The sequence below is a fragment of the Cupriavidus sp. F041 genome, from assembly GCF_057814235.1.
Window position 1 is genome coordinate 1,519,069 of record NZ_JBVASY010000002.1, and the last position, 57,671, is coordinate 1,576,739.

A 57,671-nucleotide genomic window follows, 5' to 3' on the forward strand; every position below is an offset into this window, starting at 1 on the left:
TGCCGTGGACCCAGCCAGTGCGTGGCGGGCGGGAGCTGATCGAGCGCAGTTTCGAGGAGGGCCGGCAGAGCGGCGATTTCAACTTCGCCGCCTACAGCCGCAACCAGTTGGTGACCCATCTGCTGGCTTGCGGCGAACCGCTGGCCGGCGTGGAGGCGAAGATCGAGATGGGCCTTGCCTTCGCCCGCACCCTGGGACTGGGGCGCGTGGTCGATATCCTGGACGCGCAGGCCAGGTATGTGGCGGTGCTGCGGGGCAGGGTGCCGGGCTGGGCGGTGCCGGAAGCCGGCGCGCCGGGCCCGCATGAGATCGAGGCGCGGCTGCAGGCCGATCCGCGTCTTGCGGTGGCCGCCTGCTGCTACTGGATCCGCAAGCTGCAGGCCTGCTTTGCCGTGGATGACTGCCGCGGCGCGCTGGAGGCGGCCGGCAAGGCCGAGCCGATGCTGTGGGCCGCGCCTTACTTCCTCGAGATCGCGGACTATCACTTCTTCGCGGCGCTGTCGCTGGCGTGGCTGCCGCGCGCCGCCGGCCGGCACCCGGGCAACGAAGGGGGCGCGGACTTGGCCGCGTTCGATCTCCATCAGCGCCAGATGAGCGCGTGGGCGCTGGAGAATCCCGCCAACTTCGGCGCGCGCGCTGGCATCCTGGCAGCCGAGGCTGCGCGCCTGGCGCGCGATCCGCTGCAGGCCATGCGGCACTACGAGCGGGCCGCCCGGCTGGCGCGGGACCAGGATCTGCTGCATGACGAAGCCCTGGCCTACGAGCTTTGCGCGCGCTGCTGTTTCGAGCAGGATCTGACGGCGCCGGCCATGGCTTACCTGCGCAGGGCCAGCGATGCCTACGGCCGCTGGGGCGCGGAGGGGCAGGTGGACAAGCTCGATGCGTGCGCGCGCGCGCTCGGCGCCTCGGGCATGGGCACGGTGTGCGCGACGCCGGACCGCCCCCACGCCGCCGCCGCCCAGCCCGCCACCTACATCGGGCCCGCCGCGCAGCTGGACCTGGACACCGCCATCAAGGCCACGCAGGTGCTGGCCGGCGAGATACAGCTCGACCGCCTGATCGAGGCGCTGCTGACCACCACGCTGCAGCAGGCCGCCGCGCAGCGCGCGCTGCTGTTCCTGTGGCAGGACGGCGCGCTGCGGCTGGCCGCGCAGGCGCGCACCGAGCGGGCGGGCATCGCGGTCTATCTCAATCCGGCCGGGGCCGCCTATCCCCGCACCGTCGTCGACGCGGCGCTCGCCACGCGCTCGGACTTCGTGCTCGACAACGCCAAGTCGCATGCCAGGTTCGGCCAGGACCCGGACGTGCAATTGCGCAGCGTGCGCTCGGTGGCCTGCCTGGCGCTGGTCAAGCAGGGCGAACAGGTGGGGCTGCTCTACCTGGAGAACAACCTGGCCGACGCGCTGTTTACCGGACGCCGGATCAACCTGCTGTCCCTGCTGGCTTCGCAGGCCGCCATCTCGCTGGAGAATGCGCGGCTGTATGCCGAACTGCTGCGGCAGAACCAGGAGCGCCAGCGGGTACAGGCCGAGCTGGCGCACGTGTCGCGCGTGACCACGCTGGGCGAGCTGGCGGCGTCGATTGCCCACGAGGTCAACCAGCCGCTGACCGGCATCGTGACCTACGGCGGCGCATGCCTGCGCTGGATCAACCGCCCCGAGCCGGATCTTGGCGAAGCGCGCCATGCGGTGGAGAACATGATCGCCGAGGGGCTGCGGGCCAGCGAGGTGATCCGGCGCATCCGCGCGCTGGCGCGCAAGGACGACTCCCGCCGGCAGCCGTTCGACCTGGGCGAACTGGCGGACGAGACCCTGTTGATGGTCAGGCACCAGGCCGAGTTCCACGGCATCGCCGTTGCCCAGCAATACGCGGCGGGGCTGCCACAGGTGCTAGGCGACCGCATCCAGCTGCAGCAGGTGATCATCAACCTGCTGGTCAACGCCATCCAGGCCATGTCGTCCCGCGCCCAGGGGCAGCACGAGCTGCGGATCAGCACGGCGCGGCAAGCCGACGGCCAGGCATTGCTACGCGTCGAGGATACCGGCCCGGGCGTCGAGGCAGGGCAGATCGACAAGCTGTTCGAGGCCTTCTACACCACCCGCAGCGAAGGGCTGGGCATGGGCTTGTCGATCTGCCGCTCGATCGTGGAGGCGCATGGCGGCTGCATCTGGGCCGAGTCTCCGGCGCGGGCCGCGTTGCCGGCGGGGCAACATCCCGGGGGGCCGGGCGCAGCGTTCTGCTTTACGCTGCCGGTGCCGTAGCCGCAGCAATAGCAAGCGCCTTAGTGCGACTCCGATGCATTGTCCGGCGCTGGCCGCGTGTCCTCGCGGGCTGCGGTCAATGTCGTAGGCGCAGGCACACCGGTGATCTTGGGTACGCATTCGGAGTGGAACCAGGCGGCGGTAACGGGCGCGCCCGCCAGCATGCGCTTGATCGGCGGCACCACCTGCTCGCCGATCAGCATGCCCAGCAGCCCGATCAGCGCGACCACGGGCGGGGCGGGCGAGCGGACCTGCAGCAGGGCGTAGATGATGCCGACCAGGATGCCGGCACCTAGCGAAATGAGATAGAGCTTCATCGCGTTTCCAGTATTCAGTGTTCAGTGTTCAGTGTGGGTCGCCGGCTTGGCCATGGCAGGCAGCACAGGCAAGTGGAGGCGGCGGTCGCGCTTCATGCCGTGCGCGCCGCCGCGCGCCGGTTCAGGTCCTCCCACGCCACCAGCACGAAGCCGCCGACCAGTCCGATATGCTCGAAGAAGGCGTTGGCCAGCATGAACTGCTCGGCCGGCGGCGCCGCCCAGAAACGGTTGGCGAGGAAGGTAGCCATCAGCGTGAAGGCGGCCAGCGCCAGCGCGCCGAGCCAGCGGTAGAAGCCCGACAGGATCATCAGCGACGCGCCCAGCTCCAGCACGATCACCGCGGCAGCCAGCGGCACCGCCGGCGCGAGGCCGAAGTGCTGCATCTCGCCGATGGCGCCGGCGAAGTCCATGGCTTTGACCAGGCCACCCTGCAGGTAGGCGGCGCACAGCGCCAGCAGCGCGAGCCAGCGCAGCCAGGACGGCAGCCGCATGGCGCTGGCCGCCGGGGGTAATGCGGAAGCGGGGCGGTTCATGCCGGGTCTCCCTGCTTCAGAAGGCCCAGCACGAGCAGCCGAGCGCACCCCAGAAGGTGCTCTCATCCGAGGCCGGCACGCCCGCGGTCCAGGCGCTTGCATGGCCGTGGCCGTGCACGCCGCAGGCGCTGGCGCAGCCGCACGCGGTGTTCAGCGCGAGCGTCTTCGCCTGCGGGCGCGGCTGGTAGCCACCCCCATGGCGCACCGGCGACCAGTCCGGCATCGCGGGCGGCAGCGCCGGCGCGAGCTTGTCGAAGTCGCCGTCGCCGTACACCACCTTGCCGCCCAGCACCGTCATCACCGAGGTGATGTCCTGGATCTCGTCCCCGGGTACGCCGAAGTAGTCGGCGGACAGCACAGCGAGGTCGGCGAGCTGCCCGGCCTTGATCTGGCCCTTCTTGCCCTCCTCGGAGGAGAACCAGGTATTGGCCTCGGTCCACAGCCGCAGCGCGGTATCGCGGTCCAGCAGGCTGGCCTGCGGATACATCGACAGCCCGCCCACCGTCTTGCCGGTGGTCAGCCAGTACAGCGAGACCCACGGGTTGTACGAGGCCACGCGCGTGGCATCGGTGCCGGCGCCGACCTTGACGCCGCGCTCCAGCATGCGCTTGATCGGCGGCGTGGCCTCGGCCGCGCGCGCGCCATAGCGCTCGACGAAATACTCACCCTGGTAGGCCATGCGGTGCTGCACGGCGATGCCGCCGCCCAGCGCGGCGATGCGGTCGATGTTGCGGTCGGTAATCGTCTCGGCATGGTCGAAGAACCAGTGCAGGCCGTCGAAGGGCACATCCCTGGCCACCTTCTCGTAGACGTCCAGCGCGCGCGAGATGGTCTCGTTGTAGGTCGCATGCAGGCGCCAGGGCCAGCGGTTCTCGGCCAGCAGGCGGATCACCGGTTCGAGGTCGCCTTCCATGGACGGCGGCATGTCGGGCCGCTCGACGCGGAAGTCCTCGAAGTCGGCGGCGCTGTAGACCAGCATCTCGCCGGCACCGTTGTGGCGGTACAGGTCGTCGCCCTGGCCCGGCTTGATCTGCTTGGACCAGCCGCTGAAGTCGCTCAGCTCGTCCTTGGGCTTCTGCGTGAACAGGTTGTAGGCCAGGCGCACCGTAAGCTGCCCTTCCTTGTGCAGCTCCTCGATGATGTTGTAGTCCTCGGGGTAGTTCTGGTAGCCGCCGCCGGCGTCGATCACCCCGGTCACGCCCAGGCGGTTGACCTCGCGCATGAAATGGCGGGTGGAGTTCTTCTGATACTCGGGCGGCAGCTTGGGGCCCTTGGCCAGCGTGGCGTACAGGATGGTGGCGTTGGGCTTGGCCAGCAGCAGGCCGGTGGGGTTGCCGGCCTTGTCGTGCACGATCTCCCCGCCCGGCGGATTCGGCGTGTCCTTGGTATAGCCCACGGCGCGCAGCGCTGCGCCGTTGAGGATGGCGCGGTCGTAAAGGTGCAGGATGAACACGGGCGTATCGGGCGCGGCCGCGTTCAGCTCCTCGATGGTCGGCAGGCGCTTCTCGGCGAACTGGTGCTCGGTGAAACCGCCGACCACGCGCACCCATTGCGGCGCGGGCGTGCGCGCCACCTGGTCCTTGAGCATGCGCATGGCGTCGGACAGCGAGCGCACGCCGTCCCAGCGCAGTTCCATGTTGTAATTCAGGCCGCCGCGGATGATGTGCATATGGCTGTCGATCAGCCCGGGAATGGCGCGGCGGCCTTGCAGGTCGACCACCTGCGTGGTGTTGCCGGCCAGTTGCATGATCTCAGCGCGGGTGCCGACGGCGACGAACTTGCCGTCGCTGATGGCGACGGCTTCGGCCTGCGGATTGGCGTGGTCGAGCGTGGCGAACTTGCCGTTGACGAGGATAAGGTCGGGCGTGCTGGATGCGGTCATGGCGAATCTCCGGCTGGCGGCGGGTCAGTGACAGGGATAAGGGAAAGCCAGGCCGTCCCGGCCCGGCATCGGGGCGCGGGACAGCATCCGGTCAGGCGGACAGGAAGGCCAGCAGGTCGGCGTTGACCTGGTCGGCGTTGACCACGCACATGCCGTGCGACGCGCCCGGATAGATCTTCAGCGTGGCGTTCTTGACGAGCTTGGCGCTCAGCTTGGCCGAGTCGTCGATCGGCACGATCTGGTCGCCGTCGCCATGCAGGATCAGGGTCGGCACGTCGAACTTCTTCAGGTCCTCGGTGTAGTCGACTTCCGAGAACTCCTTGATGCACAGGTACTGGCCGAGGATGCCGCCGGTCATGCCCTGTGCCCAGAACGCGTCGATGGTGCCTTGCGAGACCTTGGCGCCGGGACGGTTGAAGCCGAAGAACGGCATCGCCAGGTCCTTGTAGAACTGCGAGCGGTTCTCCGTCACGCCCTTGCGGATGCCGTCGAACACGTCCATCGGCAGGCCGCCGGGGTTGGACGCGGACTTCACCATGACGGGGGGCACCGCGCCGATCAGCACCGCTTTGGACACGCGTTTGGTGCCGTGGCGGCCGATGTAGTGGGCCACCTCGCCGCCGCCGGTGGAGTGGCCGACCAGCGCCGCGCCCTTGAGGTCCAGCGCTTCGATCAGCGCGGCCAGGTCGTCGGCGTAGGTATTCATGTCGTTGCCCTTGGCGGGCTGGCCGGAGCGGCCATGGCCACGGCGGTCGTGGGCGATCACGCGGAATCCGTGCTGCACCAGGAACAGCATTTGCGCGTCCCAGGCGTCCGCATTGAGCGGCCACCCGTGCGAGAACACGACCGGGCGGCCTGTGCCCCAGTCCTTGTAATAGATCTGGGTGCCGTCCTTGGTGGTGATGGTGTCCATGCTGTGTGCTCCTGGCGTGTGGTGGGACGCGGCGTGGCCCTGCGGCTTGCCGGCGGCGACTGCGGCGGTGCTGCCCAGCGCCGCGACGGCGGCGGCGCCGACAGTGCCCGCGCCGGATACCAGCAGTTTGCGCCGTGACGGGCTCCGGGCCGTGTCCTGCGTATTGGATTGCGCGCTCATGCGATGTCTGACCGAGGTGTGTGGGTGGTTGGTCCGTGGCCTTGGCCGCGTTCAGCGGGCCGGCACCGGGGCGATGGATTCGTGCGGCGTGGCGGTGCGCTGCTCGGCCTTGTGCACCATGGTGTAGGCGTAGTCCACACCCATGCCGTAGGCACCGGAGTGTTCCTTGACCAGCTTCATCACGGCGTCGTAGGTGTCGCGGTGGGCCCAGTCGCGCTGCCATTCGAGCAGCACCTGCTGCCAGGTCACCGGCACCACGCCGGCCTGCACCATGCGCTGCATGGCGTAGTCGTGCGCTTCCTTGCTGGTGCCGCCGGAGGCGTCGGCCACCATGTAGATCTCATAGTCGCCTTCGAGCATCGCGCACAGCGCGAAGGTGGTGTTGCAGACTTCGGTCCACAGGCCGGCGACGACGACCTTCTTGCGGCCGTTGGCGGCCAGCGCGTCGCGCACCTTCTGGTCGTCCCACGAGTTCATCGAGGTGCGTTCCAGCGTCTTATGGTTGGGGAACACGTCCAGCAGCTCGGGGTAGGTGAAGCCCGAGAACGATTCGCTCTCCACGGTGGTGATGGTGGTGGGGATGTTGAAGATCTTGGCGGCCTTGGCCAGCCCAACGGCATTGTTCTTCATCGCCTGGCGGTCCATCGACTGCACGCCGAAGGCCATCTGCGGCTGGTGGTCGATGAAGATCAGCTGGCTGTTTTGCGGGGTCAGAACTTCTAGCTTGGCGTTGGTCATGATTCTTTCCTGAAGTTGGGTTGGCGGGATCGTGCAGACATGACGCGGCACAGGCGGCAGACGGCCGATTCCTGGTGGGTTGCTGCGGCGCCCGATCACGGCAGCGGCGCGGCCGTGATGCGCGGGAGTGAGGCTGGATCTCTCTTCGCAAGCAACCCGAGCGAAGGCTAAACTTGCCCGGAGGAAATCACCATCGTCTGTTCGTATTAGTCGGCTGCCGTCGGGGTGTATGCCGGCAGGGCGGGCGCAGCATAGCTAACTTTATTGTGTCGACCACGGGTTAAAGAACAATAGACAACAATAGACAAAACCGGCGGCACAAATTGACAATACAAAGGCGAGACAGTGGCGTAGATTCCAGACGGGGGTGCCGCGCAGCCCCGGACAGCAACCGGCATGGCCGAGCGCCTGCCGGTCTTTTTGACGCTGAATGGAGAAGCAGATCGTGACATCCCAAAGCCTGGAGCCCGCCGAGCCGAGTGCTCGGCACGAAGCATTGGTGCTGATCGTCGACGACGATGCCATGCTGCGCGGCGCGCTCGGCAATCTGTTCCACTCGGTCGGCATGAATGTTGCATTGTTCGGCTCGGCCGCGGAGTTGCTCGAGTACCAGATGCCGGACGTGCCCTGCTGCCTGGTTCTCGATGTCAGGCTGCGCGGCCCGAGCGGACTGGACCTGCAGGCGCGCCTGGCGCAGCTGGGTATCCACGTACCGATCATCTTCATGACCGGCTACGGCGATATCGCGATGACCGTGGCCGCGATGAAGGCCGGCGCCGAAGACTTCATGGCCAAGCCGTTCCGCGACCAGGACCTGCTCGACGCGGTATCGGTGGCGCTGGAGAAAGACCTGCGGCGGCGCGAGGGCATGCGCCGGCTCCAGATGCTGCGCGCCAACTTCCAGACCCTCACGCCGCGCGAGTCGGAAGTCATGGCCTTGGCGGTCTCCGGGCTGATGAACAAGCAGATTGCCGGCGAGATTGGCATCAGCGAGGTCACGGTGAAGATCCACCGTGGACAGGCCATGCGCAAGATGAAGGCGCGCACCTTTGCCGATCTGGTACTGATGGCGCAGAAATTGGGCGTGTGCCACGCCGAAGGTTAGGCCGGGCGCACCCGATGGCGGCAAGCCGGAGTGAAGAAAAGCCCGCCGGCCCCGGGAACGGCCCAGGCCCAAGCCCCCGCACGCCCCGCGTTCACGCCGCGGCCGGATAGTCGATGTAGCCACCGGCGCCGCCGCCGAAGAAGGACGAGGCATCGGGCGCGTTCAGCGGCAGGCCGCCGCGCAGCCGGACGGGCAGGTCGGGATTGGCGATGAACGGGCGGCCAAAGGCGATGATGTCGGCGCGGCCGCTGGCGAGCGCGTGCTCGGCGCTGTCGCGGCCGTAGCCGCCCGCCAGCATCAGCACACCGTGGTAGGCCCCGCGCAACTGCTGGATGATTGCGTCCCAGCGGGGATCGGCGTGCTCCTCCTTGACCGTGCCGACCATGGCCGGCTCGACCAGGTGCAGATAGGCCAGGCCACGGGTATCGAGCTGGCGCACGATATAGCCGAAGGTCTCTTCGGGCGACACATCTCCCATGCCCATGAAGCGTCCCATGGGCGTCAGCCGCACGGCAACGCGCGCGGGCCCCACCTCCGCCGCGATCGCGTCCACCACCTCCAGCAGCAGCCGTGCCCGGTTCTCGATGCTGCCGCCGTAGGCGTCGTCGCGCTGGTTGCTGCTGGAATTGATGAACTGGTCGAGCAGGTAGCCGTTGCCGGCGTGGATCTCCACGCCGTCCATGCCCGCGGCCATGGCGTTGCGGGCGGCGTTCCGGTAGTCGGACACGATGTCGCGGATGCCGTCGAGGGTCAACGCCTGGGGCACCGGCACGTCGCCCCAGGCACCGTTGCCCTGCGCGTCGATGATGAAGGTCTTGCCGGGGACGGGCAGGGCGCTGGGCGCCACGGGCAGCGCGCCGCCGGGCTGGAACACGGGGTGCGAAACGCGGCCGACGTGCCACAGCTGCATGAAGATGATGCCGCCCTGGTCGTGCACGGCATCGCTGACGGCCTGCCATCCCTGGATCTGCGCCTCGCTATGGATGCCCGGCGTCCAGGCGTAGCCCTGGCCCTGCTGCGAGATCTGCGTGGCTTCGGTGACGATCAGCGCCGCGCCGGCACGCTGGCGGTAGTACTCGACGTTTATGGCGGTGGGCACGTTGCCGGGCTGGCCGGCGCGCGAGCGCGTCAGCGGCGCCATGGCAACACGATGCGGCAGGGTATGGTTGCCGAGGCGAAGGGGGGTGAAAAGATGGTGGGTCACTGTGGTTCTCCGTCAGGTGCGATGGGGGGCGGCGGCTGCAGGCTTGCCTTCGCGCCGCGCTGCCTGTCTCGAAAAGAGATGACCTGAAGGTTAGGCGCCAACCCATCGGCGGAGAATCGGGCCGCCGCGCAACGTTGCGTTGCGCTGGGGGCAAGGGGCGGGGAAGGGGGAAGGGGAGTCAGCCGCCCGCTTCTTTCCCGCCGGTCGGGCCGGGAATCCGCGAGAGAAAGTCGAGGAAGGCGGCGATGCGCCGCGAGCCGCGTTGGTTGGGCAGGTAGAGCGCGGAGATGGCCGAGCTGGCGCGGTTGGGGTTGACGGTCCAGTCGTCCAGGATGGCGGTCAGGCGCCCGCTCTGTATATCCTCGTCGACCAGCCAGTCGGGCAGCAGGGCGATGCCGCCGTCGGCCAGCGCCAGTTCGCGCAGCACTTCGGCGTTGTTGCTCCTGAAGGTGCCCGGAACGGGCACCTGGACTTCCTCGGTGCCGCGCAGGAAGGTCCACATCTGCTGGCCCGCGCCGTAGGTGAAGCGCAGGCACGCGTGCCCGGCCAGCTCCGCCGGCGCGGCGGGGATACCGCGCTGCTGCAGATAGCCCGGACTTGCCACCACCCTGCGCCGGAACGTGCCGATCGGACGCGCCACCACTTCGTCGAGCGACGCGGCGCTGCCCAGGCGGATGGACAGATCAATGCGTTGGCCGAGCAAGTCGACGATCTCGTCGGTCAGCGTTACCTCCAGCTCCAGCTTCGGATACTGCGCGAGCAGGCTGCCGAGGAACGGCGCGATGCAGCGGCGCCCGAACGCCACCGGCAGCGACACGCGAAGCTGGCCCACCGGCGTATCGCCCCGGTCGGCGATCAGCGCATCGGCTTCCGCCACCGCGTCGAGGATCTTGCGCGCCCGCTGGTAATAGGCTGCGCCGGCTTCGGACACCGTCACCTGCCGGGTCGACCGGTTCAGCAGCACGGTGCCCAGTTCCTCCTCCAGGCTGTCCATCATGCGGGTCACCGATGACGTGGCCAGGTTGACCCGGCGCGCGGCGGAGGAGAACCCCTTGGCGTCGACCGTCTCGACGAACAGCTTCAATGCCAGCAGCTTGTCCATAGGTAAGACTCCAGCGGTAAGGGGCGTCGATTATCCTCGCAGGGACTCAGTTGCCGGGCTTGCCGGGCGCGCGCAGGGAACGCATGACGGCAGGCGCGCCGTGGAGAAACATGTCCACCTTGCGGCGGATCACGGCGTCGATGTCCGAGGGTACCTTGAGGCCGTAGACCCATTTGCGCACGCCGAGATAGAAGATGGCCGCGTGCAGGCCCCATATCATCTCCACCTCGGCCTCCAGCTCCGCCGCGTTGCGCGGCTCCGGGATGCCGTACTCGGCACGCACCTCGGCCAGCACGGGCAGGAAGACCTTGCTGCGCAGCTTGTTGAGGTACTTGTTGTTGATGCCTTCGCGCGTGAGGCCGGCAAAGATGAAGACCCGGATCCATTCCTCGCGCAGGATCACGGAGGCGTAGTCGAGGTAGAACGCATACAACCGTTCGGTCAGCGCAGTGGCGCGATCGGCGATCTGGCGTTCCCAGTCGGGCCGCCACTGGAACACTTCGCTGTAGACGCGATCGATCAGCGCCTCCTTGCTGGAGAAGTAGCGGTACAGCAAGGGCTGGGTGACGCCGATCTGCTTGGCGAGATCGCGCGTGCTGCCGGAGAAGCCGTTGCGCGTGAAGTGTTCGATGGCCTTCTGCACGATCTGCTGCTCCCGCTCTTCGGGGAGCAGCCGTTTTCCGGTCTTGGCCGGTGCATCGTTCTCGGTCGGCGTTGCGTCTCGTTTCATTCGTTCACCTGTGGCAGGCACGTCCCGTGCGGAGCGCTTGTGGCATTGTACCAATCGGGTGATAAATTGAGGCGCGGCCGGGCTGCCGGCAGTGCGGCCGGCAGCACAGGGCACGGGTGCTACTGCGGCTTGACCAGCCCTAGCTCGCAATCGACCAGCTGATTGTTGAAGGCGCCGCGTTCGCGCGCACCGCGCGCGGACCGGTCGGTGACCGAGAACACGTAGATGCCGGCAAAGGCCACCAGCATGGAGAACAGCGCCGGATACTCGTACGGGTAGATGGCACTCGCATGGCCGAGCACCTGCACCCACACGGTCGGGCTCAGCACCGTCAGCACCACCGCGGTCAGCAGCCCGAGCGAGCCGCCCGCCACGGCGCCCCGCGTGGTCAGCCCGCGCCAGTAGATCGACAGCAGCAGCACCGGGAAATTCGAGCTGGCGGCAATGGAAAAGGTCAGGCTGACGATAAAGGCGATGGTCTGCTTCTCGAACAGGATGCCCAGCAGGATGGACAGTACGCCCAGCACGAGCGTGGTCATCCGGGAGACGCGCATCTCCTCCTTGTCGGTGGCGTTGCCCTGGCGCAGGACCTTGGCATAGAGATCGTGCGAGATGGCCGAGGAACCGGCCAGCGTCAGCCCCGCCACCACGGCCAGGATGGTCGAGAACGCTACCGCGCAGATGAAGCCGAGGAACAGGTTGCCGCCGACGGCATGGGCCAGGTGCACGGCCACCATGTTGACGCCGCCGATCACCGCGCCGGCAGGCGTGTGGTAGGCCGGATCGCTGGCCACCAGCGCGATGGCGCCAAAGCCGATGATGATGATCAGCGCGTAGCCGATGCCGACGATGCCGGTGGCATAGAGAATGCTCTTGCGTGCCGCCTTGACGTCGCCGACGGTGAAGAAGCGCATCAGGATGTGCGGCAGGCCGGCGGTACCGAAGATCAGCGCCAGGCCGAGCGATACCGCCGAGACGGGATCGGAGACCAGGCCGCCCGGGCTCATGATGGCCGCGTGCTTGCCGTGGGCCTCGATGGCCTGCGCGAACAGCGCGTTCAGGCTGAAGCCGAAGCGGCTCATGACCATGAACGCCATGAAGGCAGCGCCGGCGAGCAGCAGCACCGCCTTGATGATCTGGATCCAGGTGGTGGCCAGCATGCCGCCGAAGAACACATAGACTACCATCAGCACGCCGACCAGCACGACCGCCGCCGTGTAGCTGAAGCCGAACAGCAGCTCCACCAGCTTGCCGGCCCCCACCATCTGCGACACCAGGTACAGCAGCACGATGACGATGGAACTGGACGCGGAGAACGCGCGGATGGGACGCTGCTGCAGGCGGTAGGAAACCACGTCCGCCAGCGTGAAGCGGCCGAGGTTGCGCAGCGGCTCGGCGATCAGGAACAGGATGATCGGCCAGCTGGCGAGAAAGCCGATGGAATAGATCAGGCCGTCGTAGCCGCTGGTGAAGACCAGCGCGGAGATGCCCAGCAGGGAGGCCGCCGACATGTAGTCGCCGGCGATGGCCCAGCCGTTCTGCAGGGCGGTGATCTTGCCGCCCGCGGCGTAGTGGTCGGCCACGCTGTGGTTGCTCCTGGCGGCCCAGCGCGTGACCAGGAGCGTGGCGGCGACGAACACCAGGAACATGGCGATGGCGATGACGTTCATGCCCTGGCCCACCGGACCCGGCGCCGCGAACGCGGGCAGAGCGGTAAGCAGCAGGGCTGCGGCAATGGCGGAAATGGCGGTTTGCTTCATTTTGCTGCCCCTTGCTTGAGGTCGCTGATGCGCTGGTCGTACACGGTGTTGGTGCGATGCACGTACACCGCCACCAGCAGGAAGGTCACCGCGAACATGCCGAAGCCCACGGGAATGCCCACGCTCATGGGCTGGCCCAGGTTCAGTTGGCGGCCCAGCAGCGCGGGCCGGAAGGCGAGCGTGAGGATGTAGCCGAAGTACACCGCCAGCATGATGGCGGTCAGGGCCCACGCGAACCTGCGCCGCGCGCGCACCAGGGACTGGAATGCCGGATTGGCGAGCAGGGGATTCGGTGGGGCCGCAGCGGGCGCGGCGCTTTCGCGGGCGGCTGCGGCAAAGGTGGGGGCGGTGTGTTCCAAGGTTGTCTCCGTTTGGGGGCGGTTGGTTTGGCGTGGGGCGGCGGCGCGCTCAGAAGCGCGTCGACACCGCCGTCTCGCGCATCACGGCTTCCGGCGTGCGATAGCGCTCGGCCATCTGGCGGTCGGTCTCGTTCTTGAGTTGCGCCTGCATATAGGCGCCGAGGTGGCGCGCGTGCTGGACGATGGCGGCACCCACCTGCACGCGCTCGGCGCTGTAGCTCTCCAGTGCGGCACTGACGCTGTCATGCGCCTGCAGCGCGTTGACCAGCGACATGGCGTCGCCCGCGGCCTTGGTCACGCCCATGCCGCAGTGCGGGCGCGCCACGAAGGCGGCGTCGCCGAGCAGCGCCACGCGGCCGAAGGCCATGCGCGGCACCTCGAGGTCGAAGATGGGCTGGAACAGCGGCTGCGCGGCCTTGGCCACCACCTCGCCGAACTGGGGCGCCAGGTTGGCCAGCGCGGCTTCCTCCATGCTCGCCAGCACGTCCGGGCGGATCAGCGCCGGCGGGATGCCGCCGGACCAGCGCTTGCCGCTGGCGTCGGTCAGCAGGTCGGGTAGGTCCACGTCCTCGCTGGTGGCGCGGTACCACACGAAGTTGTAGCGGCGCTCGCCTACCCGGGTGCTGTTGCCCTGGCCCGCCACCGGGTAGCCGAGGATCTGCTCGCGCGGTGGCAGGCAGAAGGCGAACTTCTCGAACAGCATGTCGCGCGTGGCTTCGCTCAGGCTCGTTTCGTCCACCAGGCCGCGCCAGGCGATGTAGCCGGCGTACTGGAGGCGGGCCTCGGGCAACAGGCACTCGCGCAACGCGGAGCGGAATCCGTCCGCGGCGACCACAAGATCGGCGTGATGGATCGAGCCGTCGTCCAGCATCACCACGGCGTGGCCGGGCTCGCTGCGCACCGACACCACATTGGCGCCCGTGCGGTAGGTGCCCCCGGTGAAGGCGGAGCGCAGCACATGGTACATCTTGCCCCATGCCGTCAGCGTTTGCGGCAGTTCCCGCTGGGACAGGACGCTGCCGTCCTGGCCCAGCGTCAGCCGGGACTTCACCTGCACGCCGATGGAGTCGTCCACCTCGACCCCGGCGGCGGCCAGGGCCTCGAACAATTCCGGATGCGTGACGATGCCCGCGCCGCGCCCGGCGAGTGCTTCGGGAACACGCTCGCATACTTCCACCTCCCACCCGCCGCGGGCGAGCAGGTTGGCCGCGAACAGCCCGCCCAGCGAGCCGCCCACGATGATGGCCTTTGGCCGTGTCGATAGGGTTGTCATGGTCAGTCTCCTGCCACCGCGGGGAGGGGCGCGTGCGCGCCGTTGCCCGGGATTCCAAGGCCCGCCACCTCGGCGGCGGGGTAGTTCAGTTCGATGGTGACGCCGGAAGGGTCCTCGATGAACACCTGGTGCAGGCCCAGGCTGGGGACGGTGCGGTCGCGCCACGGGATGCCCTCGGCTTCCAGCTTTGCCCACATCTGCGCCACGCCGGTGGCCAGGAACGCGATGTGGTCGAGGGTGCCGGTACCCGCCGCCGCAGGGGCGCGGTCGCCGAGGTAGGCGGACAGCCCGCCGGGGTTGTCCGCGTCGACGCCGATGATGTGGACGGTGCCGAAGTCACCTTCGTCACCGCCCATGTACAGCCATGCGCCGGGGAAATCGAAGGGCGGGCGATAGCCTTGCCTGAAGCCGAGAATGCGTTCGTAAAAGGCGCAGGATGTCTCGAGGTCCGTGGTGCGGATCGAGAAGTGCGCGAGTTTGCGGATTGCCATGGTTGCCTCTGCTATTGATCGATCGATTAGTGATCGGTTGATAAATTGTAGGGCGACTGAGTGAAACGGCCAAGGGCGGGCAGGGGGGTACTTACCCTGATCGGCGGGTCGCGTGCCGGCTGCACCACTTCACTGAGGCACGGGCCTGTGCCTCAGTGAAGTGAGATCCCCCATCGTAGAAGCGTCCAGGCCCCGGGAGAATGCCTGGCCGGTGCAAGACAGTTTTGCGTGGGCGGCAACGGGGAGGCCGTCTTTTGGCTCGAGAGGGGTGCCTGTGTGCGTTTGTGATCGCGAACCCACCGGCATCTCCGGTGTGCACCGGAGTTCGCCTCGCTCTCCTCGCTTTGCCTCGGTGATCGGCAACGGCAGCGCCGGATGCAATGCGCAGATCAATGTTTGGTAGCAACACACTTGCACTTCACGCAAGGAAGACTTAAGCATCTTCTACTTCCGAATTGATCCATAGGCACTAGCATTTCAAGACGCGGCGAGATGGGAACCATGATGCTAGCCCAGGACACGACGGTGCCACCCACAGAAACCAGCAGTGAGGCGCACCTGAAGGGCTTTTTGCACGCTTGCGCGGTGCTTACCGGGTTCGAACGCTTCAAATTTCATGGAATCTCTCTCGTGCAACATCATCTCGACTTCGCATGCCTGATCACTGGAACTGCTGCAGTGGGCGAACTCATCAGGCGGATCACCCGGTTTCCCCATGAGGGACCACACCGGGATCGCACCACGGGCTGGTCTGGCGTGCGATCCGCACCCGCCCTCCGGCGCTAAGCAGCAGGGCTACAGCGCGCGGGCTGAACCACCGGCCGCAACGATCGCGCTGATTCGCCGCACTCGATAGTCGTCACCTCATTTGCCGAAAGGCAAATTCTTGGACTCTCGCCCAGGTTTCTGTCGGAGGCAACATGCGCCAATGCCGGAACCCGAGGTCTGATTCCCTATTCATGGCGGTATCTCTGTTCAAGAGATACCGCCATGAATAGGGAATAATAATGTCAATTATTCACGGAACACCATCCTGTCACTCTAACAATAATTCGTATCAAAATTTGGCCAGTTTTAACAATTTCATGGTTAATGAAATAAAAAGGAGAAAATTATGTCAGATTAGACGTAAAGAAAATCGCCACCAGGCAGCCGCATCCCGATCGTTTTTCGCTAAACACCTTTTCCGTAGCAGGAGACACACCATGAGACCGGTCCAGAAGATCACCGTCAACAACAAAGGCGGGTACGTGTTCAATTTTTCCATCCAATGGCTTGGTAGCGACGGCAAGTGGAATACCACCGAGTGGAACAGCGGAAATTATCCCGTGGCACAGTCCAGGACATGTCCCCCGCTCGACACAATCGGTGTCCCGGCCGATGCGCTGGCTGTGACGCCATACGGGCACGCGGTGGCCGGGACTTCCGGTCAGGGATCACCGTTTGTTGGTTTCGCGCCGAACAATCAGATCGCAACATATGATGCAGTCGGGACGACTTACATTGGCTTTGCCATCAATCTGATTGAGTAGACAGTAATCTCTCCTCCGTGAGGCCCGGCATCAGCCTTCCTGCGATCCATCATCAGGGGGAGGCGGGCGCCGGGCCTCACCTTGCCCGATCGTCTAGTTTTCATAGAACAGCCTGACTGGATCGCTGGAGAGAATTACCATGAGACAAGTCAATAAAATTGGTTGCCTTAACAATGGCATCTTCAAAATGAACTTTTCGATTCAATGGTTTGATTCGAAGGGGAGTTGGCATACTTCCGATTGGAATAGTGGTAATTTCGACAACGGCCTGTACAAGGTGAGTCCTCCACTTTCATCGATCGGGATTCCGGCAGACGCGATTGGGGTGGCGCCCTACGTTTCCGCGGTTCTGGGAGCAAGTAACCGGGGGACGCCCCTGGTGCAGCCGGCGAATAACGGCAGGCTGGCCGCTTATGAGGTCACGGGGACGACCTTGGACTTCAGTGTTCAGCCACTGCCGTGGAGGAACTGGGCGCAGAACATCGTTCATACCATGACGATTGATGGTGAATACTACTTCTCTCCGACGAGCCGCGCAGAACTCCAGGGCATCGTACGCCAGGCAGTGCAGGCTGGCGCGACGGTACGTGTCTCCGGCCAGCGGCATGCACAGCCGCCGCTGGTCGCGGAGGACAATCGCCTCGCCCCCACTCCCGACCAGTGGCTCATCGACCTTTCCTGCTATAAGGACCTGGGTCCCGGCGGCGCCCAGTCGATCGTGCTGCATCAATCGGAAGGCACGGTCACGGTGAATACCGGCGTCCGCGAAGATGAACTGGATGCGTTCCTGACCGCCAACAACATGATGCTCAAGACTGTTACCGCGGGCGGCTTCTTCAGCCTTGGCGGGATGACGGCGGTCGATGTGCATGGGGCGACAATCAACGCGCCGATCTTCGCGGAAACGGCCTCGGCGTTCAGCATCATGGGTCCGGATGGCCAGGTGAAGACCATTGACACGCAGACGCCGGCAGAGGGTGGCTGGTCGCCCTTACAGTTCGCGCGCGTCTCTCTCGGTGTGCTGGGAGTCGTCACCTCCGTCACCGTCGATGTATTGCCACGCCCGTGGGCCACGACGTTGAGCCCGGGCAAGAACAGCCAGATTACGTGTGCGGATGAGACGGCTTTCATCGCTCAGTTCAAGACGCTGCTCGCGAGCCATGACCGCGTTGAGTCCTTCCTCAACCCGTACAACAGCAACTTTCTCGTCTTGTGGTGGGACGTGGTCGCGTCGCCGTCGACGAAGATTCCGAACCTGAAGCCAAGCGTCCCGGATGCGTGCACCCTGGCGGGAGAGGATGTCTTTGGCGCGCCCTACCTGATACCGCTGGAGCCCATCATCGAGCCTCCGCTTATCGCGGCTCAGTATGCCGGAATCACAACCGCTGCGAGCGCGATCATTGATGCCGGATACTTGACTGTCGGAATGCTCTTCGATCAGGCCACGGCTGTCTACTCTGACCTATGGCTGACGAAGGCCTCCCGCGTGATCTTCATGTCCTATTTTATCGAGCTTCCGGCGCTCGACGACGCGGGGCTCGGCAAGGCCTGGCAGGGCCTTGATGCGGTGATGGCTCGTATCAAGAGTTCCACCGATTTCCTGGTGGTTGCACCGATGGAATTCCGGTTCGTCCGCGGCGGCAACACCGCATTGGCCGGGACATACACGGAAACCCCCAATGCAACCTTCGTCAATCTGGACCTTATCGGGTACGTGCCGGCCGTCGCAGGGACCGAGTACCCCGACCGTTTGCTCCATTTCTTCGCAGACATCGAGCGTGCCTGGGTTGCGCTGGGAGGGATGCCGCATACCGGCAAGATGTTCGGCTTCTACGACCCGAGTCAACCTGCTGGAACTTTCTCGTCGCCATTCAACCCGGTTTTCCTGCAGGATCTCGCGAAGCGCCGCAGCGTTCGAACCAAGGCCTTCGACGCCTACCGGCGAACCTGCGATCCAAAGGGCAATTTCCACAGTAATTTCGTGGCGGCGCTGCTGGGAGACACGAATTTGCCGGGCAAGCCAGGCTGAGCTGGCTACCTAGGGCGCCAGGGCCTTGCCGGCAAGCGCGCCCAGCGCAACCGTGCCGGTCAACACCGCGGGGCTCTCATGCCGCGTCAGCTCCGCTGCGCCTGGCTTACCTTAAAAGATGTGCCGCACGCCGACCGTGACGCCAACCATGCTCTTCTGCCCCGTCATCGTCGGATAGTTGAACGCGAAGGCTGTCGCCGCGCTATCGAAGCTCAACCCGCCGTTACGCGCGTACCCGGCGGACAGGTAGACGTCCGTGCGCTTGGTGAAGTTGTAGTCGGCGATAAAGCTGTACTGCTGCATGTTGGCGGGGTTGGTCTGCGGCGCGCCGACTGCCGCACGCGCGGATTTGACGTCGGCGTAGTAGTAGGCGAGCGACAAGCCCAGGGCCGGCGTGGCCTGGTAGTTGACGCCAGCCCACCAGTAGTCGTCGCGCAGCAGCGTGCTGCCGTTGCTGAAGTCGGCCTTGTTCCAGCGATAGCCGCCCATGACCTTGAGCGGGCCTGTAGCGTAGCTCGCGGCGCCGGCAAACTTGCGTACCGTGCCGGGCTGCCCGGTGGTCACGGCCGGTCTCCATTCGTCATAGGCCAGCGACGCCCCGAACCCATTGCTCAGGTACTGCAGCGAGGCGCCAAAGGCGGTGTTGTCGCTGAAGTGTCCCGGCGTCTCGCCGGCGCCGCCGTTGGCCAGCGCGGTGCTGGCATTCAGTACCGAGACGCCGGTGCCGAAGGAGTAGTGCGCCACGGCCTGGAGCCCGCCGAACTGGCCGGTGTACTTGACCATATTGCTTTCGCGGTAGTTCAGGCCCATCCACCAGATGCCCGGTTCATAGGTGGCCGCAAACCGCAGCGGCGAGAAGTTGGCAAGGCCATCGAAGAAGCTGGTGTACTGGCGGCCCAGCGTGAACTTGCCATAGACGCTGTTCTGCAGTCCCACGAATGACTGGCGCCCGAACAGCACGCCCGACTGCAGGTTGCCGGTATCGGGCTGGAAGCCGCTCTCCAGCACGAACAGCGCCTGGTTGCCGCCGCCGAGATCTTCCACGCCGCGCAAGCCCCAGCGCGATGCGGAAAGTCCGCCGACGCTGGGTTGCGCGAAACGGTAGCCGCCGACGTTCGGTGTGGCCGGCGATGCAGCCACCCGATTGACGTACTCCACGGAAGCGTCGATCACGCCATAGAGGGTAACGCTCGATTGTGCCTGCGCTGCGCCGCTCACTGCGCACAACGCCGCCAGCGCGACCAATGTTCTTTTCATGCTATGTCTTCTCCTTGTGCTTGTTTTCAGAGTCACCGGGAACCAGCCTCCTCGTCGGATCCCGTGATGGCATTAGAGCGTGGCGCTCTTTTTTCTGACCCACCCAAAAGGGAGTGAATCGCTGCGATGGTGGTTTTAATCCCGCAGAAAACCGGCTCGGCGGTCAATACCTATTGACGAATGCGGAAGATGATTTCTGGCGACGCGCCAGTCAGCGGTCAGTCAGCCTTGGTCCCGGTCGACTTGATGAGTCGCGCCATCACCGGCTCAAGTGTCTCGAAGTCGCGCTTGAATTCCGCCGAGGAACTGCCTACCGGCTCCAGCGCAAGCATCTGCAGCCGCTCTTTCATCGGCGCGGAGTTGACCGAAGCGCGCGCCTCCGTTTCCAGGCGGGCCAGTACCGGCGCCGGCGTGCCTGAGCGCGCCATCAGGCCGACCCAGCCGGGCGGGCTCAGTTCCTGGTCCTTCAGGCCAATCTCGGCAAGGGTCGGCACGTTCGGCAACTCCTTGACGCGCTGTTTGCCCACGATCGCCAGCGCGCGGAGGCGCCCGCTCTGGATATGCGGGCCCAGCGTGCTGACCGAGCCGATGGCCCACGAGATGTTGCCGCCGATCATGTCCTGCGCCATCGGCGCTTCGCCCTTGTAGGCGATATGGGCCATGTCGAGCCCCCGGGACTGGTTGAGGTAGGCGCCCAGCAGATGCGGGAAACTGCCGGTGCCATAGGAGCCATAGCTGACCTTGCCCTTGTTCTGCGCGGCCCAGTCGAAAAACTCCTGCATGTTCTTGACCGGGATCTTGCTATTGACCGCGAACACGATCTGGCCGATGCAGATCTCGGAGACAAAGGCCAGGTCGCGCCGCACGTCGTAAGAGACGTGCGAGTAGAGATACGGTGTGTTCATGATCGGCGCGGAATGCGTGATCAGCAGCGTGTAGCCATCCGGCGCGGCGCGCGTTACCGCCTGGACGGCCAGCATGCCCGCGGCGCCGGGCTTGTTGTCGACGATGATGGTCTGGCCCAGCCGCTTGCCCATGTCGTCGGCCAGCGCGCGCGCGATGGTGTCCGTTGCGCCGCCGGGCGGCGCGGGTACGACGAACGTGATGGTGCGCGCGGGATAGCTTTGCGCGCCGCAAAGCGCGCTCCAGGCAAGAACGGCAACGGCAAAGAGAGTCTTCGTACGCATTCGGCATGACCTCGCAGTGAGTTAAGAGTGGTGCCGGCCTGGCAGGGGTCGGCGTGGTCACGCCGTGCTGGCCGGAAGGGCTGCTCAAGTGCGACGGTAGGGGATGCGCGAAGGGCTGTAACCCGCCATATTGGCGGGGCGGGATTTCACTATCCGGGTGAACCCGATGGGCGACGCCGTGCGTTTCGGTAGCGCTCACGCACGACGCGACGGGCTGGGCCGGAAGCAGTGCGTTTCATGCCCGGAAAAAAAGAACTCCGGCCATGAGGCCGGAGATCAAGACCCTGCCGGCATCGAGCGCCGTCAAGGTGGAGACACGGAAAGGGCTGTCCCGCCGCCCGGTTTGTGCTTCGGTGCGGGCCGGTGGCCAGACATGCGCGACCGCTGGCGACGCAGGCCAGCATACGTTGATCAAGATGCGCGCGCCCCCGCCAGAAGGCAGGGGCGCGGGAGATAGCGCTCAGGATGGCGCGTGCCCTTCCAGTGGCGAGATGCTTGCGGTCTGGTGCGGGCGGCCATCGCTGGTGCCCAGGTAGAACACGCCGGCGGCGTGCAGTGCCGTGCGGTCCCCGACCATGATCCGGCAGTTCACGTTGGCGACGCGCCGGCCTTGCTTGAGCATGTCCACATGCGCCTCCACCCAGTCGCCGGCATGTGCCGGGCCAAGATAGTCCACGCTGAGATGCAGCGTGCGGGGCTGCAGGGTGCCGAAGCGGCGCACCATGACGATCCCGAACGCACTGTCGGCCAGCATGGCCATGAAGCCGCCGTGGACGATGCCGATGGCGTTCAGGTGTTCGTCGGCGATGCGCACGCCCACCACCGGCCGCTCCGCGTGCAGGTAGAAGTCGCCACAATGGCGCATGAAGCCCCTGGCGCCGGCAAGCGGCTCGAAGCCGGCCGGCACGCCGCGGTCTTGCGGATCCCGATGGGGCAGGATTGCCGCCACGGAAGATTGCGATTGAGACATGGAATTCACTCTATGGTCAGGGCGGCCCGGCGTCGCGGGGCCGTCTTCAGGCGTCGGGCAGGAAGCCAAGGCCCAGTTCACGCAGGCGTGCCACGGACTGCGTGTCGAACCCCCAGTCGCGCAGCGCCGCGGCGCCGTGTTCGCCGCGTGCCGGCGCGGGCCCCGTGACTTCCGACGGCGTGCCGAGAAAGCGCGGCGCCGGCCCCGGCTGCACCACGCCGGCCACCTCGACAAAACTGCCGCGGGCGTGGTGCTGCGGATGATCGGGCGCTTCGGCGAAGCCCAGCACCGGCGCCACGCAGGCATCGCTGCCTTCGAATATGGCGCACCACTCGTCGCGCGTGCGGGTCAGGAAGACCGTTTCGAAATGCTGGCGCAACACCGGCCAGCCGCTGCGGTCATGCTGCCTGGGCAGGTCCTTGCCGGCCAGGCCGAGTTTGTCGAGCAGTTCGGCATAGAAGCGCGATTCCACCGCGCCCACCGCCATATAGTGGCCGTCGCTGGTGCGATAGCTGTCGTACCAGGGGGTGCCGCCGTCCAGCAGGTTGCTGGCGCGCTGCTCGTGCCAGTTGCCCGAGGCCAGCAGACCCCAGACCACGGCGCCGAGCTGCGCGGCGCCTTCGATCATGGCCGCGTCCACGACCTGGCCCTTGCCGCCGCGCTGCACATTGAGCAGGGCGGCAACCACGCCCAGGGCGAGCAGCATGCCGCCGCCGCCATAGTCGCCCACCAGGTTCAGCGGCGGCACCGGCGCCTCGCCCGCGCGGCCGATGCTGGACAGCACGCCCGACAGGGCGATGTAGTTCAGGTCGTGGCCGGCGCGCTCGGCCATGGGCCCGGTCTGGCCCCAGCCGGTCATGCGCCCGTACACCAGCTTCGGGTTGCGGGCCAGCGCCACGTCCGGCCCCAGGCCAAGGCGTTCCATGGTGCCGGGCCGGAAGCCCTCGATCACCACGTCGGCGCGCTCGATCAGTTCCAGCGCGGCATTGCGGGCCTCGGGCTGCTTGAGATCGAGCGTGACCGAGCGCCGGCCCCGGCCCGTCACGTCCACCCGCTTGCCGGTGGCGGACTTGGGGCCCAGGTCGGTGGGCGCCACCGGCCGGTCGATGCGCAGCACGTCCGCGCCCATGTCGGCCAGCAACATGGCCCCGAACGGGCCCGGCCCGATTGCCTCGAACTCCACTACGCGAATGCCGCTTAGTACACCCATTGCTGATCCTGTGAACGGTCTGGCCGGGGCGGCGTGGCGTCCTGGCCTGTTTGGAAGGGGGCCGGAGCGGACAAATGCCGCCGGCGTCATGGGGCAAAGTAGAACAAATTGCGGCCATGCGCGGACCTACCCGCGTCGGGTAGGCGGCCACGCCGGGCGTCCGGAGAGGCATATCCGGCCCCTATAATCCAGGCACCAGATCCCTTCGCGAAAGCGCGCTGCCTCCCATCCGGAAAGCAGCGATTACAAGGCTTCCCAGCATGTCCGACTCCGGCGAGCAGCTGGCGGCAACGCGCGCTTCACCCGAGCGCCCGGTCCAGCCAGTCACGCCCACCAAATTCACCCCGCCGCGCGGGGCGCGCCACCTCATGCCCCGCGAGGCCTTGATGGCGCGCCTGGTGGACGCGCGCCGCCAGCGCTGCGTGGTGATCCAGGGGCCGGCGGGCAGCGCCAAGACCAGCACCTTGCTCGCCTGGCGGCAGGCCCTGCTGACGCTGGACTTCGACGTGGCCTGGCTCTCGCTGGCGCCCGAGGACAACGACCTGACCAGCTTCTTCCATGGACTGCTGGCGAGCCTCGCCGCGGTGGACGCGGCGATGGTGCGCGAAGCCGAGATCCTGATCGGGCGCGACGGCGACGAGTCCGCGGCCGAGCACTGGGTGATCACGCTGGTGCGCGGCATCGCAAGCCGCCGGCGGGAACTGGTGCTGATGCTGGACGACGTCCACCTGCTGGACGATCCCCGGATCTTCCAGGCGCTGCGCTGGCTGCTCGACTACGCGCCGCCCCACCTGCACGTGGCCCTGGCCTCGCGCAACGCGTTGCCGCTCTCGCTGGCGCGCCTGCGCAACCAGGACCTGGCGACCGAACTCGACCTGCGCGACCTGCGTTTCTCGGCCGAGGAGTCCGAGCGCTTCCTGCGCGAACAGCTTGGCAGCATCGACAAGCGCGACGCGCAGGTACTGCACGACCTGACCGATGGCTGGGCAGCCGGCCTCCAGCTGTTCGCGATCGATCTCAAAGGCAAGCAGGGGGCGGGCTTTGCGCGGGTGCAGGTGCGCGATGCCCAGGCGTTTGCCAGCTATTTCGAACGCGAGGTGCTGGTGCGCCTGGCCAGCGGCGATCTGCACCTGCTGACGCGCATGGCCGTCTGCAACCGCTTTTGCGCGTCCTTGTGCGTCACGCTGCTGGGGCGCCCGGATGCCGCCGGCGAGATCGCGGCCAGGCTGGCCCGGCTTGACGCGGATGACCTCTTCATCACGCAGATCGGCGGCGGCCAGGACGGTGAAACCTGGTACCGCCTGCATCCGCTGCTGCGCGAAGTCCTGCTGGCCCGGCTGGCGGGGTTGCCGCCGGCGGAACAGCACGCGCTGCATGCGGCGGCCTGGCACTGGTTCGGCGCGCAGGGGCACATCGACGAAGCCGTGCGCCATGCGGTCCAGGCGGGCGACGCGGCCGCGGCGGCGGACCTGGTGGAAACCTGCGCGCACGACCTGCTGGCGCGCGGGGAACTCAGCCAGCTCGCGGGGCTGGTGCGGCGGCTGCCGCCGGAACAGGTCACGGCCCGCTTCGACCTGCATCTGGTGCTGGCCCACTTGCAGATGTATGCCGGCGAGATCGATGCGCTGACGCAGAGCATCGAGCGGATGGCATCGCAGCACGACCGGCTCGGCCCCAGGCAGCGCTATGCGCTGGCACTGCTGCGCGGCGGGCTGGCGCTGCAGCGCGACGACACCGACTCGGTGGTGGCATTGCTGCCGGAACTGCAGCGCGTGCCGCCCGACGCCGACGATTTCACCTACGCGGGGCGCGGCAATGTGCTGTCGTGGATGTTTATCCACCGCGGCGAGTACAAGCAGGCGCGCAAGGTGCTGGAGGAGGGCGCGTTGCATGGAGGCGCGCCGCGCGGCGTCCTGCTGGGCCGCTGCATGGGCGGCATGACGCATGCGGCCGAAGGACAGTTCCTGCTGGCCGAGCGCATCTTCTGCGACGTGCTGGCGCAGGCCGAGCGGCAGGGCCCGGCCTACATCGGCATTGCCTGCATGGCCGCGGCGCTGCTTGGCGAGGCGCTCTACGAACTCAACGATGTCGATGCCGCGCGCGAGTTGCTGGAAAAGCGGATCGACGTGCTGGAGCGCGTCTCGATTCCGGATACCGTGCTGCGCGGCCTGATGGTGCTGGCCAACGCGCACTGGCACGGCGGGCGCCGGCTGGAGGCGCGGGCCAGCCTGGAGCGTCTGGAAGACTATGCGGCGCGCCATCGTGTCGACCGCCTGCTGGCGAACGCGCTTTGCCTGCGCTCGCGCTGGTTGCTGGAAGAGGGGGAGATCGACGAGGCGGACGCCAGCCTGTTGCGCCTGGAAGCGCTCGCCGCCCGCTATGCGGGCGCGGCCCGCAGCACCGCCTGGGAGATCAGCGTCTGCGCGCAGCTGGCGCGTATCGGCATGTGCCTGCACCGCAATGATTTCGACGGCGCCATGGCGCGGCTCACGCCGCTCAACGCGCTCTCCGAAGCCGGCGGACGCTGGTGCCGGGTGGCCAGCCTGCGGCTGCAGATGGCGATTGCCGAACAAGGCCGGTGCAATCCCGAAGGCGCCCGCGCGCACCTCGTCGAAGCGCTGCGCCTGGGACATCGGCTTGGGCTGATGCGCAGCCTGCTGGACGTATCGCCGCGCTTGCGTGTCATGCTCGAAGCCTTGCCGGCGGAGCAGGGGTTCGACCCGGTGCTTGGGTTCTATGCCCAGCGGCTGATGGCGGCGACGGCACCAGCCGGGCAGGAGGCGGCGCCGTCCGTGTCCTTTCCGGCTCACCCGGTGATCGATACGCTCAGCGAACGCGAGAACGAAGTGCTAGGCCTGCTTGCGCAGGCACTGCCCAACAAGAAGATCGCACGGGTCCTCGGCGTTTCGCTGGACACCGTCAAGTGGCACCTGAAGAACATCTACGGCAAGCTCGACGTGTCGGGCCGCGATGAAGCGGTCGCCCGCATGCGCGACTACAAGACCGCGCAACCGCAGCACGCCCACCCCACCCGCTAGGGCACCGGCCGCGCAGGCCACCCTCGCCATCCTCGCCCGTACCTACCCCTACCCCTACTCCACCGGGGTAGGTACTTTTCCCCGCCCGGCAACCAGAATACTTCCATCAAGGCAGCGATCCCCGGTCCGGACTCACCGCGACAGACGCTGGCCTCGCAACCGACCAATGAGGAGCTTCTGGTGGAAATCAAGCGCACCGTCTATCGCGACGACCATGAAATGCTGCGGGAAACCGCGCGCCGGTTCTTCGAGCGCGAATGCCTGCCGCGCCAGGCACAGTGGGACAAGGACGGCCTGGTCGACCGCGAGACCTGGCTCAAGGCCGGCCGCGACGGCCTGCTGTGCGTGACCGTCCCCGAGGAATACGGCGGCGGCGGCGGCGATTTCGGCCACTCGGCGGTACTGGCCGAGGAGTACCACCGCTCCGGCATCTCCGGCCCCAGCTTCTCGGTGCACTCGGACATCACCGCGCCGTACATCGTGCGCCTGGGCACCGAGGAGCAGAAGCGCAAATGGCTGCCGCCGATCTGCCGCGGCGAGAAGATCCTGGCGATTGCCATGACCGAGCCCGGCACCGGCTCCGACCTGAAGTCGATCCGCACCACCGCCGTACGCGATGGCGACGACTTCATCATCAACGGCAGCAAGACCTTTATCTCCAACGGCCTGAATGCCGACATGGTCGTGGTGGTCTGCAAGACCGATCCCAAGGCCGGCGCCAAGGGCGTGAGCCTGATCATGGTGGAAGCGGACCGCGAGGGCTTCCGCCGCGGCCGCAAGCTGGAGAAAGTGGGCCAGCGCGCCGCCGATACCGCCGAGCTGTTCTTCGACAACGTGCGCGTGCCTGCCGGCAACCTGATCGGCAATGAGAACGGCGGCTTCATCCACCTGATGGAAGAACTGCCCCAGGAGCGCCTGATCATCGCCGTGTACTGCGCGGCAAGGCTGGAGCGCCAGCTCGAACTGACCGTGCAATACGTCAAGGACCGCCGCGCCTTCAACCAGACCGTGTGGGATTTCCAGAACACCAAGTTCAAGCTCGCCGACGTCAAGGCCCAGGCCGTGGCCGTGCGCACGATGGTGGACTACTACATCGCCCAGCACATGGAGCGCAAGCTCACGCTGCAGGAGGCGGCCATCGCCAAGCTTTTCGCCACCGAGACCATGTGGAAGTGCATCGACGAGATGGTGCAACTGCACGGCGGCTACGGCTACATGCTGGAGTACCCGATCGCGCGCGCCTTCGTCGACATGCGCGTGACCCGCATCTTCGGCGGCACCAGCGAAGTGCTGCGCGACCTGATCGCCCGCAAGCTTTAAGTCCTACCGTCATCCAGAGAACCAGGAAACCATCATGAGCGAAAAAGTACTAGTTGGCGGCGTGGGCATGATCCCCTTCGCCAAGCCCGGCGCGAGCCTGAGCTATACGGAAATGGGCGCCGAAGCCGTGCGCCGCGCCCTGGCCGATGCCGGTATCGGCTACGACCTCGTGCAGCAGGCCTTCGCCGGCTACGTCTACGGCGACTCCACCTGCGGCCAGACCGCGCTGTACGAGGTGGGCATGACGGGCATCCCCATCGTCAACGTCAACAACAACTGCTCGACCGGCTCCACCGCGCTGTACCTGGCACGCCAGGCCATTGCGATGGGCGATGCCGACTGCGTGCTGGCGGTCGGCTTCGAGCAGATGCAGGCCGGCGCGCTGAAGTCGCACTGGGACGACCGCCCGGTCACCCGCGCGCGCTTCCAGCCGATCATGCACGGCCTGACCGCCGACATGGCGCACCTGCCGCAGGCTGTGCGCACCTTTGGCGGCGCGGGGCGCGAGTATATGCAGCGCTATGGCGCCCGCCTGGAAACCTTCGCCGCGGTGCGCGCCAAGGCCAGCCGCCACGCCGCCAACAACCCGCTGGCGCTGTTCCGCAAGGTGGTGACCACGGAAGACGTGATGAACGACGCGGTGCTGTTCCCCGGCGTGCTGACCCGCCTGATGGCCTGCCCGCCGACCTGCGGCGGCGCCGCCGCCATCCTGGTGTCGGAACGTTTCGCCAGGAAGCACGGGTTGCGCACCGATGTGCAGATCGTGGCCCAGTCGCTCACCACCGATCCGCCCGCCTCGTTTGATCCGCCGTCGATGCTGAACTACGTCGGCACGCATATGACGCGCGCGGCCGCCAACAAGGTCTATGAGAAGGCTGGCATCGGGCCGGAAGACATCGACGTGTGCGAGCTGCATGACTGCTTCGCGCAGAACGAAGTGATCTGCTACGAAGCGCTGGGCTTCTGCCCCGAAGGCGGCGCCGAGAAGTTCGTGATGGACGGCGACAACACATACGGCGGCCAGGTTGTGGTCAACCCGTCGGGCGGCCTGCTCTCCAAGGGGCACCCGCTGGGCGCCACGGGGCTGGCGCAGTGCTATGAGCTGACCCATCAGCTGCGCGGCACCGCCGAACAGCGTCAGGTGAAGGATGCGAAGCTGGCGCTGCAGCACAACCTGGGCCTGGGCGGCGCCTGCGTGGTGACGCTGTACGGCAAGAACTGACATAGGGCACCACCCGCCCGACATGAAGGACAAGGTGCGAGCCGCCTGCCGACCTGAGCCGGCGGCCGCACCCAGACAGGAGGCAGAAAAATGAAGTTCTCTCTACCGTTGCGCCTGCTTGGCTTTGGCCTCGCCATCTCCCTACTGGCGCCGGCGCTGGCGGCGCCAGCCGCTTCGGCCGACGGCTTTCCGTCGCGCCCGCTGCGCTTTATCGTGCCGCTGACGCAGGGCAGCGGCTCCGACACCGTGACGCGCTTCGTGGCGGACCAGGTGGGCAAGGAACTGGGCCAGCCCGGCATCGTGGAGAACCGTCCCGGCGCCGATACGCTGATCGCCGTGCAAAGCATGCTCAACGCGCCGGCCGACGGCTACAGCATCTTGCTGATCACGCCGAGTTCCATGGTGATCAACCCGCTGGTGCATGACAGCCTGCCGTACGATCCGCAGCGCGATATCCGGCCGCTGGCCAGCGCCATCCGCAGCACCTCGGTGCTGGTGACGGGCGCCGGTTCCGGCTTCAAGACCTTCGACGACGTGCTGGGCGCGGCCCGCAAGAAGGCGCGCTCGGTCAGCATGGCGAACTACAGCTACCACTACCGCCTGGGCGGGCTGCAGATGCAGCAGATGGCGGGCGTTGAGTTCAACCACATTCCCTACAAGGGCGCGTCGCAGGTGCAGTCCGACCTGATGGGCGGTTCGGTGGATGTTGCGCTGCTGGACGTGGGCGGCGCGCTGCCGCTCATCCGCGCCGGCAAGCTGCGGGCGCTGGCGGTGACCGGCAAGGCCCGCCATCCGGAGTTGCCGGCCGTGCCGACCGTGCGCGAGAGCGGGCTGCCGAACTACGAGCTCTCCGTGTGGATCGGCTTTGGCGTCAGCAGCAAGACGCCGGAACCCATCGCGCACAAGCTCGAAATGGCCTTGCTCAAGGTGATCGACAAGCCGGAGTTCAAGGACTTTGCCGCACGCACCGCGTATGCCGACGTGATCGGCCAGTCCGGCAAGCAGATGGCCACCATGATCGGAGCGGAAACGGTGCGTTACCGCCAACTGGTCAAGACCTATGACGTCAGCGCGCGCTGAACGCCGCAACGCAAATAGCCAACAGAATTAGGAATCAAGGATTCGCCATGCAACAGCTTTGCAAGGATCGCGTAGTCGTTATCACCGGCGCTGGCCGGGGCCTCGGGCGCGAGTACGCGCTGGAGTTCGCGCGGCAGGGCGCCAAGGTGGTTGTCAACGACCTGGGCGGGAAGGGCGACGGTTCGGGCGCGGCCAGCGGACCCGCGCTGGAAGTGATCGCGGAGATCCGGGCGATGGGCGGCGAGGCCCTGGCCAACTTCGACGACGTGGCCGACTGGGCCGGTGCGAAGAACATGATCGACGCCGCCATCCGCGAGTTCGGCGGGCTGGATGTGCTGGTCAACAACGCCGGCATCCTGCGCGACCGCACGCTCGTCAACATGACCGAGGAAGACTGGGACTCGGTGATCCGCGTGCATATGCGCGGCACCTTCGCGCCGTCGCGCCATGCCGCCGCCTACTGGCGCGAGGAGTCCAAGGCGGGCCGCCAGCGCGTGGCGCGCCTGATCAATACCAGCTCGTCGTCGGGCCTGTACTGCAACGCGGGCCAGGCCAACTATGGCGCGGCCAAGGCGGGCATTGCCGCCATGTCGGTGATTGCCTCGCGCGAACTGGACCGCTATGGCGTGACGGTCAACGCGATCTACCCGACCGCGATGAGCCGCCTGACGGAAGATATCTTCGCGGCCAGGCGCGCCGAGTTCACCGCCGGCGCCGCGCCGGGCTTCGATCCGCTGGACGCCGGCAACGTGGCGCCGCTGGTGGCATGGCTGGGCAGTACCGAATCGAGCGATATCACCGGGCGCGTGTTCGGCGTGCGCGGCGGCCGCATCACCGTGGCCGAGGGCTGGCATGCCGGCCCGCGCATGGAGAAAGAGGGCCGCTGGCTGGCCGAAGAACTGGGCGCGCGGATCCCCGGGCTGGTACGGCAGGCCGCGGCCAACGCCGACACGTCCGGCGAGATTCCGGTGACGGGTGCATAAGGCCCGTTGCCTGACCCGCACCGCAGCCAGGATCCAAGGAGAGAGAGCATGACCAAGACCCCGAAATACCTGGGCGACCACGCCGGACTGACGCCGGAAAAGCCCGCGGCGATCAACGGCACCACCGGCGAGATCCTGACCTATCGGGAACTCGATGCGCGCTCCAATCGTTTCGCCCAGTGCCTGTACGCGCTGGGGCTGCGGCGCGGCGACCATATCGCCATGGTGCTCGAGAACAATATGCGCTGCTTCGAGCTGTGCTGGGCGGCGCTGCGCTCGGGGCTGATGATCACCCCCGTCAACCGCTTCCTGACGGCGGCGGAAGCGGCCTACATCATCCAGGACAGCAACGCCCAGGTGGTGGTGACGTCGTACGCCATGCGCGACCTGGCGGCGCTGCTGTCCGGCCAGATGCCCACCTGCCGCCTGCAACTCATGATGGATGGCACGATCCCCGGCTGGGACAGCTACGAGGCAGCTACGCAGGCCTATCCCGCCGAGCGCCTGGCCGAGGAATGGATGGGCGCCACCATGATCTACAGCTCGGGCACCACCGGACGGCCCAAGGGCATCATCCGCAACCAGCCCAACGGCATGGTCACGGAAGGCTCCGGGTCGGCGCGCCGGCCGCAGTTCGAACGCTACGGCTTCGACGCGCAGACCATCTACCTGTCGCCGGCCCCGCTGTATCACACCGCGCCGCTCGGCTACGGGCTGGAAACGCAGTTCTGCGGCGGCACCATCGTCTTCATGGAGAAGTTCGACGCGGTGGAAGCGCTGCGCATGATCGAGCGCTACCGCGTGACCCACAGCCAGTGGGTGCCGACCATGTTCATCCGCATGCTCAAGCTCGAACCGGCGCAGCGCCAGGGCTTCGACCTGTCCAGCCACCGTGTCGCCATCCATGCCGCGGCGCCGTGTCCGCAGGACGTCAAGCACCAGATGATCGACTGGTGGGGGCCGATCCTGCATGAGTACTACGCGGCCACCGAGGGCAATGGCGTGACCACGCTCGATACGCAGGAATGGCTGGCTCACCCCGGTTCGGTCGGCAGCGCCTTGCTGGGCGTCCTCCATATCTGCGACGACGAGGGCAATGAGCTGCCGGTGGGGGAAACCGGCATGGTGTACTTCGAGCGCGAGCAGCTCCCGTTCCACTATCACAACGATCCCGGGAAGACCCGCTCGGCGCAGCATCCGGTGCATCCGACCTGGACCGCCGTCGGCGACGTGGGCCGCCTGGATGCGGACGGCTACCTCTACCTGACCGACCGCAAGGCGTTCATGATCATCTCGGGCGGCGTCAATATCTATCCGCAGGCTATCGAGGATGCGCTGGTGGTCCACCCGAGCGTGGGCGACGCCGCGGTGATCGGCGTGCCGAACGCCGAGATGGGCGAGGAGGTCAAGGCCGTCGTCGAGCCGGCCAGCGGCGTGGTGCCGTCGGAAGCGCTGGCCGAGGAACTGCTGGCCTACCTGCGCACCAAGGTGGCCCGCTACATGGTGCCGCGCTCGATCGACTTCATCGACGCCATGCCGCGCCTGCCGACCGGCAAGCTCTACAAGCAGCCGCTGCGGGAGCGCTACTGGAATGCGGCCCGTACCGGCGCGTAAGACCTGAATAACCATGCGGCGGGCCGGCTGCCTGTAGCGCCGCGCCATCCGCCTGCACCGAAACCTGGAGCAAGAAGTGAGCAACCTGCTTGATGCCTTCCACCTTACGGCCCTGCCTCCCGAGGCCGAGGCCTTTCGCGCGGAAGTGAAGGATTTCCTCAAGGAAAGCCTGCCGCCCGCGACCGCCGATATCCGCGCGCGCTCGTGGCTGGGCTTCGACGCAGCTTTCAGCCTGCGCCTAGCCCGGCGCGGCTGGGTCGGGCTGACCCTGCCCGCCAGCTACGGCGGCGCGGGCATGGATGCGTTCAGGCGCTTCGTGCTGGTGGAGGAACTGCTGGCCGCGGGCGCGCCGGTGGCGGCCCACTGGGTGGCCGACCGGCAGAGCGGTCCGCTGATCCTGAAATACGGCAGCGAGGCGCAGAAGGACTTCTACCTGTCCCGCATCTGCGCGGGCACGGCGTTCTTCTGCATCGGCATGAGCGAGCCGAACGCCGGCTCGGACCTGGCCAGCGTGCGCACGCGGGTCACGCGCTGCGAAGGCGGCTGGCGCCTGAACGGCCGCAAGATCTGGACCACCAACGCGCATCACTGCCACTACATGATCGCGCTGGTGCGCTCGTCCGGCGTGCCGGAAGACCGCCAGAAGGGCCTCTCGCAATTCATCGTCGACCTGTCGCTGCCCGGCGTCAACGTGCGGCCCATCGTCGACCTGACCGGCGACGCGCACTTCTCCGAGGTGACTTTCGACGACGTCTTCCTGGCCGACGGCACGCTGGTCGGGAACGAGGGCGGCGGCTGGGAGCAGGTCACGGCGGAACTGGCATTCGAGCGCAGCGGCCCGGAGCGCATCTACTCCAGCATCGTGCTGATCGATTGCTGGGCCGGGCACCTGCGCCGGCACGGCGCCAGCGACGCCGATACCGTTTTGCTGGGCAGCTTCGCCACGCAACTGGCCACCCTGCGCAACCTGTCGGTGGCGGTCACCGCCAGGCTGGCGCGCGGCGAAAGCCCGATTGTCGAGGCGGCGCTGGTGAAGGACATCGGCACGGAGTTCGAGCAGGCCATCCCCGCGCTGCTGGAAGCCGCCATTGCCGCGGACCCCGGGCAGGAAGTGGATGCCGAGCTCTATCGCACGGTGGCTTACCTCAGCCAGATTTCGCCGACATTCTCGCTGCGCGGCGGTACGCGCGAAGTGCTGCGCGGCATGATCGCGCGCGGCCTGGGCTTGCGCTGAAGCACGCGGCCAACGCATACGGCTAATGCCTACGATTTAGAAAGAGAGACTCATGTTCACCGAAGCCATTGAGCAAATCCTGCGCGACCGGGTCACACCGGAAGCTGTGCGGGCAATCGAGAAAGGCGCGGCGCCCACGGCGGTCTGGGACGCGCTGGAAGAGGCGGGTTTCCTGGAACTGCTGGCGCCCGAGGCGGAAGGCGGCGCGGGGCTGCCATTGCCGGCGCTGGCGCCCATCTTCACCGCTTTCGGGCGCTATGCCTTGCCGGTGCCTGCGGCGCAGAGCATCGCGGCGCGGGCGCTGCTGCGCGACGCCGGCGTGCCGGTGCCTGCCGGCATGATCACGCTGGCCGGGGCCTGCCGGCGCACGCCGGACGGCGTGCTGCGCGAGCTGCTGGTGCCGTTCGGCATGACCAGCGACCATGTGCTCGCGAACGTGGACGGCAACCTGCTGCTGCTTGACGCGACGCAAGCGCAGCGCGTGCCCACCGGCGTGCGCGGCAGCCTGTGCGGCACGCTGAGCTGGAACAGTGACGCCGTGCCTGCTGCCCTTGGCGGCAATGGCGAAGAGGTTCGTCTGTTCAGCGCGGCGATCCACGCAGCCGCCATCGCCGGTGCCCTTGACCGGGTGTTTGGCATGACCCTGCAATACTGCAATGACCGCTCGCAATTCGGCAAGTCGATCGGCAAGTTCCAGGCGGTGCAGCATCAACTGAGCGTGATGGCCCAGCATGTGGCATCGGCGGGCATTGCCGCAGAAATGGCCTTCAGCGATGCGGGCCAGGTCCCGGCCCGGCTGTCGGCAGCCATGGCCAAGGCGCGCACCAGCATGGCCGTGCCGCTGGTGGCAGCGGCGGCGCACGCCCTGCATGGCGCCATCGGCGTGACCGAGGAATACGATCTCCAGCTCTACACGCGGCGGCTGCATGAATGGCGCGCGGCCGATGGCGCGGAGACGTTCTGGAACCGCGTGGTCGGTGAAGCGCTGCTGGACCGGACGCAGGGCTCGGTGGCGGATTTTGCACGGACGACGCTCTGCGCCGTGCCGGCATGAACGCGCGCAGCCGGCCCGCCGAGCGGCTGCTGCCGATCCTCAGCGAGCTGCGGATGGAGGTTCGCGCGCGCAGCCGGCTCGCCCACAAGCTCACCCTGAAGCGCACGGCGAATGGCACGGAAGACTACTACGCGCATCTGGCCGGCTTGTTCGATCGCTGGATCGAGGACAGCGACTTCCATACGCGGGTGGTCTGCTTTGCCTCGGCGACGGAGTTCGGCATGGCGATGCAGCACCATGCCGAGCGCTGCCAGGCCGCGGCCCAGGAGAGCGGATCGGATGCGCTGCGCGCGCTGTTCTGGGCGTCCCTGCGCCGCATCCAGGCGCGGCGCGGCGACGCGCCCGACATGCACGCGCCCCCGCCGTTGGCCGCCAGCCCGGAGCCGGTGCCGTCATTGCAGGACCTGTGCGCGCGTTGCGAAAGCCTGCGCCACGATGCGCGCTGCGCCAATGGCCATGCCGCGCTGCGGCCTGTCGGCGACGTCCGCTGGCGCAGCTTTGGCGCGGGCGTCGTGTGCCAGACCAAGGAGCATCAGTGCCGCAGCTGCAACACGAGATGGACCCGGCGCTGGAGTGTGTCGGATCCGTTCACGGGATGGACCGTGACCCGCCATGCCGCACCCATTCACCACGATTGAAGCATCGTATCAAGCAGCGATTGACGCCGCGAGGAGAACAAATCCATGTCCGATTTTCTGAAGTACGAGCAGGAAGGCCACATCGTTACGCTGACCATGAACGAGCCGGAACGGCGCAATCCCCTGACCGGCAACACGGCGGTACCGGAGTTCCTGGCCGCCGTCGAGCGGATCCAGGACGACCGCTCCGTGCGCGCCGTGGTGATCACCGGTAGCGGCGCGGCGTTTTCGTCCGGCGGCAATGTGCGCGACATGGGGCGCCATGCCTCCGGCGAGGTGCCCGGCATGGAGATCCGGCAAGACTACCGGCGCGGCATCCAGCGCCTGCCGCTGGCGCTGTTCAACCTGGAGGTGCCGCTGATCGCGGCGGTCAATGGGCCTGCCATCGGCGCGGGGCTGGACCTGACGTGCATGTGCGACATCCGCATCGCGTCGGAGCAAGCCAGGTTTGCCGAGAGCTTCGTCAAGCTGGGCATCATTCCCGGCGACGGCGGCGCCTGGCTGCTGCCGCGCATCATCGGCCTGTCGCGCGCGGCGGAGCTGACCTTTACCGGCCAGATGATCGATGCGCGCCAGGCGCTGGAATGGAACCTGGTGTCGCGCGTGGTGCCCGCCGGGGAACTGCTGCCCACCGCATACGGCATCGCGCAGGCGATTGCCGCCAACCCGCCGCACGCGGTCCGGCTGGCCAAGCGGCTGCTGCGCGAGGGCATGCACACGCGGCTGGACACGCTGCTGGAGATGTCGGCGGCCTTCCAGGTCCTGTCGCACCAGACCGAGGACCATCGGGAAGCGGTCTCCGCCTTTGTCGAGAAACGTTCGCCGTCGTTCAAGGGATAAGCATGGCGCAAGCCATCGTCATGCCATGACAGAATCCAGCTTCCGCACGCGCATCACCGATCTCTTCGGCATCCGCCATCCGCTGCTGCTCGGCGGCATGCACCACCTCGGCGAATCCGGCATCGTCGCCGCGGTGGTCAACGCGGGCGCCATGGGGTTTATCACCGCGCGCTCGTTCGACAGTGTCGACGCCTTGCGCAACGACCTGCGCCGCTGCCGGGCGCTGACGAACGGCCGGCCGTTCGGCGTGAACCTGACGCTGTCGCGCCGCCCGGGCGCCAACAAGGACGTCGCCGCGTGGATACAGGCCGCGCTGGCGGAGGGCGTGCGCCACTTCGAGAGCGCGGGTTCTTCGCCCGAGGAACTGGTCGATGCCATCCACGATGGCGGCGGCATCCTGATCCACAAGTGCCCCAGCGTGCGCCATGCGCTGAGCGCGGAGCGGCTCGGGGTGGACGCGATCGCGCTGGTCGGGATGGAAGAGGGGGGGCATCCGGGAGACAACCAGCTATCGGCTTTCCTCAATGGCGCCTTTGCGCTGGAGCAGATCCGCATCCCGCTGGTGATCGGCGGCGGTATCGGCAACGGCCGGCAGATTGCCGCGGCGCTCGCGCTGGGCGCCGACGGCGTTGTCATGGGCAGCCGTTTCATGGTCGCGTCCGAGATCATCGCGCACGATGCCCTGAAGCAGAGAATCGTGGCGTCCGATGCGGGTTGTTCTACCGCGATCCTTGCCTCGCTCGGCGATACGTGGCGGGTCCTGGTGAATGACGCGGCGCGCGAGGTGCAACGGCTGGAAGCCGGTGGCGCGCGCCACCATGCGGACTTCGGCGACCTGATCCTGTCTTCGCGTACCGGGCAGCGGGTCTATCAGGATGGCGATGTCGAAGGCGGGATCGTCTCGCTGGGGCCCGCCGGCGGCTTTGCCGATGGCATCGTGCCGGCGGCGGAGATCGTTGAGCGGCTCATGCGCGATGCGGCGAGTGCGGCACGGACGTTCGCTGGGCGCTTTGACTGGGCGGAACCTGAGCAGGCTTTGCCAGCTTAGGCCGCAGTGCTGCTGCCGGATGTGCCGACGCTGCGCGAACCGGGTTTTCCCAATACCGGTGCCAGCGCCCCTTCCTGCCACGCCGGAGGAGTTTGGCCGTCTCTTGACCTAGGAACGCGCCAAATGGATTCCGGTTGCGAACACCCTCGGACTGAAAGCGGATTAGACCTATGCATACCCTGAACTCCATCGACGCGGTTCGCGCCCGGCTGCACGGGCCGGCCGCGGTCAGCGGCTATTTCACCCTTGACCAGGCCACCATCGACACCTTTGCCAACGTGACCGGCGACCGGCAATGGATCCATGTCGATCCGGCGCGCGCCGCCGCCGATTCGCCCTATGGCTGCACCATCGCCCACGGGCTGCTGACCCTGTCGATGGTCACCGCCGCCTATACGCAGTGCTTCAGCCTTCCGGGCTGCAAGCTCCTGCTCAACTACGGCTTTGACAAGATCCGCTTCACCGGCCCGGTGCCAGCCGGCGCCCGCATCCGCGGAAGCTTCCACCTGGCCGGTCTGGAAGACGTCCGCCCGGGCGAGGTGCGCGGCATCTGGCGGGTGGAGATCCATGTGGAAGGGAGCGAGCGTCCGGCCATGGTGGCCACGTGGTTGCTGCAGATGCGCTACTGATAGCCGACAGGAAGGAGAGAATATGGACTGCACCCCGAATTCCCTGCAGGGAAAGAGCATCATCGTCACCGGCGCGGCACAGGGCATCGGCCGCGCCATCGCGCGACTGGCGCTGGACCTGGGCGCCGAGGTGACCGCCGTGGACCTGAACGCCGAAGCGCTGGCCGAACTGCGGCTGGCCTGTGGCGACGCCCCGCTGCTGACCCTGGCCGGCAGCGTAGCCGACGCGGAATTTGCCGCGCATGCCGTGAGCGAAGCCGTGGCGCGTTTCGGGGCCGTGCATGGCCTGGTCAACAACGCAGGCATCACGCGCCCGGCCATGATCGAGAAGATGACGGCGCAAGCCTGGCAGCAGGTGATCGACGTGCACCTGACCGGCTCCTTTCACTTCCTGCAAGCGGCCGGCCGCCACATGCTGGAGCGCGCGCGCCGGAGACGCCACAGGCGGGGCCATCGTCAATGTTTCTTCCGACGCGGGACGCCGCCGCACCATCGGCCAGATCAACTACGGCGCGGCGAAGGCGGGCGTGCTGGGCCTGACCATGTGCGCGGCGCGCGAGTGGGGCAGGTACGCCATCCGCGTCAATACCGTCGGCTTCGGCGTGGTGGAGACGCCGATGACCGAGACCATCCGCAGCGACAAGTTCCGGGACACCTACCTCGCGCAGATCCCGCTGGGGCGCTGGGCGGCGCCGGAAGAAGTGGCGCGTCCGGTTTGCTTCCTGCTTTCCGATGCGGGCTCTTATGTGACCGGGCAGCACCTGTCGGTCAACGGGGGCTACACCATCGGCCTTTGAATCCGGTGCGGCGACGCAGGCAGGGGGTTCTTGCCCGATGGGTGGCCCCCCCGTCGGCGCGCGGCCGGGACGCGTCTCGTACCGCTAGCATGGGGGAGCCAGACACTTTCAAACACGCAGGGCCTGGCGCAGGCAGAGAGGCGCCGGGCGCGCGCGAGCATACGAGGGGACAAGCCAATGGATTTGCGATTCACCGCGGCGGAACAAGGGTTCCGGGAGGAGGTCCGTGCCTTTGTGCAGGACAAGCTGCCCGCCGATATCCGCGACAAGGTGCTGGGCCACCGCCGCCTGGGTAAGGACGACTACGTGCGCTGGCACCGCATCCTGCACGCGCACGGCTGGGGCGCGCCGGCGTGGCCGAAGCAATTCGGCGGCACCGGCTGGACCGCCATGCAGCGCCTGATCTTCGAGATCGAGACATTCCGCGCCGGCGCGCCGCGCCTGCTGTCGTTCGGCCTGACCATGATCGCCCCGGCGCTGATGAAATACGGCAGCCCCGAGCAACAGGCGCGCTTCCTGCCGCGTATCCCGGGCATGGAGGATTTCTGGTGCCAGGGCTACTCCGAGCCGGGCTCGGGCTCCGACCTGGCCTCGCTGAAGACGCGCGCCGAGCGCCGGGGCGACTGCTACATCGTCAACGGCCAGAAGATCTGGACCACCATGGCCCAGTACGCAGACTGGATCTTCTGCCTGGTACGGACCGATCCCGAGGCCAAGCAGCAGGAAGGCATCTCGATGCTGCTGATCGACATGAAGTCGCCCGGCATCACCGTGCGGCCCATCGTCACGCTCGACGGCAGTCACGATGTCAACGAAACGTGGTTCGAGAATGTCGAGGTGCCGGTCGCCAACCTCGTGGGCGAGGAAAACCGTGGCTGGACCTACGCCAAATACCTGCTGGGCCATGAGCGCACCGGCATTGCCGGCATCGGCCATTGCCACCGCGAGCTGCGCCAGCTCAAGCACTATGCCAGCCAGGCCACCGATGGCGCGGGGCGTCCGATGAGCGAGGACGTGCGCATGCGCGACAAGATCGCGCGCCTGGAGATGGACCTGATGGCGCTGGAGATGTTGCTGCTGCGCGCGATCACCCAGGATGGCGGCCGGGGCCCGGGCCCCGAGGCCTCCATCATCAAGATTCGCGGCTCCCAGCTGCAGCAGGACATCGCCATGCTGCAGATGGAGGTGGCTGGCCCGCACGCCTGGCCATTTGCGCCGCAATGGCTTGACGCGGGCTCCGTGCAACCGGTCAGCGGCCCGGACTGGGCCGCGCCGGCGGCCTCGACCTACTTCGATATGCGCAAGACCACGATCTATGGCGGCGCCACCGAGGTGCAGAAGAACATCATCGCCAAGATGATCCTCGGTTTCTGAAGGGACTAAGCAGACATGGACTTCACCTGCAGCGAAGAACAGCAAATGCTGGCGGACAGCCTGCGCCGGTTCGTCGACACGGAATATACCTTTACGCAACGCCGCAACAGCGCACGCGACGGCGGCAGCTTCGACCGCAGGATGTGGTCGGCGCTGGCCGAGATGGGCGTGCTGGGACTGACCGTGCCGCCGGAATTCGGCGGCTTCGGCCAGGGCGCGGCGAGCCAGTTGGTGGTGCATCGCGAACTGGGCCGGGGCCTGGTGCTGGAACCGGTGATCCCCAGCGCGGTGATGGCTACGGCGGTGCTCGCCGCGTACGGCAGCAAGGCGCAGCAGCAAGCCTGGCTCCCCGCGCTTGCCGCCGGCGAGCGCGTGCTTGCGCTGGCCTATCTCGAACCCGCCACCCGTTACCGCCCGGAGGCCGCGCGCGCCAGCGCCGAGCGCCGCGGCGACGGCTATGTGCTCAACGGTATCAAGTCGCTGGCCTGGCACGGTGCGGCCGCGGACGCCTTGCTGGTCAGCGCCCGTGTCGCCGGCAGCAACGACCTTGCGCTATTCCTGGTGCCGCGCGACGTGCCCGGGCTGACCATCGGTGCCTACCCCACCATGGATGGCCTGCATGCCGCGGACCTGACGCTGGGCAATGTGCTGGTGGGCCGCGATGCGATGATCGGCCAGCCTGCCGATGGCCTGGCCGCGCTCGAACACGGTATCGATCACGGCATTGCCGCGCTCTGCGCTGAAGCGGCAGGCGCGATGGAGAAGCTGATTGCCATCACCGGCGAATACCTGCGCAACCGTCACCAGTTCGGCAAGCCGCTGGCGAGCTTCCAGGCCCTGCAGCATCGCATGGCGGATATGCTGGTGCAGGCCGAGCTGGCGCTGTCGATGGCCTATGTTGCCGCGCAGGGGCTGACCGAATCCGACCTCGCCGCGCGTCGCCGCATGTTGTCCGGCGCCAAGGTGGTGGTGGCGAGGGCTGGCCGCCTGGTCGGCCAGCAAGCGGTGCAGTTGCACGGCGGCATGGGCATGACCGATGAGCTGGAGGTGGGGGACTACTTCAAGCGGCTGGCGATGATGGATGTGCTGCTGGGGGATTCGGACTACCACCTGGGGCGGTATTGCGTGGCGATGGCCGCGTAGTGCCTGTGTTCTGAAGGGGGCGAGTGGCCTGCAGCAAAACGCGGGTTTGCTCCCCTCTCCCATGAAATGGGAGAGGGGACGGGGGAGAGGGCGGGCGCTCGCTCAACGTGATGCGCCTCGCTCTTGCGCAGGCCCGCTGTCTCCCCCAACCCCTCCCGCCATGCGGGAGAGCGCGGCAGTGCTGTGACCGACACGAAAGCCGGATAAACCTCGCTTTCTTCTCTTATTTCAGCTCGTCACCGACTTGCACTCCAGGAACTCGGCCAGACCCTCGGCCCCATACTCCCGCCCGTTGCCCGAAGTCTTGTACCCGCCGAAAGGCACCGTGATATCCAGCATCGCCCCATTGATCCGCACCGACCCCACCCGCAGCCGGGCCGCCACGCGGCGTGCGCGTTCGGGGTTGCCCGAGGCGATATAGCCGGCCAGGCCGAACACGGAGTCGTTGGCAATCGCGATGGCGTCGTCTTCGCCGTCATATGGGATCATGGTCAGCACGGGCCCGAAGATTTCCTCGCGAGCAATGGCCATGTCATTGCGCACATCGGCGAAAACGGTGGGCCTGGCATAGAAACCGCGCTCCAGTCCTTCCGGACGGCCAGGGCCGCCCGCCACCACGCGCGCGCCTTCCTCGATGCCGATGCCGATCATGCGCTGCACCTTTTCGTACTGCCCACGGTTGGAGATCGGGCCCATCTTGGTGGCCGGATCCGCCGGGTCGCCCACGACGACCGCGTTGGCAACCGCGGCAGCGATGGCGACGGCCTCCTCATAGCGTTCGCGCGGCACCAGCATGCGCGTCGGCGCCACGCAGGTCTGTCCGGAGTTGGCCATGCACTGCGCCACGCCGCTGGTCACCGCGGCTTGCAGGTCAGCATCGTCGAGGATCAGCAGCGCGGACTTGCCGCCAAGCTCCTGGGCCACCCGTTTGACGGTAGGGGCGGCGCTGATCGCCACTTCCACGCCGGCGCGCGTGGATCCGGTGATCGACACCATGTCCACGCCGGGGTGCGAGGAGAGGGCGGCGCCCACGATCGGGCCTGCGCCATAGATCATGTTGAATACGCCGGGAGGCGTGCCGGCTTCGTGCATGATCTCGGCGAAGATGATCGCGTCCAGCGGCGAGATCTCGGACGGCTTGAGCACCACCGTGCAGCCCGCGGCCAGCGCCGGCGCAACCTTGGCGGTGATCTGGTTCAACGGCCAGTTCCAGGGCGTGATCAGCGCGGCGACGCCGATCGGCTCCCGCCGGACATAGCTCCTGGCATGCGTGGTCTCGAACTCGAAATGGCGCAGCGTCTCCACCGCGGCCTGGATCTGCGCCAGCCCGATTGGCGCCTGCACGTTCTTGCACAGCGTGATGGGGGCGCCGATTTCGGCGCGCACCGCCTCGGCGATGTCGCCCAGGCGGGCGCGGTAAAGCTCGATCACGCGTTCAAGCAGGGCGATACGTTCCTCGCGGCTGGTTTCCGACCACGCCGGGAAGGCAGCCCGCGCGGCGGCGACGGCGGCGTGGACATCCGTGGCGGTGCCCATTGCCAGCTTGCCGGCCGGTGCTTCGGTGGCCGGATCGACAATATCCACCAGCGTGCTGCCGGCGGATGGTTCGAACCATTGGCCGTTGATGTAGAAATGGTTCAGCATCTTCATAGCGTTCTCCTTCGTGTTTTGTACGAGTTGTACGAGCAGCCGAATGCGTGGCTCAGACCGGACGGCCGCCGATGACGGTTGCCCGCATCATGTGCCGTACCGCCGGGAAGTAGTCCTGGACTGCATAGTGCTGGGTGGAGCGGTTGTCCCAGAAGGCAATGGTGTTGCGCTGCCACTTCAGGCGCACCTGATACTCGGGCGCGGCAGCCTGGCGGAAGAGGTATTGCATCAGGTCCATCTCCGCCGGCCGGAAATCGGAGCCGATGCGGTACGGCTGCTCCCTGGCGTAATTGGCGAGGTGGGTCGTGAACCCCTCGTTGACGTAGAGGATCTTCTCACCGCTTTCCGGATGCGTGCGCACCACGGGGTGGACCGCGGGCGGGTACTTCTGGCGCATGGCCTCGTACTTGTCGTCCGCAAGCGCCTGGCCGAAGGTTGGCATCGCATCGTGCACGCCATTGAGCCGGGCAATGCGCGCCTTGACATCTTCCGGCAGGTTGGCATAGGCCGCCGCCATATTGACCCAGATCGTGTCGCCGCCCACCTCAGGCGTTTCCACGCAACGCAGCATCGAGCCCATGGACGGGACTTCGCGCCATGACACGTCGGAGTGATACAGGTTCTCGCGGCCGCGCTGCCCCCCGTCGCGGCCAAACACCACCAGCTCCGGATGGTCCGGGTGGTGGCCGATCATGGGGTGGATCTCCAGTTCGCCGAAGCGGCGCGCCACGGCCACATGCTGCGCCGGCGAGATTTCCTGGTCGCGGAAGAACAGCACCTTGAACTTCACCAGCGCGCGGCGCAGGGCGAGATAGGTAGCGTCGTCGAGCGGCTGGCGCAGGTCGATGCCGCCGATCTCCGCGCCGATGGTCGGCGTGGACCGCCTGACGTTAAAGGGCCAGCTCTCGGTGTCCGTCGCCCTGGTTGCAGGCAGGTCGGGGGCGGTAACAGCAGCTTGCATTTTGTGTCTCCTCTTCTTTGGGGCTGCCATCAGCCGCCACCTGGCGCTGGCTATACGGCAGTTGCATACAGGCTGACGCGTTCGTGCCAGCCAGGCTCCTTGCGAAAGCGCGGGCAATGCGCCACGCATGGCGTCAGTCGCGCCGCGCCGTCATCACCGGTTCGTCCGCCGGCACGCGCCGCATCTTCGCCGTGTCCAGGCGCATCAGCCCGAACGCACCGCTGTAGAAGATGCGGCCCTGCGGATCGACCTTGATGGGCGAGTAGAAGCCGTTGAAGGTCGGGTCGCTGCCGGTGCGGATTGTCATCACGGTCTTGCCGGTGTCGAGATCCATGCCGATGTGGTAACGATCATTCCACTTGCCAGTGAAATACCCGTCGATGATCGCCATGCGGCCGGCGCCGCTGATCATTGGCACGATCGAGATCGAGGACACATCGGTGCGCACCCATTGCGTGCTCCAGGCATGTGCCTTCTGCTGCCACTTGAGGGCGGCGACGCCGGCCGGGCCGGGGCGGGTGGCGCCGTTGACCAGGCTGGCGAAGGTGCCGGACGGGCTGAGCTGGGGGGCGCTTCCGGTGGGAATGTTGTTCACGACGAAGGCATAGTCGCCGAAGCCGGCCACGGATTGCTCCGACTGCACCGACTCCTGCGCCGGCCCCATGTCGACCACCTTCTGGTCGGCGATGCGCGGCGACAGCGTGCCGGGCTTCTGCTTCCAGCCGGCGGGGATCTTGTCGCGCCAGAACGCCAACAGGTGCATCTTCTTCGCGCCGTCGGTGATGACGACCAGCTTGTCCTCATTCGGGCCGAACCCCATCAGGGTCGGCGTCGAGCCGGTGCCGTCGCCAATCTTCGGCGCCGGCATGCGCACGCCGCGATCGTAGGACGCCTGCCATGCGCCGCTGGCTTCGTCGCTGCGGATCTTGCCGTCCTTGTCCACCACCAGGCGGTACATAGTCGTGTTGGAGGCGACATACACCGCGCCGCCGTTGGCCTCGGGGCCGGTGGCGAAGCTGTTCATGAACAGCTCGTCCTTGCCCGCAACCGTGAAGGCGTCGACGACTTCGAGCGTGTCGCGGTTCAGGGTGATGACCTTGCCGCCCAGCGTATTCACGACCAGGTAGCCGTTGTAGGACATGCCCATGCCGAACAGGATGTCGGCCGGACTGCGCGTGCCGCTCGCCGCCCTGGCATTGTCGAAAAGGGAAGCCGGCAGCGTGATCGCCCGCGGCGCCTTCATCCCGGAGCCCGCTTCCTTCGGATCCTCCTGGGCGATACGGAAGATCTGCCGGCCGCTGCAGCCGTAGAAGGCATCGTCACGGCCGAGCACCGCATAGACTGCGCCGTTGGCGACCTGATCTTCCGCCAGCGTCAGGGCGCGGTTCGGCTGCGACTTCATATAGTCGAGCAGCCCCTGCTCGTCCCTTGCATCGAGGAACGTCTTCACTGCCGCGGCCTGTTCGCGGCGCTGCTCTGCGGTGACCGGCGTGTAGTTCGGCAGGTGTACCGGGATCCCGGTGCGGGCGAGTTCCACCAGCTTGTCGCCATCCACGCCCACCTTGCGCAGCGAAAAACCGGCCCACCACCAGTAGATGTCCTTGCCGCCGACGCGATCGGCGACCAGGGGCAGGCTCCCCGATTCGTTGGGAATGACCTGCACCGAATCGGGCGTGACTTCGAAGTTGCCGCGCGGCACGGCAAAGCCGACGCTGTCCGTAGCGGCATCGTTCCAGTGGGTCTGGTTGTTGTAGGACTGCGCGAGATACGGGTTGGGAGCCGGACCAGCGGGGCCGGCCGCGTGCGCTGCCGCGGCGGCAGCGGCGAGCGTCATCGCCAGGGCAAGCCGGAGGCCGCGGGCGTGGGTACGGTCGGAAGTCAACCGGGTGGGGCAAGGACTTTGCATCATATCACTCACTTCTGCTTCGGGATGTCGTCTGTCATGAAGGACCACCCGGCTCGCCGGCCTACGCCGGGAAAAACCGGCGCGGCCAGTTCCCGGGCGGCCCGGTTACCTGGCGGCCGTGCGGATCAGGTCAGCCGCCTTCTCGCCGATCATGATGGCCGGCGCGTTGGTATTGCCGCCGATCAGGGTCGGCATGATCGAGGCATCGGCCACGCGCAGGCCCTCCACGCCGCGCACGCGCAGTTCGGGGTCGACCACCGCCATGTCGTCGGTGCCCATCTTGCAGGTGCCTACGGGGTGGAATACGGAATCGGCATGCTTGCGGATGTAGGCACGGATCGCCTCTTCGTTGCCCTCGCCGGCGCCGAACGCATCGGTGAGCAGCGCCTTGCCGCCCGCGCCTGCCAGCACCGGCTGCGAGAAGATGCGGCGCATCTCCCTGACGCCCGCCACCATGCCGGCCATGTCCGCTTCGGCCGACAGGAAACGCGGATCGATCAGCGGCGCATCGCGCGTATCGGTCGACTGCAGCCGCACGTGTCCCCGGCTCTGCGGGCGCAGCACGCAGGCGAGGGCGGTAAACCCATGCTTCATCTCGCGCCGGCTCATTCCGGTGTGGGTGGGCGAGAGTCCGGGCATGAAATGCAGTTGCAGGTCCGGCTCGGGGAGATCGGGGCGGCTCTTGATGAAGGCGCCGGCTTCGGCCAGGTTCGAGCTGAGCATCCCGGTGCGCTCACGCCGGTAGCGCCGGATCTCCGACAGCATCCGGAACACGCCGCCCAGGCTGTAGCCGTACAGATCGGTCGAGCGGACCTGCTGGCAAAGGGTGATGTCGAGGTGATCCTGCAGGTTTTCGCCGACACCTGGCAGGTCGTGGACCACGGCAATGCCGTGTTCGGCCAGATTCGATGCGGGGCCGATGCCCGAGGCCAGCAGCAACTGGGGGGAATTGAAGGCGCCGCCGCTAAGGATGACTTCGCGTCTGGCGCGCAGGGTCTGCTCGGCGCCGGCGCGCGACACGCGCACCCCGGTGGCGCGCTTGCCTTCGAAGACCACGCGCAGCGCTTGCGTCTCGGTCAGCACGGTCAGGCCCTTGCGCCCGCCGTTCAGCGCGGTGTCGGCGGCGTCGCCGCCATGCAGGTAGGCGCGCGCGCTGTTCCAGCGTTCGCCGTTGCGTTGCGTGACCTGGTACAGGCCGGCACCTTCCTGCTCCGCGCCATTGAAGTCATTGTTCAACGGCAAGCCGGCCTGCACGGCCGCCGCGACGAAGCGCTGCGAGAAGGGGTTCGGCGTGCGCAGGTCGTTGACATGCAGTGGGCCATCACTGCCATGGTGCATATCGCTGACGCGCTGGTTGCGCTCGCTGCGGCGGAAATAGGGCAGCACATCGTCGTAACCCCAGCCCTTGCAGCCCAGCCGCTCCCAAAGGTCGTAGTCATTGCGGTGGCCGCGGATGTAGACCATGCCGTTGATCGAAGAACTGCCGCCCAGCCCCCGGCCGCGCGGCTGGTAGGAGCGCCGCCCGCCGAGGCCCGGCTGCGGAACGGTGCGGTAAGCGTAATTGCGCGGACCGCGCTTGGGTACCACGGCCGCCAGGGCGAGCGGCGTCCACACGCTGTAGTGATGGTCGTCCGGGCCAGCCTCCAGCAATGCCACCGTGACCGCCGGATCTTCCGCCAGCCGCGCCGCCAGGGCGCAGCCGGCCGAGCCCGCGCCGACGACGATGTAGTCATACTCCGCCGCGGCCGCTTGCGCGCGGGAATTCTGTGCTGCGTTGCTCATTCCGTTCTCTCGTATTCGTGAAGCGTTGCTCGCTGGCCGGTATCGCCGCGCAAGACACGAGAGCGCGCAAAGGGTCACACCGGGGTTGCGCATGACTGGCAACCGGTGCGTCTGTGTCTCGCTCCGTATCTCTGGCCGGCGGTACGGTCGGCCGTACTCTTGGCGGTTCAATACTGCCACGACCTGTTATAATAGGTCAAGGATGAAAGAGGGGTCCTGTTATGATGGGTATAATCCGTGGACCGCCAGGATCTCCAGCCAGGGGATCCGCTCGAAACACGAAGGACCCGGACCTTGACGACTCCCCAGCCCAGATTCAGGCAAATCGAAGAAGAACTCCGCCAGCGCATCGTCGACAACAAGCTTGGGCCTGGCGCCAAGCTGCCGTCGGAATCCGAACTGATGGCGGAGTTTGGCGTCAGTCGCATCACGGTCCGGCAATCGCTGGCTGGACTGCACGCCAGCGGCCTGATCGAGAAAGTCAACGGCAAGGGCAGCTTCGTGACCCGGCCCGCCGAGACCTCGAACCTGGGGCCGCTGACGGGTTTCTATGAGGCTTCGCGCGCACGGGGGAAGCTTGCCCATGGCAAGCTGGTCTCGGTGCGCAAGATCAAGGCGCCGGCGTTTGCCGTGGAAGCACTGGGCCTGAATTCGGGCGCTGCGCTGCTTTGCGCCACTACGCTCCGGATGTCGAATGCCGAGCCCGCGGCCCTCTTCATGATCATGGGTGACGAAGCGGTGATCCGCGCGCTGGTGAAGGAGGACCTTGAGACCAATGACGTCATGGCGATCTTCGAGAGCCGGCTGGGTTACCGGATGAAAGAGGTCACTACCGAAAGCTCGGCGATCCCTGCCGCCGGGGATGTGGCGCGGCGGCTGGGGGTCGCGGACGGAACCCCGCTGCTACGCCTGCGATGCACTCCGATCGATATCCGTGGCATCGCGCTTTGCACATCCGAGCTGATCTTTCGGGGCGACCGCTACTCCCACAAAGCGACGGTGACGCGCTAGCCGGCGTTGTCGAGCGGCGTTCGCCCGTCAGTCAGGCGAGCGTGAAGGCCGGCACCGGCGCCCCATCGGCGGTCGCGGCGAACTTGAGCCGGACCGGCTGGCCGATGCGCACCGCGTCCAGGTCGCAATCGATAATGTTGGTCATCATCGATACGCCTTCCTCGAGCTCCACATAGGCAATGCAGAAGGGCGTGGGACCGGCGCGGCGGGTAACGCTGAGCGAATAGACGGTGCCGCGGCCCGAGGCCTGCTTCCATTCGGTCTCGCCCATGCAGAACGGGCACAGCGTGCGCGGATACCAGTGCGGCTTGCCGCAGGACTTGCAATGCCTGACCAGCAGGCGGCCTTCGCGCGCGGCCTGCCAGAACGCCGCGTTGTCCGGCGATTCGGCCGGTGCCTTCAACAGGGTGGGGTGTAGGGGGTCGCCATCTTATTGCTCCCGTTCCATGATCAAGGTGGCGCTGCCATGGCGCGAGCCGAGATAGCCGCCGGTGCCCTGGGCCAGCGCCAGGTCGCAGTTCCTGACCTGCACGGCCGGGTGCGCTTCGCCGCGCAACTGGCGCACGGCCTCGATCACCTTGGTGATGCCGCCGCGGTTGGCGGGATGGTTGTTGCACAGGCCGCCGCCGTCGGTATTGAAGGGCAGCTTGCCCACGCCGGAAATCAGGTTGCCGTCGGCCACGAACTTGCCGCCTTCGCCCTTCTTGCAGAAGCCCAGGTCTTCCAGCTGCATCAGCACCGTGATGGTGAAGCTGTCGTAGATCGAGGCGTATTTGATATCGGACGGCCGGATGCCGGCTTCTTCAAAGGCGACCGGGCCCGAGATGGCGGCGCCCGACCAGCTTAGGTCGACCATGCCGCCGAGCTGGCCCTTGACGGCCTCGCCGGCGCCGAGGATCTTGACCTTGGGGCGCTTGAGCCTGGCGGCGATTTCCGGACGCGCCACGATGAGCGCGCCGCCGCCGTCGGACACCACGCAGCAGTCGAGCTTGCGGAGCGGATCGGAGATCATTGCCGAGTTCAGCACGTCGTCCACCGTCACCACATCGCGCAGCATGGCGTGGGGATTGTGCTGGGCATGATGCGACGCTGCGACCTTGATCCACGCCAGCTGCTCGCTGGTGGTGCCGTACTGGTACATATTGCGCATCGCCACCATCGCGTACAGATTCACCGTAACCGGGTTGAACGGCGCCTCGAACGGCTGGTCGGGCAGGTTGGCGCCCCAGTTGCGCGCCTGCGTGCCGCTCGACCCTTCCGAGCGCGGCCGCCCCGCCAGCGTGATCAGCGCCACATTGCACTTGCCGGCGGCGATGGCCTGGGCGGCGTGCGACACGTGGACGAGATACGCCGAGCCGCCGGTGTCGGTGGAGTCGACGTGGCGCACCTTCAGGCCGAGGTAGTCGACCATGTTGAGCGCGCCGAGGCCGGGCGCGTCGCCCGCGCAGAAATAGCCATCCACGTCCTGCAGGCTGAGTCCGGCGTCTTCCAGCGCGCCCTTGGCGCACTCGGCGTGCAGTTGCGCGACGGTCTTGTCCGGTGCCTTGCGGGTCGGGTGCTCGTAGGCCCCGACGATATATGCCTTGCCTTTGATGCTCACGCTGGTTTTCTCCAGGTATCAGATGTCGGCACTTTGTTCGCACATCGTAGCCGCACACCCGGGTCACCAGGCAAGCTGAAGATGGTCCCCTACCCAATTAAGGTGGGGTGACAGCGCGTCATATGTACGTATAAATGGATGCTGATGCACCCCTGCGGCTGCGCGCGGAGGGTGGCCGCTTTGTTCCGGCAGGTAGCATGATGAGGCCGGGGGCGGCTGGCAACGCGCTCCCGGAACGCCGCCCCGCGCAGTCCGGAGCGTGTTTGAGACAACCTGCGACGCAGCCGAGCCAGCGCCGGGCTTCCCCGCGATGGATTCGGTTTCGCAGACACCCCAGAACGAGAGACGTTGATGCGATTGCTCCGTAAGCTGTCCCACATGGCCACGCTCCTTGCCTCGCTGGCCGCCGCCGGCCTGGCGCAGGGCGCTCCCTACCCAGAACGTCCGATCGAACTCGTGGTGCCGAGCGCGGCGGGCGGTGGCACCGACACGGTCGCCCGCGCATTCGGCGAAGCCATGCGCAAGTACCTGCCGCAGCCGCTGACCGTGATCAACAAGCCAGGTGCCAGCGGCGCAATCGGCATGACGGAAGTGGCCCGGGCGAAGCCGGACGGGTACAAGCTTGGCATCATCATCGCGGAAGCCGTCATCGTTCCGCACCTTGGGCCGACCACCCTCAACGCCGCCGACCTGGTGCCGATTGCACGCCTGAATGCCGATCCGTCCGCCATCACGGTAAAGGCCGACTCGCGCTGGAACACCATCGATGCGTTCCTGAAGTTCGCCGCGGCGCATCCCGGCGAGGTACAGGTGGGGAATTCGGGGCCCGGATCGATCTGGCACCTGGCGGCGACGGCGCTGGAGGACAAGGCGCACATCAGGTTCAATCACGTGCCGTTCTCCGGCGCCGCGCCCGCCTTGGTGGCATTGATGGGTGGGCACATCGACGCGGTGGCCGTCAGCCCGGCCGAAGTTTCGGCCTACGTGGCCGCCGGCAAGCTCAGGACGCTGGCGGTGATGGCCGACCAGCGCGTCAAGGGTTTCGAGAACGTTCCCACGCTGCGCGAACAGGGGATCGATCTTTCGATCGGGACATGGCGCGGACTGGCTGCGCCGAAAGGCACGCCACCCGAAGTGCTGGAAGTGCTGACGGTCGCAACCCGCAAGGCGGTGGCCGATCCCGTGTTCGTGGAAGCGCTGCGCCGGCAGCATCTGGGGATCGCGTATGCCGACGCGGCTACTTTCAAGGCGATGATCGCGGCGGACGACGTGGTGATGAAGGGACTGGTGGCGAAGACCAACCTTAAAAGGTAGGGGGGAGTGTTGGGGTGTTCAACACTGCCAGTCTACGCGAAGCGCTCCTGTGCCGCATGTTTGCGCTGGAGCAACGGCGCGTACTCGTGTAACTCCCGTGGCGCGATGTCGAAGGCGCGACGGAATGCACGCGTAAAGCTCGACGCATCATTGAAACCTAGCCCCGAGGCAATGTCCTGTACTTCTATATGCGGAAAGCGCACCAGCTCATTGGCCGCCATGCGCAGCCTGCGGCTGCGGATATAAGCGGCCAGGCCGCCTTCATGCTCAAAGAGACGGTACACGCTGGCGCGCGAGAGATGCAGCGATGCCAGCACGCTGTCTGGCGACAAATCCGGATCGTGCAGATTGGCCTCGACATGTCGCCGCACCTGTCCATAGACGGCAGCACGTACCGCCGCGCGGCCATTGCCGGAAAGACCGGCTTGACGGCTGAAAGCGGCGACAAGCAGCTCTACCGCGGTGATAAAGCGCTGACGCGCTTCCTCCCGGTCGAGCCCGACGATTTGTCGATTCAACGCAACCAGATGCTCAATTATCAGGCGTATCAAAGGAGTGGTTGCGTGAATCCAGCGGCCATGCAGCGAGGCGGCATCAGGGAACGACCTCTCCACCAAAGCGCGCGGCACAAAAAGGAGCAGTATCCGACCCTGAAAACTCCGGATTGTGCACGGCTGATCCATGTCCAGCGCGAGGATACTTGGCACTTGCGGTATGTGCTGCGCGTCGAGCGGCGGCTTGCCGCCCAGGAACTGCCCCGGTGGCCCTTCAAGGAACACGCTGAAGCTTATGTCATGAACGCTCTCGGTCGAAACCCGGCCCAACGATCGCACGGCCAGGTTCGGCCCGGTGTGGAAGTCGAAGAAGCTCAGATTGTCGATCGTGTAACGAGACAGCGATGCATCGAAGGTATCCTCGGCTCGCTTTGACGGAGGCCGTATGTCGTAGACAGGACTCATACGCTCCTGCCAGGCACGGAAGCTTTGACGGGCGTCGCCTTGCACGCTGAAATTGCTGTGCACGATGCCGGGCGCAAGCGTCGGCGGTTCCGGCGGCAACAACAAGCGGCTTAGCGGCATGGCAGTGTGTGGCAGGTCGTCGTTCAATGCAGCGCCCATCGCTGATTCTTCGTCCAGTTATGATCACGCCCCGTGCGGCTGAACCTTATGTTGAGCCACCAGCCCGCCCGGAGCGCGCTAGTTACTGCAAAGCATACCAGTACTTGTTTTGCCATAGCGCACAGTGAACGACTCGCCGGCAAATCGTTCGTTTCAGTGCTTGGAAACCACACATGATCTTGAGCAGACCGACTATCGGTGGCCGCGTCACATTTCTGTCCCGGCTTGTCGGAAGGACCGCTTTCGAGGAGGGCCACTGCCTCTTTCGGGTCGACCAGAGCCAAACGGCACACGGCTGCCTAAAGTGGACCCCTCAGTCAAGACAGCTTTCAACCGAATTTAAGCTGCATCCATTTCTTCACATGCAGCGGAACAGCGCTGCCCTGGTTGTGCGCGGGGAGAATCCCCTGCGCAGCGTAGCGGAGCAGGGGATTCTCCCCGCGCACCGCCGAACTTATCGACAATCATTGCCCCACCGCCCTCGCCGCTGGCATAGACGGCATCCGGCGTTTTGTAGCCCAGCGACTGGTGCGGTCGTTCCTCGTTGTAAAACGAGAAGTACTGCGCCAGCCCGATCATCAGCTCCGCCATGTTGGCGTACCCCTTCAGGTACACATCCTCGTGCTTCACGTTGCGCCACAGCCGTTCGACGAAGATGTTGTCCAGCGCCCGGCCGCGACCGTCCATGCTGATGGCGATGCCCTCGCGCTTGAGCACGCCCGTGAAGACGTGGCTCGTGAACTGGGAGCCCTGGTCGCTGTTGAACATCTGCGGCCTTCCATACTCGCGCAGCGCATCCTCCAGGCAGTCCACGCAGAACGACGCGTCCATGCTGTTGCTCAGGCGCCAGGACAGCACCTTCCGGCTGTACCAATCGATGATCGCCACCAGGTAGGCAAAGCCGCGCGCCAGCCGGATGTAGGTCACATCGGTCGACCACACGTGGTTCGGCCGCGTCACCGCCACGCCGCGCAGCAGGTAGGGATAGACCTTGTGCTTCGGATGCTTGGCGCTCGTCGCCGGCCCTGGCGCCATGCCCGCCAACCCCAATCTCGCGCATCAGGCGCTGCACACGCTTGCGGTTCACCACGCAGCCCTGGCCGCGCAGGAACACCACCATGCGCCGGCTGCCGTAGAACGGCCGGTTCGTATATTCCTCGTCGATCAGCCGGCACAGCCGCAGATCCTCGTCGCGCTCTTCCCGCGTGCTCTTGCCCAGCCGCCGATACACCGTTGCGCGCGACACTTCCGCCAGGTCGCACTGCCGGCTCAAGGGCAATTCCTCCGCGCCATCGATCCATCCCATCCGGGCTTCCCGGCTCATTCCCCCAACTTTTTTTTGAGCCAGTCCACCTCCATCTTCAGCCGCCCGATCTCGCCGTACAGGCGATCCTCGCCGCTCTTGTCCTCGGCCGGCTTCGGGCCGCGCCTGGCTTCGAACAGGGCGCCGGCCCGCTCAAGAATTTCTTTCTTCCACTGCCCAACCAACACCGGATGCACGCCGTATGTCTGCGCAATCTCGCTGATCGTCTTCACCCCGCGCACCGCCTCCAGACCAACCTTGGCCTTGAATTCCGCCGTGTGCACCTTGCGTTTCTTGCCTTCACTCATTCGCCATCACCCCGTCAAGGACGACAGCTTAAACTACCGCCTGATCACTGCCTCAAATCATGGGTCCACTTTACCAGCCAATCGCCGAGCCCGATGTGTCGGGCGATGGCGGGCGGATCCGATGGGTATCCGGCCGTCCAGGTGAGGCTCCAGCTTACGCTGGCACTGACTTCATTGTTGCCCGGGAAGGCCGCATAGCCGCCGTTTATCTCTTCTTCGACACGCTGCCCTAAATGGGTCGCTATGGTACGTGGCTGATCGGTGTTCATCACGTGGAGCGTTGGCAGAAGGGTGAATCGGCGAACATTCCAGTCTTACTGACTATGGGCAGCGACTTCTGACAGGTTACGTTGCTCGCTCTTTGCAAGGATCTCGCGAAGGCGCACGATATTGATAGAGCCACTTGCTAAGTCGATGATGACATTGTGGTCGAGCGTGAGCTTCATAACTCGGGCCTACCTCCGACTGGATTCTGAGCACCGAAGGATACGCACTCACCCACGGCGTGACGGTGCTGCGTCAGTCCACGGAAGGAAGCAGAGCATGACGCTCCAAATCGACGCCCTGCGGGCGCCGTTGCGGGACCACTCCGTGCAGCACGGCCGGTCAGACAACGCGAGTCCCCCGGGGCCTTGCAGATCCTACCCGACCGCTTTGAGCTGGCCATGCTTGCATGGCGACGTCTGCGATCGCCTTCAGTTTTTGCGGGCCGCCTCCGTCTCGTGCCTGGACGGCCATTCCGCGGGTCACGGCGCTGTAGAAGGCAGCAAGTGCGGGCACGTCGGTGTCAGGCGGTAAATCGCCGTCTTCGACCCCCTTGCGCAACCGCTGCGCCATCATCTCTTCAGCGTTTGCGCGACAGCGTGGCCTGCGGACCATCAACTTCGTCCGTCGTCCGGAACTGGTCAAGGAACTGGGAGAAGCTGGTGGGGACGTCGTTCTCGTCGACGAGCCGGGCGCCATCGACAAAGCCAAGGCCGCGGTCGGTCCGGGCAACGTCCGTCTGGCTATCGACGGCCTGAGCGGTTCGGCTGCGGTGCGCCTGATCGACGTGCTGTCGCAAAACGGTACGCTGGTGAGCTATGCGTTCACAAGCGGCGAGCTGGTCACGCCGCTCAAGGTCGTGGACTTGCATCTGCGCGGCATTGTCGTGCGCGGCATATACATCGACCTTCCCGAATACCTGCCGTACATCGTGGACGCAATCAAGGAGTCTGCCGAACTGATGGCTCGCGGCGGGCTTGACCTGCCTGTGGCTGCCGTCTATCCGCTTGCGGACTACCAAAAGGCCGTCGCTCACGCGATCAAGGGTGGCAAGGTGCTGGTCGACTTGCGCTCATCGAACTGAACTGGCTGTTCTCCCAAGTGCCGTGCTCCTGGACGAGCATGGCTTCGTTGACTTACGTTACCGCTGAGGTGTCGAAATGAAGATTGGTTTTATTGGAGCCGGTGCTGTAGCGCAGTCCATCGCCAGGAGTGCCATTCAAGCAGGACATGAGGTTGCCTTGAGCGCTCGTCGTGGGCCGCAGGCTTTGGGCGATATCGTGGCCGGACTCGGTCCGAACGCGTCGGCAGATACGGTCCAGGAGGTGGCCCGGCTCGAGCTGGTCATGCTCGCCGTTCCATGGCTTCAAGTCCCGTCGGCCCTGGTTGGGCTGCCCAATTGGGCAGGTCGCATTTTGGTGGATACCACCAACCCTTTTACGCAACTCGAGCCTGAGCTCATTCTGGCGGACCTGGGGGGCACGGGCGCCAGCGAGATCGTCGCGGCACAAGCGCCAGGGGCTCGCGTCGTCAAGGCGTTCAATGCTATCCGCATGGAGCACTACGACAAGGGCCCGAAGTTTCATGACGGAAAGCGCGTCATCTTCGTCTCCGGTGACGACAAGGACGCAAAGGAGGTGGTGCTCGGACTCGTCAACGGTTTTGGCTACGCACCAGTGGATCTTGGCGGTCTGGTTTCGGGCGGTCGCATGCAGCAAGCGGGTGGTCCGATTGCTGGCCACGACTGGGTCGTCGCATAGGACTGCAAGGTATGCAAACCAATGTCGCGTTATTCGGGAAGCAGAGCGGGTGGATGTCCGGTTGTCTTTGTGATCTGCCGTTGGCGGGACGCCACTTCGAACGTCGGCAACGGGTTGGGAACGGCTGCCGGTCCGGACGGCTGCAACCCAGAAGCAGCCGTTGAATGGGCAAAGCTGGCCCAGCGCGCGTTCAGCGGCTTGTCCGAGAGCGAGTCGAATCGGATCACGAGATCGACGCCGCTTTCCACGAAATCGATCGGCAGTCCGCCCTGTCGAACTTCCGCCAGATCACCCACGCATCCGCAACAGATCAGCGTAAGAAACCAGCTTACGTTTCTCATTAGCAAGCGTCTTTCGTTTGGACGCCGAGCGGGTTGGTTGGCCGCGCTCGAACTTGGCGGCGGCGCGTGCTTCCTCCCGCGCGTAGGTCCGCGCGGTCTTGGCTTCCGCCTTCCGGCGTTCAGCTTCGAGCCGCGCAGCAGTGCGTTCCTCTCGGGCAATATCTTGCACGGCCGACATGATTTCGGCTCTTAGTAGATCGCGCCTTTGCTTTGCAGCGGCACGGGCAGCCTGCAATTGCTCTTTCCTCTGCCGCAGCCAGTCTTTCCCGTTGACCGGCGCAGGCCTGGCCTCTGGCGGCACGCTCAGGCGCAAAGCCCTGCTGATTGAAACTCTCTCAGTCCGCAGCGTGCGCCGCGTCTCCTGCTTCGCATCACTCATGCTGCATCACTCTCCCAGCGCATAGGTGCAGCCCATGCATCACCAGTTGAAGGCCATGAACTCATCCTCCCAACCTTACCATAGGACTCCGTCTCGGGCTTGGATGAAGGCGGCTAGACACCGGCATACCGCGGCGACCGGCCGCTCCCGGCCGATTAGGGGACCTTCAGCAAGGCACGCTGAATGGCCGTTGTGCACCTGAGAACGGCCACCGGACCCGCTGGCGCCACGTTGTTTCAATCGGCGAATAGGATATTCAAGGGCGCGTCTCCATAGCCCCAAACGAAAGTGCCCACGACGAAGTGCCATAGTTCGACCCGGTACAGGCGCCGGCTAACGTCGCGCGTAACTTCAGCCACCTCCTGACGCATAGTCACCGGCACGCGTTCACCATCGACGATTACCACCCAAAATGGCCGGAGCACCATTGAGGTGCAGGTTTCGTCGCGATATCCGGTGTCCGGTGCTGAACGGCAAGTCGTTCGCCGGCTGACATCGCGTCCATTGGAAGGCGAGAACGCTAGGCCGTCGGCCCGGTCGCGTCGCATCAGACCTATCGATGCAACTCTCGTGTCACGTCAATCGACTGGCTTGATGCGCCGGAATGCACCAAGCAGCGCGAGATCATAGGCGATCTTGAGCAGGCCGCAAGCGACCAGTGGCGCGCCGACCCAGCCCATCGCCAGCAAGCCGCCCGCGAGGGTCGGACCCAGCGCGGAAGCCAGGCTCCTGGGTACCGCGGTCAGGCTGGCGGCAGCGGGGCGCTCGGGCGGCGTCACGACCGCCATCACATAAGCGGTCCTTGTCGGTACGTCCATCTGCGACAGCGCGCTGCGCGCGAGCAAGAGGACCAGCGTCGCCACCAGCGAAGGAGAGAATGCTGCCGCGATCAGGCATAGGCTGGACGGAATATGGGTGAACACCATG

48 protein-coding genes and 3 pseudogenes (2 of these 51 only partly in view) are annotated in these 57,671 nt (G+C 66.3%); 23 read left to right on the top strand and 28 right to left on the bottom strand.

Annotated features, from left to right (window positions below; genetic code table 11):
• Window positions 1-2,261 carry the final stretch of a trifunctional serine/threonine-protein kinase/ATP-binding protein/sensor histidine kinase gene (locus ACZY0R_RS24200; protein ID WP_488861854.1) on the top strand. The gene continues 2,899 nt to the left of window position 1, outside the view, so the window shows 2,261 of its 5,160 coding nt (coding positions 2,900-5,160); its start codon lies beyond the left edge, outside the window; the stop codon is at window positions 2,259-2,261.
• A gap of 20 nt (window positions 2,262-2,281) precedes the next feature.
• Here the strand turns inward: ACZY0R_RS24200 and ACZY0R_RS24205 are convergent, their stop codons facing one another.
• The 5 genes from ACZY0R_RS24205 to ACZY0R_RS24225 all read right to left on the bottom strand — a co-directional run bounded on the left by ACZY0R_RS24205 (window position 2,282) and on the right by ACZY0R_RS24225 (window position 6,824).
• Window positions 2,282-2,578, bottom strand: a complete 297-nt coding sequence (locus tag ACZY0R_RS24205) for a XapX domain-containing protein (protein ID WP_488861856.1) — start codon at window positions 2,576-2,578, stop codon at window positions 2,282-2,284.
• Between the two features lie 92 nt (window positions 2,579-2,670).
• Window positions 2,671-3,111, bottom strand: coding sequence for a DoxX family protein (locus tag ACZY0R_RS24210; RefSeq protein WP_488861858.1), 441 nt, complete (start codon window positions 3,109-3,111; stop codon window positions 2,671-2,673).
• A gap of 16 nt (window positions 3,112-3,127) precedes the next feature.
• The gene (locus ACZY0R_RS24215; protein ID WP_488861860.1) at window positions 3,128-4,993 is read right to left on the bottom strand and encodes an amidohydrolase; all 1,866 of its coding nucleotides are present in this window, start codon (window positions 4,991-4,993) and stop codon (window positions 3,128-3,130) included.
• A 91-nt stretch (window positions 4,994-5,084) separates the two neighbouring features.
• Window positions 5,085-5,906 carry an alpha/beta fold hydrolase gene (locus ACZY0R_RS24220; RefSeq protein ID WP_488866132.1) on the bottom strand — a complete coding sequence of 274 codons (822 nt, stop codon included), beginning with the start codon at window positions 5,904-5,906 and terminating at the stop codon, window positions 5,085-5,087.
• 231 nt (window positions 5,907-6,137) lie between these two features.
• Complete coding sequence (locus ACZY0R_RS24225; RefSeq protein ID WP_488861862.1) at window positions 6,138-6,824, bottom strand: hydrolase; 687 nt, start codon at window positions 6,822-6,824, stop codon at window positions 6,138-6,140.
• 445 nt (window positions 6,825-7,269) lie between these two features.
• On the opposite strand from ACZY0R_RS24225, the gene ACZY0R_RS24230 reads away from it, so the two are divergent.
• Window positions 7,270-7,929 (top strand): response regulator transcription factor, encoded by a 660-nt coding sequence (locus ACZY0R_RS24230; protein WP_488861864.1) that lies wholly within the window; start codon window positions 7,270-7,272, stop codon window positions 7,927-7,929.
• 91 nt (window positions 7,930-8,020) lie between these two features.
• Here the strand turns inward: ACZY0R_RS24230 and ACZY0R_RS24235 are convergent, their stop codons facing one another.
• From ACZY0R_RS24235 to ACZY0R_RS24265, 7 genes are all read right to left on the bottom strand, one after another.
• Window positions 8,021-9,133, bottom strand: a complete 1,113-nt coding sequence (locus ACZY0R_RS24235; RefSeq protein ID WP_488861866.1) for an alkene reductase — start codon at window positions 9,131-9,133, stop codon at window positions 8,021-8,023.
• Between the two features lie 178 nt (window positions 9,134-9,311).
• Complete coding sequence (locus ACZY0R_RS24240) at window positions 9,312-10,235, bottom strand: LysR family transcriptional regulator (protein WP_488861868.1); 924 nt, start codon at window positions 10,233-10,235, stop codon at window positions 9,312-9,314.
• 46 nt (window positions 10,236-10,281) lie between these two features.
• Window positions 10,282-10,878, bottom strand: a complete 597-nt coding sequence (locus ACZY0R_RS24245) for a TetR/AcrR family transcriptional regulator (RefSeq protein WP_488866134.1) — start codon at window positions 10,876-10,878, stop codon at window positions 10,282-10,284.
• A gap of 206 nt (window positions 10,879-11,084) precedes the next feature.
• A complete protein-coding gene (gene actP, locus ACZY0R_RS24250) occupies window positions 11,085-12,725 on the bottom strand; it encodes a cation/acetate symporter ActP (protein WP_488861870.1) in 1,641 nt (546 codons plus the stop codon).
• Entirely contained in the window at window positions 12,722-13,084 is a 363-nt protein-coding gene (locus ACZY0R_RS24255; protein WP_035874207.1) for a DUF485 domain-containing protein, read from the bottom strand. Before ACZY0R_RS24255 ends, actP begins: the two co-directional genes overlap by 4 nt.
• A 49-nt stretch (window positions 13,085-13,133) precedes the next feature.
• Window positions 13,134-14,357, bottom strand: coding sequence for an FAD binding domain-containing protein (locus tag ACZY0R_RS24260; protein ID WP_488861872.1), 1,224 nt, complete (start codon window positions 14,355-14,357; stop codon window positions 13,134-13,136).
• Window positions 14,358-14,359: 2 nt separating this feature from the next.
• The gene (locus tag ACZY0R_RS24265; protein ID WP_488861874.1) at window positions 14,360-14,848 is read right to left on the bottom strand and encodes a VOC family protein; all 489 of its coding nucleotides are present in this window, start codon (window positions 14,846-14,848) and stop codon (window positions 14,360-14,362) included.
• Between the two features lie 1,205 nt (window positions 14,849-16,053).
• On the opposite strand from ACZY0R_RS24265, the gene ACZY0R_RS24270 reads away from it, so the two are divergent.
• Both ACZY0R_RS24270 and ACZY0R_RS24275 read left to right on the top strand, forming a co-directional pair.
• Window positions 16,054-16,380: a hypothetical protein gene (locus tag ACZY0R_RS24270; protein WP_488861876.1), complete on the top strand. Its 327-nt coding sequence runs from the start codon at window positions 16,054-16,056 to the stop codon at window positions 16,378-16,380.
• A gap of 139 nt (window positions 16,381-16,519) precedes the next feature.
• Window positions 16,520-18,409: an FAD-binding protein gene (locus tag ACZY0R_RS24275; RefSeq protein ID WP_488861878.1), complete on the top strand. Its 1,890-nt coding sequence runs from the start codon at window positions 16,520-16,522 to the stop codon at window positions 18,407-18,409.
• 111 nt (window positions 18,410-18,520) lie between these two features.
• On the opposite strand, the gene ACZY0R_RS24280 is transcribed toward ACZY0R_RS24275, so the two are convergent.
• The 4 genes from ACZY0R_RS24280 to ACZY0R_RS24295 all read right to left on the bottom strand — a co-directional run bounded on the left by ACZY0R_RS24280 (window position 18,521) and on the right by ACZY0R_RS24295 (window position 23,033).
• The gene (locus ACZY0R_RS24280) at window positions 18,521-19,666 is read right to left on the bottom strand and encodes a porin (protein WP_488861880.1); all 1,146 of its coding nucleotides are present in this window, start codon (window positions 19,664-19,666) and stop codon (window positions 18,521-18,523) included.
• A 218-nt stretch (window positions 19,667-19,884) separates the two neighbouring features.
• A complete protein-coding gene (locus ACZY0R_RS24285) occupies window positions 19,885-20,853 on the bottom strand; it encodes a Bug family tripartite tricarboxylate transporter substrate binding protein (protein ID WP_488861882.1) in 969 nt (322 codons plus the stop codon).
• A 460-nt stretch (window positions 20,854-21,313) separates the two neighbouring features.
• A complete protein-coding gene (locus tag ACZY0R_RS24290) occupies window positions 21,314-21,823 on the bottom strand; it encodes a PaaI family thioesterase (RefSeq protein ID WP_488861884.1) in 510 nt (169 codons plus the stop codon).
• 46 nt (window positions 21,824-21,869) lie between these two features.
• Window positions 21,870-23,033, bottom strand: coding sequence for a CaiB/BaiF CoA transferase family protein (locus ACZY0R_RS24295; RefSeq protein WP_488861886.1), 1,164 nt, complete (start codon window positions 23,031-23,033; stop codon window positions 21,870-21,872).
• 260 nt (window positions 23,034-23,293) lie between these two features.
• On the opposite strand from ACZY0R_RS24295, the gene ACZY0R_RS24300 reads away from it, so the two are divergent.
• From ACZY0R_RS24300 to ACZY0R_RS24370, 15 genes and pseudogenes are all read left to right on the top strand, one after another.
• Window positions 23,294-26,071 (top strand): winged helix-turn-helix domain-containing protein, encoded by a 2,778-nt coding sequence (locus ACZY0R_RS24300; protein ID WP_488861888.1) that lies wholly within the window; start codon window positions 23,294-23,296, stop codon window positions 26,069-26,071.
• A gap of 180 nt (window positions 26,072-26,251) precedes the next feature.
• Window positions 26,252-27,391, top strand: coding sequence for an acyl-CoA dehydrogenase family protein (locus ACZY0R_RS24305; RefSeq protein WP_488861890.1), 1,140 nt, complete (start codon window positions 26,252-26,254; stop codon window positions 27,389-27,391).
• Window positions 27,392-27,425: 34 nt separating this feature from the next.
• Complete coding sequence (locus ACZY0R_RS24310; RefSeq protein WP_488861892.1) at window positions 27,426-28,613, top strand: lipid-transfer protein; 1,188 nt, start codon at window positions 27,426-27,428, stop codon at window positions 28,611-28,613.
• Window positions 28,614-28,703: 90 nt separating this feature from the next.
• On the top strand, window positions 28,704-29,693 hold the full coding sequence (locus tag ACZY0R_RS24315) for a Bug family tripartite tricarboxylate transporter substrate binding protein (RefSeq protein WP_488861894.1): 990 nt from the start codon (window positions 28,704-28,706) through the stop codon (window positions 29,691-29,693).
• Window positions 29,694-29,740: 47 nt separating this feature from the next.
• Window positions 29,741-30,676, top strand: coding sequence for an SDR family oxidoreductase (locus ACZY0R_RS24320; protein ID WP_035874170.1), 936 nt, complete (start codon window positions 29,741-29,743; stop codon window positions 30,674-30,676).
• A 48-nt stretch (window positions 30,677-30,724) separates the two neighbouring features.
• The gene (locus ACZY0R_RS24325) at window positions 30,725-32,290 is read left to right on the top strand and encodes an acyl-CoA synthetase (RefSeq protein WP_488861896.1); all 1,566 of its coding nucleotides are present in this window, start codon (window positions 30,725-30,727) and stop codon (window positions 32,288-32,290) included.
• A gap of 76 nt (window positions 32,291-32,366) precedes the next feature.
• Complete coding sequence (locus ACZY0R_RS24330) at window positions 32,367-33,524, top strand: acyl-CoA dehydrogenase family protein (RefSeq protein ID WP_488861898.1); 1,158 nt, start codon at window positions 32,367-32,369, stop codon at window positions 33,522-33,524.
• Between the two features lie 52 nt (window positions 33,525-33,576).
• Complete coding sequence (locus tag ACZY0R_RS24335; RefSeq protein ID WP_488861900.1) at window positions 33,577-34,578, top strand: acyl-CoA dehydrogenase family protein; 1,002 nt, start codon at window positions 33,577-33,579, stop codon at window positions 34,576-34,578.
• Complete coding sequence (locus tag ACZY0R_RS24340; protein ID WP_488861902.1) at window positions 34,575-35,216, top strand: hypothetical protein; 642 nt, start codon at window positions 34,575-34,577, stop codon at window positions 35,214-35,216. The genes ACZY0R_RS24335 and ACZY0R_RS24340 overlap by 4 nt, the downstream gene beginning before the upstream one ends.
• Before the next feature lie 45 nt (window positions 35,217-35,261).
• On the top strand, window positions 35,262-36,056 hold the full coding sequence (locus tag ACZY0R_RS24345; protein ID WP_488861904.1) for a crotonase/enoyl-CoA hydratase family protein: 795 nt from the start codon (window positions 35,262-35,264) through the stop codon (window positions 36,054-36,056).
• A gap of 25 nt (window positions 36,057-36,081) precedes the next feature.
• Complete coding sequence (locus ACZY0R_RS24350) at window positions 36,082-37,104, top strand: NAD(P)H-dependent flavin oxidoreductase (protein WP_488861906.1); 1,023 nt, start codon at window positions 36,082-36,084, stop codon at window positions 37,102-37,104.
• Window positions 37,105-37,274: 170 nt separating this feature from the next.
• Window positions 37,275-37,733 (top strand): MaoC family dehydratase, encoded by a 459-nt coding sequence (locus ACZY0R_RS24355; protein ID WP_428179160.1) that lies wholly within the window; start codon window positions 37,275-37,277, stop codon window positions 37,731-37,733.
• A gap of 22 nt (window positions 37,734-37,755) precedes the next feature.
• Window positions 37,756-38,530: pseudogene (locus ACZY0R_RS24360) on the top strand (SDR family NAD(P)-dependent oxidoreductase).
• Between the two features lie 177 nt (window positions 38,531-38,707).
• Window positions 38,708-39,904, top strand: a complete 1,197-nt coding sequence (locus ACZY0R_RS24365) for an acyl-CoA dehydrogenase family protein (protein WP_488861908.1) — start codon at window positions 38,708-38,710, stop codon at window positions 39,902-39,904.
• A 15-nt stretch (window positions 39,905-39,919) separates the two neighbouring features.
• Complete coding sequence (locus ACZY0R_RS24370) at window positions 39,920-41,047, top strand: acyl-CoA dehydrogenase family protein (RefSeq protein WP_488861910.1); 1,128 nt, start codon at window positions 39,920-39,922, stop codon at window positions 41,045-41,047.
• A 228-nt stretch (window positions 41,048-41,275) separates the two neighbouring features.
• Here ACZY0R_RS24370 and ACZY0R_RS24375 read toward each other — a convergent pair whose 3' ends face one another.
• From ACZY0R_RS24375 to ACZY0R_RS24390, 4 genes are all read right to left on the bottom strand, one after another.
• On the bottom strand, window positions 41,276-42,697 hold the full coding sequence (locus ACZY0R_RS24375; RefSeq protein WP_488861914.1) for an aldehyde dehydrogenase family protein: 1,422 nt from the start codon (window positions 42,695-42,697) through the stop codon (window positions 41,276-41,278).
• A 52-nt stretch (window positions 42,698-42,749) separates the two neighbouring features.
• Window positions 42,750-43,658, bottom strand: coding sequence for a TauD/TfdA dioxygenase family protein (locus ACZY0R_RS24380; protein ID WP_488861916.1), 909 nt, complete (start codon window positions 43,656-43,658; stop codon window positions 42,750-42,752).
• A gap of 133 nt (window positions 43,659-43,791) precedes the next feature.
• On the bottom strand, window positions 43,792-45,567 hold the full coding sequence (locus ACZY0R_RS24385) for a hypothetical protein (protein WP_488861918.1): 1,776 nt from the start codon (window positions 45,565-45,567) through the stop codon (window positions 43,792-43,794).
• 102 nt (window positions 45,568-45,669) lie between these two features.
• Window positions 45,670-47,346: a GMC family oxidoreductase gene (locus tag ACZY0R_RS24390; protein ID WP_488861920.1), complete on the bottom strand. Its 1,677-nt coding sequence runs from the start codon at window positions 47,344-47,346 to the stop codon at window positions 45,670-45,672.
• Between the two features lie 294 nt (window positions 47,347-47,640).
• Between ACZY0R_RS24390 and ACZY0R_RS24395 the strand changes: the two genes are divergently transcribed.
• On the top strand, window positions 47,641-48,357 hold the full coding sequence (locus ACZY0R_RS24395) for a GntR family transcriptional regulator (protein WP_488861922.1): 717 nt from the start codon (window positions 47,641-47,643) through the stop codon (window positions 48,355-48,357).
• A gap of 31 nt (window positions 48,358-48,388) precedes the next feature.
• Here ACZY0R_RS24395 and ACZY0R_RS24400 read toward each other — a convergent pair.
• Together ACZY0R_RS24400 and ACZY0R_RS24405 are read right to left on the bottom strand one after the other, a co-directional pair.
• A pseudogene (locus ACZY0R_RS24400) lies at window positions 48,389-48,786 on the bottom strand (Zn-ribbon domain-containing OB-fold protein).
• 1 nt (window position 48,787) lies between these two features.
• Entirely contained in the window at window positions 48,788-49,957 is a 1,170-nt protein-coding gene (locus ACZY0R_RS24405; RefSeq protein ID WP_488861924.1) for a thiolase domain-containing protein, read from the bottom strand.
• A 351-nt stretch (window positions 49,958-50,308) separates the two neighbouring features.
• Between ACZY0R_RS24405 and ACZY0R_RS24410 the strand changes: the two genes are divergently transcribed.
• Window positions 50,309-51,271 carry a tripartite tricarboxylate transporter substrate binding protein gene (locus ACZY0R_RS24410; RefSeq protein ID WP_488861926.1) on the top strand — a complete coding sequence of 321 codons (963 nt, stop codon included), beginning with the start codon at window positions 50,309-50,311 and terminating at the stop codon, window positions 51,269-51,271.
• Between the two features lie 32 nt (window positions 51,272-51,303).
• On the opposite strand, the gene ACZY0R_RS24415 is transcribed toward ACZY0R_RS24410, so the two are convergent.
• The 4 genes and pseudogenes from ACZY0R_RS24415 to ACZY0R_RS24430 form a co-directional block, all read right to left on the bottom strand.
• Window positions 51,304-52,377, bottom strand: a complete 1,074-nt coding sequence (locus ACZY0R_RS24415) for a helix-turn-helix domain-containing protein (RefSeq protein ID WP_488861928.1) — start codon at window positions 52,375-52,377, stop codon at window positions 51,304-51,306.
• 435 nt (window positions 52,378-52,812) lie between these two features.
• A pseudogene (locus tag ACZY0R_RS24420) lies at window positions 52,813-54,000 on the bottom strand (IS3 family transposase); the annotation flags it as partial.
• 44 nt (window positions 54,001-54,044) lie between these two features.
• On the bottom strand, window positions 54,045-54,269 hold the full coding sequence (locus tag ACZY0R_RS24425; RefSeq protein ID WP_488861930.1) for a hypothetical protein: 225 nt from the start codon (window positions 54,267-54,269) through the stop codon (window positions 54,045-54,047).
• Window positions 54,270-54,314: 45 nt separating this feature from the next.
• A complete protein-coding gene (locus tag ACZY0R_RS24430; protein WP_488861932.1) occupies window positions 54,315-54,446 on the bottom strand; it encodes a hypothetical protein in 132 nt (43 codons plus the stop codon).
• Window positions 54,447-54,817: 371 nt separating this feature from the next.
• Between ACZY0R_RS24430 and ACZY0R_RS24435 the strand changes: the two genes are divergently transcribed.
• Complete coding sequence (locus ACZY0R_RS24435; protein WP_488861934.1) at window positions 54,818-55,348, top strand: zinc-binding dehydrogenase; 531 nt, start codon at window positions 54,818-54,820, stop codon at window positions 55,346-55,348.
• 76 nt (window positions 55,349-55,424) lie between these two features.
• Window positions 55,425-56,024 (top strand): NADPH-dependent F420 reductase, encoded by a 600-nt coding sequence (locus ACZY0R_RS24440; RefSeq protein ID WP_488861936.1) that lies wholly within the window; start codon window positions 55,425-55,427, stop codon window positions 56,022-56,024.
• A gap of 288 nt (window positions 56,025-56,312) precedes the next feature.
• Here ACZY0R_RS24440 and ACZY0R_RS24445 read toward each other — a convergent pair whose 3' ends face one another.
• The gene (locus tag ACZY0R_RS24445) at window positions 56,313-56,744 is read right to left on the bottom strand and encodes a hypothetical protein (protein WP_488861938.1); all 432 of its coding nucleotides are present in this window, start codon (window positions 56,742-56,744) and stop codon (window positions 56,313-56,315) included.
• A gap of 578 nt (window positions 56,745-57,322) precedes the next feature.
• On the bottom strand, window positions 57,323-57,671 hold the end of the coding sequence (locus ACZY0R_RS24450) for an MFS transporter (protein WP_488861940.1). 908 nt of this gene lie beyond the right edge of the window; only the last 349 of its 1,257 coding nucleotides appear in the window; the start codon falls outside the window, past its right edge — the gene reads right to left on this strand; its stop codon occupies window positions 57,323-57,325.

Bases quoted from the DNA above. Each gene is read 5' to 3' on its own strand.
- ACZY0R_RS24205 (WP_488861856.1), bottom strand. From the start codon at position 2,578: ATGAAGCTCTATCTCATTTCGCTAGGTGCCGGCATCCTGGTCGGCATC.
- ACZY0R_RS24210 (WP_488861858.1), bottom strand. From the start codon at position 3,111: ATGAACCGCCCCGCTTCCGCATTACCCCCGGCGGCCAGCGCCATGCGG.
- ACZY0R_RS24215 (WP_488861860.1), bottom strand. From the start codon at position 4,993: ATGACCGCATCCAGCACGCCCGACCTTATCCTCGTCAACGGCAAGTTC.
- ACZY0R_RS24220 (WP_488866132.1), bottom strand. From the start codon at position 5,906: ATGGACACCATCACCACCAAGGACGGCACCCAGATCTATTACAAGGAC.
- ACZY0R_RS24225 (WP_488861862.1), bottom strand. From the start codon at position 6,824: ATGACCAACGCCAAGCTAGAAGTTCTGACCCCGCAAAACAGCCAGCTG.
- ACZY0R_RS24240 (WP_488861868.1), bottom strand. From the start codon at position 10,235: ATGGACAAGCTGCTGGCATTGAAGCTGTTCGTCGAGACGGTCGACGCC.
- actP (WP_488861870.1), bottom strand. From the start codon at position 12,725: ATGAAGCAAACCGCCATTTCCGCCATTGCCGCAGCCCTGCTGCTTACC.
- ACZY0R_RS24260 (WP_488861872.1), bottom strand. From the start codon at position 14,357: ATGACAACCCTATCGACACGGCCAAAGGCCATCATCGTGGGCGGCTCG.
- ACZY0R_RS24265 (WP_488861874.1), bottom strand. From the start codon at position 14,848: ATGGCAATCCGCAAACTCGCGCACTTCTCGATCCGCACCACGGACCTC.
- ACZY0R_RS24270 (WP_488861876.1), top strand. From the start codon at position 16,054: ATGAGACCGGTCCAGAAGATCACCGTCAACAACAAAGGCGGGTACGTG.
- ACZY0R_RS24275 (WP_488861878.1), top strand. From the start codon at position 16,520: ATGAGACAAGTCAATAAAATTGGTTGCCTTAACAATGGCATCTTCAAA.
- ACZY0R_RS24280 (WP_488861880.1), bottom strand. From the start codon at position 19,666: ATGAAAAGAACATTGGTCGCGCTGGCGGCGTTGTGCGCAGTGAGCGGC.
- ACZY0R_RS24285 (WP_488861882.1), bottom strand. From the start codon at position 20,853: ATGCGTACGAAGACTCTCTTTGCCGTTGCCGTTCTTGCCTGGAGCGCG.
- ACZY0R_RS24290 (WP_488861884.1), bottom strand. From the start codon at position 21,823: ATGTCTCAATCGCAATCTTCCGTGGCGGCAATCCTGCCCCATCGGGAT.
- ACZY0R_RS24295 (WP_488861886.1), bottom strand. From the start codon at position 23,033: ATGGGTGTACTAAGCGGCATTCGCGTAGTGGAGTTCGAGGCAATCGGG.
- ACZY0R_RS24300 (WP_488861888.1), top strand. From the start codon at position 23,294: ATGTCCGACTCCGGCGAGCAGCTGGCGGCAACGCGCGCTTCACCCGAG.
- ACZY0R_RS24310 (WP_488861892.1), top strand. From the start codon at position 27,426: ATGAGCGAAAAAGTACTAGTTGGCGGCGTGGGCATGATCCCCTTCGCC.
- ACZY0R_RS24315 (WP_488861894.1), top strand. From the start codon at position 28,704: ATGAAGTTCTCTCTACCGTTGCGCCTGCTTGGCTTTGGCCTCGCCATC.
- ACZY0R_RS24320 (WP_035874170.1), top strand. From the start codon at position 29,741: ATGCAACAGCTTTGCAAGGATCGCGTAGTCGTTATCACCGGCGCTGGC.
- ACZY0R_RS24325 (WP_488861896.1), top strand. From the start codon at position 30,725: ATGACCAAGACCCCGAAATACCTGGGCGACCACGCCGGACTGACGCCG.
- ACZY0R_RS24335 (WP_488861900.1), top strand. From the start codon at position 33,577: ATGTTCACCGAAGCCATTGAGCAAATCCTGCGCGACCGGGTCACACCG.
- ACZY0R_RS24340 (WP_488861902.1), top strand. From the start codon at position 34,575: ATGAACGCGCGCAGCCGGCCCGCCGAGCGGCTGCTGCCGATCCTCAGC.
- ACZY0R_RS24345 (WP_488861904.1), top strand. From the start codon at position 35,262: ATGTCCGATTTTCTGAAGTACGAGCAGGAAGGCCACATCGTTACGCTG.
- ACZY0R_RS24350 (WP_488861906.1), top strand. From the start codon at position 36,082: ATGACAGAATCCAGCTTCCGCACGCGCATCACCGATCTCTTCGGCATC.
- ACZY0R_RS24355 (WP_428179160.1), top strand. From the start codon at position 37,275: ATGCATACCCTGAACTCCATCGACGCGGTTCGCGCCCGGCTGCACGGG.
- ACZY0R_RS24365 (WP_488861908.1), top strand. From the start codon at position 38,708: ATGGATTTGCGATTCACCGCGGCGGAACAAGGGTTCCGGGAGGAGGTC.
- ACZY0R_RS24370 (WP_488861910.1), top strand. From the start codon at position 39,920: ATGGACTTCACCTGCAGCGAAGAACAGCAAATGCTGGCGGACAGCCTG.
- ACZY0R_RS24375 (WP_488861914.1), bottom strand. From the start codon at position 42,697: ATGAAGATGCTGAACCATTTCTACATCAACGGCCAATGGTTCGAACCA.
- ACZY0R_RS24380 (WP_488861916.1), bottom strand. From the start codon at position 43,658: ATGCAAGCTGCTGTTACCGCCCCCGACCTGCCTGCAACCAGGGCGACG.
- ACZY0R_RS24385 (WP_488861918.1), bottom strand. From the start codon at position 45,567: ATGATGCAAAGTCCTTGCCCCACCCGGTTGACTTCCGACCGTACCCAC.
- ACZY0R_RS24390 (WP_488861920.1), bottom strand. From the start codon at position 47,346: ATGAGCAACGCAGCACAGAATTCCCGCGCGCAAGCGGCCGCGGCGGAG.
- ACZY0R_RS24410 (WP_488861926.1), top strand. From the start codon at position 50,309: ATGCGATTGCTCCGTAAGCTGTCCCACATGGCCACGCTCCTTGCCTCG.
- ACZY0R_RS24425 (WP_488861930.1), bottom strand. From the start codon at position 54,269: ATGAACACCGATCAGCCACGTACCATAGCGACCCATTTAGGGCAGCGT.
- ACZY0R_RS24430 (WP_488861932.1), bottom strand. From the start codon at position 54,446: ATGAAGCTCACGCTCGACCACAATGTCATCATCGACTTAGCAAGTGGC.
- ACZY0R_RS24440 (WP_488861936.1), top strand. From the start codon at position 55,425: ATGAAGATTGGTTTTATTGGAGCCGGTGCTGTAGCGCAGTCCATCGCC.
- ACZY0R_RS24445 (WP_488861938.1), bottom strand. From the start codon at position 56,744: ATGAGTGATGCGAAGCAGGAGACGCGGCGCACGCTGCGGACTGAGAGA.